49 protein-coding genes (2 of these 49 cut by a window edge) are annotated in these 56738 nt (G+C 67.9%); 32 read left to right on the top strand and 17 right to left on the bottom strand.

The window, feature by feature from the left end; translation table 11 throughout:
- From A7X12_RS06720 to A7X12_RS06705, 4 genes are all read right to left on the bottom strand, one after another.
- Nucleotides 1–644, bottom strand: partial view of an S-methyl-5'-thioadenosine phosphorylase gene (locus tag A7X12_RS06720; RefSeq protein ID WP_064310871.1) — the 5' portion only. Its footprint begins 223 nt before the window's first position; only the first 644 of its 867 coding nucleotides appear in the window; its start codon is at nt 642–644; its stop codon lies off the left edge, out of view.
- Nucleotides 641–2059 (bottom strand): amino acid permease, encoded by a 1419-nt coding sequence (locus tag A7X12_RS06715; protein WP_064310870.1) that lies wholly within the window; start codon nt 2057–2059, stop codon nt 641–643. Before A7X12_RS06715 ends, A7X12_RS06720 begins: the two co-directional genes overlap by 4 nt.
- A gap of 74 nt (nt 2060–2133) precedes the next feature.
- Nucleotides 2134–2961, bottom strand: a complete 828-nt coding sequence (locus A7X12_RS06710; protein WP_064310869.1) for a glutaminyl-peptide cyclotransferase — start codon at nt 2959–2961, stop codon at nt 2134–2136.
- 61 nt (nt 2962–3022) lie between these two features.
- Nucleotides 3023–4621, bottom strand: a complete 1599-nt coding sequence (locus A7X12_RS06705) for an ArnT family glycosyltransferase (protein ID WP_232318387.1) — start codon at nt 4619–4621, stop codon at nt 3023–3025.
- Between the two features lie 179 nt (nt 4622–4800).
- On the opposite strand from A7X12_RS06705, the gene A7X12_RS06700 reads away from it, so the two are divergent.
- From A7X12_RS06700 to A7X12_RS06680, 5 genes are read left to right on the top strand one after another with little or no spacing between them, the layout of a single operon-like run.
- Nucleotides 4801–5664 (top strand): glycosyltransferase, encoded by an 864-nt coding sequence (locus tag A7X12_RS06700; RefSeq protein ID WP_084445174.1) that lies wholly within the window; start codon nt 4801–4803, stop codon nt 5662–5664.
- Nucleotides 5639–6442 (top strand): ChbG/HpnK family deacetylase, encoded by an 804-nt coding sequence (locus A7X12_RS06695; RefSeq protein WP_064310868.1) that lies wholly within the window; start codon nt 5639–5641, stop codon nt 6440–6442. Before A7X12_RS06700 ends, A7X12_RS06695 begins: the two co-directional genes overlap by 26 nt.
- A 22-nt stretch (nt 6443–6464) precedes the next feature.
- Nucleotides 6465–7022 carry an RNA polymerase sigma factor gene (locus A7X12_RS06690; RefSeq protein WP_064310867.1) on the top strand — a complete coding sequence of 186 codons (558 nt, stop codon included), beginning with the start codon at nt 6465–6467 and terminating at the stop codon, nt 7020–7022.
- Nucleotides 7012–7959, top strand: a complete 948-nt coding sequence (locus tag A7X12_RS06685) for a FecR family protein (RefSeq protein WP_084445172.1) — start codon at nt 7012–7014, stop codon at nt 7957–7959. The genes A7X12_RS06690 and A7X12_RS06685 overlap by 11 nt, the downstream gene beginning before the upstream one ends.
- A 28-nt stretch (nt 7960–7987) precedes the next feature.
- Entirely contained in the window at nt 7988–10318 is a 2331-nt protein-coding gene (locus A7X12_RS06680; protein ID WP_232318386.1) for a TonB-dependent receptor domain-containing protein, read from the top strand.
- On the opposite strand, the gene A7X12_RS06675 is transcribed toward A7X12_RS06680, so the two are convergent.
- Together A7X12_RS06675 and A7X12_RS06670 are read right to left on the bottom strand one after the other, a co-directional pair.
- The gene (locus tag A7X12_RS06675) at nt 10302–11672 is read right to left on the bottom strand and encodes a sensor histidine kinase (protein ID WP_064310865.1); all 1371 of its coding nucleotides are present in this window, start codon (nt 11670–11672) and stop codon (nt 10302–10304) included. The genes A7X12_RS06680 and A7X12_RS06675 overlap by 17 nt on opposite strands.
- A 35-nt stretch (nt 11673–11707) precedes the next feature.
- A complete protein-coding gene (locus tag A7X12_RS06670) occupies nt 11708–12382 on the bottom strand; it encodes a response regulator transcription factor (protein WP_064310864.1) in 675 nt (224 codons plus the stop codon).
- 109 nt (nt 12383–12491) lie between these two features.
- Here A7X12_RS06670 and A7X12_RS06665 point away from each other — a divergent pair, with 109 nt between their 5' ends.
- Genes A7X12_RS06665 through A7X12_RS06655 form a run of 3 tightly spaced genes read left to right on the top strand, consistent with a single transcriptional unit; the run spans nt 12492 to nt 18327 of the window.
- Nucleotides 12492–13727 carry an efflux RND transporter periplasmic adaptor subunit gene (locus A7X12_RS06665; protein WP_064310863.1) on the top strand — a complete coding sequence of 412 codons (1236 nt, stop codon included), beginning with the start codon at nt 12492–12494 and terminating at the stop codon, nt 13725–13727.
- On the top strand, nt 13724–16894 hold the full coding sequence (locus tag A7X12_RS06660; protein WP_064310862.1) for an efflux RND transporter permease subunit: 3171 nt from the start codon (nt 13724–13726) through the stop codon (nt 16892–16894). Before A7X12_RS06665 ends, A7X12_RS06660 begins: the two co-directional genes overlap by 4 nt.
- Entirely contained in the window at nt 16894–18327 is a 1434-nt protein-coding gene (locus A7X12_RS06655; RefSeq protein ID WP_064310904.1) for an efflux transporter outer membrane subunit, read from the top strand. Before A7X12_RS06660 ends, A7X12_RS06655 begins: the two co-directional genes overlap by 1 nt.
- Before the next feature lies 1 nt (nt 18328).
- Here the strand turns inward: A7X12_RS06655 and A7X12_RS06650 are convergent, their stop codons facing one another.
- Nucleotides 18329–21751, bottom strand: a complete 3423-nt coding sequence (locus A7X12_RS06650) for a glycosyl hydrolase 2 galactose-binding domain-containing protein (protein ID WP_232318385.1) — start codon at nt 21749–21751, stop codon at nt 18329–18331.
- Nucleotides 21752–21921: 170 nt separating this feature from the next.
- Here A7X12_RS06650 and A7X12_RS06645 point away from each other — a divergent pair, with 170 nt between their 5' ends.
- The 5 genes from A7X12_RS06645 to A7X12_RS06625 all read left to right on the top strand — a co-directional run bounded on the left by A7X12_RS06645 (nt 21922) and on the right by A7X12_RS06625 (nt 28280).
- Nucleotides 21922–23136, top strand: a complete 1215-nt coding sequence (locus A7X12_RS06645; RefSeq protein WP_064310861.1) for an ROK family transcriptional regulator — start codon at nt 21922–21924, stop codon at nt 23134–23136.
- A gap of 171 nt (nt 23137–23307) precedes the next feature.
- A complete protein-coding gene (locus A7X12_RS06640; protein WP_064310860.1) occupies nt 23308–24201 on the top strand; it encodes an ROK family protein in 894 nt (297 codons plus the stop codon).
- An 83-nt stretch (nt 24202–24284) separates the two neighbouring features.
- The gene (locus A7X12_RS06635) at nt 24285–26738 is read left to right on the top strand and encodes a glycoside hydrolase family 3 protein (protein WP_064310859.1); all 2454 of its coding nucleotides are present in this window, start codon (nt 24285–24287) and stop codon (nt 26736–26738) included.
- The gene (locus A7X12_RS06630) at nt 26735–27772 is read left to right on the top strand and encodes an aldose epimerase family protein (RefSeq protein ID WP_064310858.1); all 1038 of its coding nucleotides are present in this window, start codon (nt 26735–26737) and stop codon (nt 27770–27772) included. Before A7X12_RS06635 ends, A7X12_RS06630 begins: the two co-directional genes overlap by 4 nt.
- A 154-nt stretch (nt 27773–27926) precedes the next feature.
- Entirely contained in the window at nt 27927–28280 is a 354-nt protein-coding gene (locus A7X12_RS06625; protein ID WP_064310857.1) for a hypothetical protein, read from the top strand.
- A gap of 10 nt (nt 28281–28290) precedes the next feature.
- On the opposite strand, the gene A7X12_RS25900 is transcribed toward A7X12_RS06625, so the two are convergent.
- The 4 genes from A7X12_RS25900 to A7X12_RS06610 all read right to left on the bottom strand — a co-directional run bounded on the left by A7X12_RS25900 (nt 28291) and on the right by A7X12_RS06610 (nt 31046).
- Entirely contained in the window at nt 28291–28446 is a 156-nt protein-coding gene (locus tag A7X12_RS25900) for a hypothetical protein (protein ID WP_198161929.1), read from the bottom strand.
- 157 nt (nt 28447–28603) lie between these two features.
- On the bottom strand, nt 28604–29413 hold the full coding sequence (locus tag A7X12_RS06620) for a hypothetical protein (RefSeq protein ID WP_064310856.1): 810 nt from the start codon (nt 29411–29413) through the stop codon (nt 28604–28606).
- Between the two features lie 150 nt (nt 29414–29563).
- Nucleotides 29564–30382 (bottom strand): 2,3,4,5-tetrahydropyridine-2,6-dicarboxylate N-succinyltransferase, encoded by an 819-nt coding sequence (gene dapD, locus A7X12_RS06615; RefSeq protein WP_064310855.1) that lies wholly within the window; start codon nt 30380–30382, stop codon nt 29564–29566.
- Nucleotide 30383: 1 nt separating this feature from the next.
- Complete coding sequence (locus tag A7X12_RS06610) at nt 30384–31046, bottom strand: pyrimidine 5'-nucleotidase (RefSeq protein WP_064310854.1); 663 nt, start codon at nt 31044–31046, stop codon at nt 30384–30386.
- Between the two features lie 479 nt (nt 31047–31525).
- On the opposite strand from A7X12_RS06610, the gene A7X12_RS06600 reads away from it, so the two are divergent.
- Genes A7X12_RS06600 through A7X12_RS06580 form a run of 5 tightly spaced genes read left to right on the top strand, consistent with a single transcriptional unit; the run spans nt 31526 to nt 36761 of the window.
- Complete coding sequence (locus tag A7X12_RS06600; RefSeq protein ID WP_064310852.1) at nt 31526–33631, top strand: S8 family peptidase; 2106 nt, start codon at nt 31526–31528, stop codon at nt 33629–33631.
- Between the two features lie 59 nt (nt 33632–33690).
- The gene (locus A7X12_RS06595; protein ID WP_064310851.1) at nt 33691–34554 is read left to right on the top strand and encodes an aldose 1-epimerase family protein; all 864 of its coding nucleotides are present in this window, start codon (nt 33691–33693) and stop codon (nt 34552–34554) included.
- 42 nt (nt 34555–34596) lie between these two features.
- Nucleotides 34597–34851, top strand: a complete 255-nt coding sequence (locus A7X12_RS06590; protein WP_064310850.1) for a ribbon-helix-helix domain-containing protein — start codon at nt 34597–34599, stop codon at nt 34849–34851.
- A complete protein-coding gene (locus tag A7X12_RS06585) occupies nt 34848–35156 on the top strand; it encodes a type II toxin-antitoxin system RelE/ParE family toxin (RefSeq protein WP_064310849.1) in 309 nt (102 codons plus the stop codon). Before A7X12_RS06590 ends, A7X12_RS06585 begins: the two co-directional genes overlap by 4 nt.
- A 36-nt stretch (nt 35157–35192) precedes the next feature.
- Nucleotides 35193–36761 (top strand): peptide chain release factor 3, encoded by a 1569-nt coding sequence (locus A7X12_RS06580; RefSeq protein WP_064310848.1) that lies wholly within the window; start codon nt 35193–35195, stop codon nt 36759–36761.
- A 10-nt stretch (nt 36762–36771) separates the two neighbouring features.
- Here the strand turns inward: A7X12_RS06580 and A7X12_RS06575 are convergent, their stop codons facing one another.
- The 3 genes from A7X12_RS06575 to A7X12_RS06565 form a co-directional block, all read right to left on the bottom strand.
- Entirely contained in the window at nt 36772–37008 is a 237-nt protein-coding gene (locus A7X12_RS06575) for a hypothetical protein (protein ID WP_064310847.1), read from the bottom strand.
- A gap of 44 nt (nt 37009–37052) precedes the next feature.
- Nucleotides 37053–38306: a spinster family MFS transporter gene (locus A7X12_RS06570; RefSeq protein ID WP_064310846.1), complete on the bottom strand. Its 1254-nt coding sequence runs from the start codon at nt 38304–38306 to the stop codon at nt 37053–37055.
- Nucleotides 38307–38437: 131 nt separating this feature from the next.
- The gene (locus tag A7X12_RS06565; protein WP_064310845.1) at nt 38438–40663 is read right to left on the bottom strand and encodes a TonB-dependent receptor; all 2226 of its coding nucleotides are present in this window, start codon (nt 40661–40663) and stop codon (nt 38438–38440) included.
- 109 nt (nt 40664–40772) lie between these two features.
- On the opposite strand from A7X12_RS06565, the gene A7X12_RS06560 reads away from it, so the two are divergent.
- Both A7X12_RS06560 and A7X12_RS06555 read left to right on the top strand, forming a co-directional pair.
- A complete protein-coding gene (locus tag A7X12_RS06560) occupies nt 40773–41426 on the top strand; it encodes a TetR/AcrR family transcriptional regulator (RefSeq protein WP_064310844.1) in 654 nt (217 codons plus the stop codon).
- A 40-nt stretch (nt 41427–41466) separates the two neighbouring features.
- On the top strand, nt 41467–41964 hold the full coding sequence (locus tag A7X12_RS06555; protein WP_064310843.1) for a hypothetical protein: 498 nt from the start codon (nt 41467–41469) through the stop codon (nt 41962–41964).
- On the opposite strand, the gene A7X12_RS06550 is transcribed toward A7X12_RS06555, so the two are convergent.
- Nucleotides 41921–42451, bottom strand: coding sequence for a YceD family protein (locus A7X12_RS06550; protein WP_064310842.1), 531 nt, complete (start codon nt 42449–42451; stop codon nt 41921–41923). The two genes, A7X12_RS06555 and A7X12_RS06550, sit on opposite strands and share 44 nt — an antisense overlap.
- Nucleotides 42448–42960 carry a ubiquinol-cytochrome C chaperone family protein gene (locus A7X12_RS06545; protein ID WP_064310841.1) on the bottom strand — a complete coding sequence of 171 codons (513 nt, stop codon included), beginning with the start codon at nt 42958–42960 and terminating at the stop codon, nt 42448–42450. The genes A7X12_RS06550 and A7X12_RS06545 overlap by 4 nt, the downstream gene beginning before the upstream one ends.
- Nucleotides 42961–43086: 126 nt before the next feature.
- On the opposite strand from A7X12_RS06545, the gene A7X12_RS06540 reads away from it, so the two are divergent.
- The 7 genes from A7X12_RS06540 to A7X12_RS06510 all read left to right on the top strand — a co-directional run bounded on the left by A7X12_RS06540 (nt 43087) and on the right by A7X12_RS06510 (nt 50349).
- Entirely contained in the window at nt 43087–43563 is a 477-nt protein-coding gene (locus A7X12_RS06540) for an outer membrane protein assembly factor BamE (protein ID WP_064310840.1), read from the top strand.
- Nucleotides 43564–43675: 112 nt separating this feature from the next.
- Nucleotides 43676–44197 (top strand): RcnB family protein, encoded by a 522-nt coding sequence (locus tag A7X12_RS06535; RefSeq protein ID WP_064310902.1) that lies wholly within the window; start codon nt 43676–43678, stop codon nt 44195–44197.
- A gap of 272 nt (nt 44198–44469) precedes the next feature.
- On the top strand, nt 44470–45852 hold the full coding sequence (locus A7X12_RS06530) for a glycosyl transferase family protein (protein WP_084445157.1): 1383 nt from the start codon (nt 44470–44472) through the stop codon (nt 45850–45852).
- Nucleotides 45849–46862 (top strand): hypothetical protein, encoded by a 1014-nt coding sequence (locus A7X12_RS25415; RefSeq protein WP_157105515.1) that lies wholly within the window; start codon nt 45849–45851, stop codon nt 46860–46862. The genes A7X12_RS06530 and A7X12_RS25415 overlap by 4 nt, the downstream gene beginning before the upstream one ends.
- 71 nt (nt 46863–46933) lie before the next feature.
- Complete coding sequence (locus A7X12_RS06520; RefSeq protein WP_064310838.1) at nt 46934–47848, top strand: sulfite exporter TauE/SafE family protein; 915 nt, start codon at nt 46934–46936, stop codon at nt 47846–47848.
- 38 nt (nt 47849–47886) lie between these two features.
- On the top strand, nt 47887–48609 hold the full coding sequence (locus A7X12_RS06515; RefSeq protein ID WP_157105519.1) for a TIGR02186 family protein: 723 nt from the start codon (nt 47887–47889) through the stop codon (nt 48607–48609).
- 141 nt (nt 48610–48750) lie between these two features.
- Nucleotides 48751–50349, top strand: a complete 1599-nt coding sequence (locus A7X12_RS06510) for an ATP-binding protein (RefSeq protein WP_064310900.1) — start codon at nt 48751–48753, stop codon at nt 50347–50349.
- Between the two features lie 44 nt (nt 50350–50393).
- On the opposite strand, the gene A7X12_RS06505 is transcribed toward A7X12_RS06510, so the two are convergent.
- Nucleotides 50394–51872, bottom strand: coding sequence for a M23 family metallopeptidase (locus A7X12_RS06505; protein WP_064310836.1), 1479 nt, complete (start codon nt 51870–51872; stop codon nt 50394–50396).
- Between the two features lie 236 nt (nt 51873–52108).
- Between A7X12_RS06505 and A7X12_RS06500 the strand changes: the two genes are divergently transcribed.
- From A7X12_RS06500 to A7X12_RS06480, 5 genes are all read left to right on the top strand, one after another.
- Nucleotides 52109–54586, top strand: a complete 2478-nt coding sequence (locus A7X12_RS06500) for a helicase-related protein (RefSeq protein ID WP_064310835.1) — start codon at nt 52109–52111, stop codon at nt 54584–54586.
- A complete protein-coding gene (locus A7X12_RS06495; RefSeq protein ID WP_064310834.1) occupies nt 54579–54893 on the top strand; it encodes an RNA-binding S4 domain-containing protein in 315 nt (104 codons plus the stop codon). Before A7X12_RS06500 ends, A7X12_RS06495 begins: the two co-directional genes overlap by 8 nt.
- 67 nt (nt 54894–54960) lie before the next feature.
- Nucleotides 54961–55299: a ferredoxin FdxA gene (gene fdxA, locus A7X12_RS06490; RefSeq protein WP_064310833.1), complete on the top strand. Its 339-nt coding sequence runs from the start codon at nt 54961–54963 to the stop codon at nt 55297–55299.
- 258 nt (nt 55300–55557) lie between these two features.
- Nucleotides 55558–56091, top strand: coding sequence for a CarD family transcriptional regulator (locus A7X12_RS06485; RefSeq protein WP_064310832.1), 534 nt, complete (start codon nt 55558–55560; stop codon nt 56089–56091).
- A 111-nt stretch (nt 56092–56202) separates the two neighbouring features.
- Nucleotides 56203–56738: the 5' portion of a head GIN domain-containing protein gene (locus tag A7X12_RS06480; RefSeq protein WP_064310831.1), read on the top strand. 190 nt of this gene lie beyond the right edge of the window; 536 of the gene's 726 nt are visible here — the first part of the coding sequence; the start codon lies at nt 56203–56205; the stop codon falls past the right edge of the window.

Raw genomic sequence — 56738 nt, 5'->3', positions numbered from 1 at the left:
TCGCGCCAGCAGTCATAATCGGTGACCATGCCGACCAGGGCATAGGGAAGCTCGGCCTCGCGGGCGAGCTTGGCCTCCGGCATCGCCGTCATGCCGATGATGTCGCAGCCCCAGCTGCGATAGAGGTTGCTCTCGGCGCGGGTTGAGAATTGTGGCCCTTCCATCGCGAGATAGGTGCCGCCGACATGCGTCACGGCGCCCGCCGCCCGTGCGGCGTCGGCTGCCAGCGAGGAAAGGCGCGGGCATACCGGATCCGCCATCGACACATGCGCGACCATGCCGGTGCCGAAGAAGCTGGGCGTGCGGCCCTTGGTGCGATCGATGAACTGGTCGGCGATGGTGAAGGTGCCCGGCGCACGCTCCTCGGCCAGCGAGCCGACCGAGGATACGGCGAGCACGTCGGTGACGCCGAGGCGCTTCAACACGTCGATATTGGCGCGGACGTTGAGGTCCGAGGGGCTGATGCGGTGGCCCCGACCGTGGCGCGGCAGGAACGCCACCTTCACATGGCCGACATGGCCGACGAAACAGGCATCCGACGCCTGGCCCCATGGGCTCGCCACGTCCACCCATTGGCCGCCCTCAATGCCTTCGACATCGTACAGGCCCGAACCGCCGATGATTCCGATCGTCCAACCGCTCATGCGTCACCCTTTGCTGCGTTGCGGCGGGCATAGGCGAAATAGACGACGAGACCCAAGAGGTTCCAGCAGCCGAACCAGAGTTGCGTTTTGGTCGGCAAGCTGACGAAGAGGTAGAGACAGCCGAAGATCGCGCCAAGGCCCACCACCCAGGCGCCGGGGGTGCGGAACGGGCGGGCGAGGTCCGGCGCGCGGCGGCGCAGTACCAGCAGGCAGAGGCCGACCGCGGCAAAGGCGGTCAGCGTTCCGGCATTGGCGAGGGCGGCGATCTCGTCGATCGGCAGGAAGGCGGCGAAGAAGCTGACGATGGCCGCGGTGAACACCGTGATCCGCACCGGCGAACCGCGGCGCGAGACCTTGGCGAGGCTCTTGGGCAGCAGCCCGTCGCGGGCCATCACGAAGAAGATGCGACTCTGGCCGAAAAGGAAGCCGAGAATCACGGTGGGGAGCGCAACGACGGCGCTCAGCGCGAGGAATTTGGCGACGCCGGGCTGGCCGATCTCGCGCAGGATCAGCGCCAGCGGTTCGGGGCTGGCGGCGAAGCGGGTGTAATGGAGTGCGCCAACGGCGGCGAGTGCGACGATCATGTAGATGGCGACGCACACCACCATCGATCCGACGATGCCGATCGCCAGGTCGCGGCCGGGATTCTTGGCTTCTTCGGCGGCGGTGGAGATCGCGTCGAAGCCGTAAAAGGCGAAGAAGATGATCGCTGCCGCCGCCATCATGCCCCGTTCGGCGCCATCGCTGGACTGCTTGAAATAGCCGAAAGGGGCGAAGGGATCAAAATTGGCAGCATCGAAATGCGGCATCGCGACGGCGACGAACACCGCCAGCGCTATGAGCTTGACGACCACTAGGATCGCATTGAACGTCGCGCTTTCCTTCGTGCCGAGGATCAGCAACCCGGCGACCAGCCATACGACGAACAGTGCCGGCACGTTGACGCCCCAGGCAGCGACATGCCCCGCGGTCATCTGGGGACCATGGGTCAGCTCGGCCGGCACGCCCAGGCCAAGAAGAAACGGTGTGGCATAGCCCGACCAGCCGACCGCGACGGTGGCGACGACCAGCGTATATTCGGCGAGCAGGCTCCAGCCGACCACCCATGCGACGACCTCGCCCAGCGCGACATAGCTGTAGGTATAGGCGCTGCCCGAGGTCGGGATGCTCGTCGCGAGTTCGGCATAGGCGAGCGCGGCGCAGGCGCAGATCGCACCCGCCACGACGAACGAGAGAATCACGGCAGGCCCGGCGCGGTCGGCGCCGACGCCGATCAGGGTGAGGATGCCGGTCCCGACGATCGCGCCGACCCCCAGCGCCACCAGATGATACCAGCCGAGCGTACGCGCCAGACGGTGCGCGTGCGGCTGGTCCTCCGCGGCAATGATGGGTTTCAGACGGAACAGACTGGCCATGGATCCTCCCCTTTGTTCTAGGCCCGCCGGTGATAGCGGGCCCGGGGAAGGGGGCAAGGTCCCGCGGCAGCCGCTTATTGCTGCTGGTTGCAGCTCGTCAGCTTCGCCGCCTCGGACGATTTGGCGACGGCATCGCCTTCCTTCACCTGGTACAGCTGCGGCCAGCGCTTGCCTGTGACGAACAGGCGCTTCGTCGATGCGTCATAGGCGATACCGTTGGCGACATTGTCGGTGCCGCGATCCTTCGGGCCAAGGTCGCTCACGTCGAGGAAGCCGGTGACCTTGCCGCTGGCGGGATCGATCTTGGCGATCAGGTTGGTCTGCCAGATATTGGCGTAGATCTGCCCGTCGACCCATTCGAGCTCATTCAGATTGGCGACGGGGCAGCCATTGGCGGTTACGCGCAGCGTGGAGGTGACCTGCATCGAGTTCGGATCGAGGAAGCGCAGCACCGGGGTGCCGTCGCTCATGATGATCGCCTTGTCGTTGCGCGTCAGGCTCCAGCCCTCGCCGGTGTAGGAAAAGGTGCCGCGCGGTTCGAACTTGTCGAGGCCGTAGATGAAGCCGGTCTTGTCCTGCCAGGTGAGCTGATAGAGCTTGTCGCCCCACGCCACGATGCCTTCGCCGAAATAGGGTGCCGGAAGCGAGGTTTCCTGCTCCACCTTGCCACTGGCGGGATCGACCTTGCGGATGACGGACTCGCCGATCTGGCCCGTGCTTTCGTACATCGCGCCGTGATCGAAAAAGAGACCTTCGGTGAACGAGCCGGTATCGTGCGGCAGCGTCGCGACGGCGACGGCGCGGACCACGGGAATGCCGCTCGGCTTGATCCGGGTGAAGGCGAAGGCGGCGCCTCCGACCAGCACGACCGCGGCCAAGACCACCAACAGGATGCGCTTCATCGGGAACCCTTCTCTTGCACGTCGGCGGCACCAAGCCGAAGCGAGGCCCTCGTGTAAACCCCTAGCGCGCCAGATCGCGCCGGACATAGACGAGCAGATGGCTCTCCTCGCGCGGCGCGTTCAGCGCCAGGCGATAGTCGCGGGCGAGCAGCGGCGCCATCACGGCCAGGCTGTGGGGGTTCCACGGGGCCAGCGGCGGGGCCATCGTCACCACCACCGGCGGGCGGGTTGCCATGATGCGACGGACCTCGGCGGCTTCGTCGATCCCGGTCGCGCCTTGCTCTGCCTCGTAGGCGAGCGTCGAGGGAAAGGCATAGGCGGTCGGTACGCATGCATGCGCAAGCAGGTAGAGGACCGAGTCGCCGGCAAAGACATAGGGACAGCCCTGGCCGACATGGCCGGCATGGGCGGCTAGGATGCGGGTGGCGGCGCGCGCGGTGGCGCGATCATCGGGCTCGATGTTCCCGTGGACGATGAAAAGAAGCGCAGCGGCCAGCGCACTCGCCGCCAATGTCTGCCGCGAACGGCCCAGCGCCGGCGCGGCGACGATGGCGAACGGTACCAACAGGGGGAGGGCATAGTGGTCGAAGAAGGCGCCAATCATCGCGAAGCCGATCAGCGCCGCGGCCAGCCAGCCGAACGCAACCCGAAGTTCCGCACGGCGCTCGCGGGGGTGCCATCGCCAACTGAGCGCGGCGCAGACCAGGAAGGGCGAGAGCTGCGCCGTCGTCCCGGCGAGCCGTCCGGCAATCTTCGCAGCGGGATAGCCGCGGCGCAGCGCGACGGACGCGAAGTTGGAGAACCAGAAGCTGGCGAACGCTGCCGGTCCCTGCGCGTGGTACCAGGCGATCGCGGCAAGCGTGGGGGTGAGCCCAAGCAGCGCCCACAGCAGGGCTGCACCGGCGAGTTGCGGAGTCTTGGTCTCGGCGCGTTGTAGATACCAGAGGTGCGCCAAGCCGAAGAAGGCTCCTTCGACGACGGGCGTGTATTTCGTCTGGATCGCCAGCCCCGCAAGCAGGCAGGCTGCGGCGCCCTGCAGTACGATCGCCCGGCCGTTGCGTGCTGCTGCCAGGGCAGGCAGGCGCAGCGTCAGCCAGCCGGCCGCTGCCATGAACAGATTGTAGAAGACCGGCGACTGACCGCCGCGCCCGCTGAGATAGCCGAGCCAGAGCAGATAGGCGCATCCGCCCGCAATCACCCCGATCCGGCTCGCCCCCAGCCGCCGCGCCGAGAGCGCGATCAGCCCGGCGGTAAGCGCGGCGAAAAGGGTGGCGCTGAGCTGATAGGCAAGGATGCCGTCGCCCGGCAGCAGCCGCATGCCTGCGAACAGCAAAAACAGCCCGAGCGGCTTGCGATCCCAGAAATCGACATAGGGCAGCGCGCCGTGCAGCATGCGGTCACCGACGAGGAGATAATATTGCTCGTCGACATGGATGACGGGGTTACCGAAATCATGTGCTCGCAGCGCGATCGCCACCAGCACGAACAGCAGCAGGGCGCAGGCCATCCGGTGCCACGCGCCACCCTCGCGCGGCGGAAGTGCAGATGTCGAACGATCCACGGGGCCGGCCGGATAATCGCAGTCGCGCTCGGAGTCTTGTGCGATATTTTTGCGGCCGCAGGTGCGGAAGATGGCGAGCGTGTCGTCGTGCTGCTGCATTTTAACCGGAACGAAATTTTTCCGTGCGGGGCGTGTGGATCGGTGCCGCAGACATCGTCTTTCGATCGGGTGGGGAGGAACTGGCCAGACCAGGCACCAGGCCGCGGCAAGCATTTGTCCGCCCCTGATTCTGGTGGCGGTGTTCTGCGCCCATTCGACTCGATGGGATGCATGCGGCAATGTTTCTGGATCTTGCGAAGGACCCGTTTGAAGGCCAGCCCCAAGGGAGCGATCGCGCCTGGACGGTGCTGATCCCGTTCTTCAACGAGCGTGACTATCTCCACGCGACGATCCGGAGCCTCGCCGCGCAGACCAGGCCCTTCACGCTGGTGCTGGTCGACAACGGCTCCACCGACGATAGCGCAGCCGTAGCGGAAGCCGCCTGCCGCGCCCATAAGCTGGACTATATGCTGATCACCGAGCGCGTGCCGGGCAAGGTCGCGGCACTGCGCGCCGGGCTCGCCTGGGTGCGAACGCGGTGGGTCGCAACCTGCGACGCCGATACCGTCTACCCGCCGCATTATCTGGACGCCGCGGAAGCGATCCTGTCGCGCCCGGGCCATGTCGTCGCCGGGGCCTATTTCGTCGCGCCGGAGATCAGCGACCCGGCGCGGGTAACGGAGGCTGCGCGCTTCCTCGCCGCGGCGCGGTTGCTGCCCGGGCAGTGCCATGCGGGTGGCGCGGGCCAGGCCTTTTGCACGCGCGCACTCCGCGCAGCGGGCGGCTTCGACGCCGCGCGCTGGAATTTCGTGCTTGAGGATCACGAGGTGATTCATCGCGTGATGCGCAAGGGTCGAATGGGCTATTCGGCAGAGCTCTGGTGCACGCCCTCGCTGCGCGAACGCGATCGGGATTCGATCCGCTGGACGCTGTTCGAGCGCCTGCTCTACTCGGCGGCCGCGCCGATCGCCGGCGACTGGTTCTTCTACACCTACCTGGCACGCCGTCTGCAACGCCGCCGGTTGCTGAGCAACCGCATCCGCGAGCGCCAATATCAGCATATCGAAGGACCTGTGCTTGTCCCGTCTCATCCTCTGCTCTGACGACTTCGCCTATTCGCCGGCGATCAGCGCCGCGATCGTATCGCTGGCCCAGGCGGGGAAGATCAACGCCGTCAGCTGCATGACGGTGATGCCTGGCTGGATGGAGGATGCGCGGATGCTGGCGGACGTGCCGGCGCATGTGGAGATCGGCCTGCATCTGACGCTCACCGGCGAGACGCCGCGCACCGCGATGCCGCGCTTCGCGCCCGACGGTCGCATGCCGGAGATTGATCCGCTGACTCGCGCCGCCGGCCGCTGGAGCGTGCCGCTGGACGAGATCGCCATGGAAATCTCGGCACAGTTCGATGCCTTTTTCGCCGCGCTTCGTCGCCCGCCCGCTTTCGTGGACGGACATCAGCATGCTCACGCCCTGCCTGGCATCCGCGATTTGGTGCTGGCGGAAACGCTGGGCCGCGCGCCTAATGCCTGGGTGCGCGACTGCACCGACGATGCTGCGGCGATGCTGCTGCGGCCTTTTGCCGGCAAGGCGATCGGAAGTGCGTGGCACAGCCGGGGCATGCGCCGATCTGCCGCACAGCTTGGCTTGCGGACCAATCAGGGCTTTGCCGGCCATTATGATTTCCGCCGCGACTATGCGACGTTGTTTCCGCGCTTCCTGCGCCAGCCGGGGCATATGCATCTGGTGATGTGCCACCCCGGCGCTGGCGAGCGTGCGGGAGATACCATCGCATCGGCGCGAATTCGCGAAGCCAAGGCCTTGCACCGCTTGCCGATCGCCGACATGGCTGCTGCCGAGGGGCTGGCGTTTCCCGCCTGACCACTCAGGGAAACGGAACCTGGTGCGTGAAGACGGGCTGAAGGCAGTATTTTTGGCGCAACGGCCGATGCTGTTGCGGCTGCTCCTCGCTCGGCTGGGCAATCGGGAAGATGCCGAAGACGCGCTGCAGGACATGTGGCTGCGGATCGACCAGCTGGCGGCGCAACCGATCGCGCAACCGGCAGCGTTCCTCTATCGCATCGCCGCCAACCTTGCCACCGATCGCCGCATCGCTGCAGGCCGGCGCGGCAATCGCGACGCTGGCTGGATGGAGACGCAGCCCGGTGCCGAGGAAGTGCCTGATGCCGAGCGTACGCTGGTCGCCCGCAGCGAATGGCAGGCGGTGGAAGAGGCGATCGCCGAGATGCCCGAGCGAATGGCAACGGCCCTGCGCCTGTTCCGCCTCGAGGAACGGCCGCAGCGCGCGATTGCCGAGCAACTGGGTATCAGCGTGAGCGGCGTCGAGAAATTGCTGCAACGTGCCTATAAGAAAATTCAGGACCGTCTCGACTCCGGCAGTGCGGATTCCGTCCTGTCGCGTCGTCTCGATCATGAAAGGGGTTCCGACCTTGCAGGTTGAAACGACAGACGCGACCGAAAGGGCGATCGCTTGGCAGCTCCGGCTGGCGGAAGCGGACGAGGCCTGCTGGGCTGCGTTCATCGCCTGGCTGGAGGAAAGCCCCGCCCATGCAGACGCCTATGATCGGGTCGCGGCGGCGGACCGGTTGATCGTCGCCGCGCGCTTCCCGGAACCGCTTCCAGAGGCCGGCAACGACAATCTCCCCGCGCCGCGCCGCTGGCTCTGGTGGGGCGGCGGCGTCGCGGCGGCGGCCGCAGTGGCGCTGGCGATCGTGCCGACCGTCCAGCCGCGGGCGCAGACCTATCAGGTCGCGACGCGCGACGGTCAACGCCAGACGATCGCACTGGACGACGGCACCCGCATCGAACTGAGCGGTGGCACCCGGCTGACGCTGGATCGTGCCAACCCGCGGGTCGCGACGCTCGATCGCGGCGAGGCATTGTTCCAGGTGCGGCACGATGCTGCGGCGCCGTTCACGCTGAAGGTGGGCGGCGTTGCGGTGCAGGATCTCGGCACCGTGTTCAATGTGAGCCATGTCGCCGGGTACATGACCGTCGCGGTGTCTGAAGGTTCCGTGGCGTTCCAGGCCGGCGGCGCGGCGACGACGCTGCACCCGGGCGATGCGCTTTCCGCGCGGGACGACGGCACCGGCCTGGCGCGCACCCGCGTCGCAACCGATCTGATCGGCGGCTGGCGCAGCGGACGTCTGAGCTTTGCAGGGCAACCCTTGGGTGAGGTTGCAGGGTCGCTGAAACGGCTTTACGGCACCGAAATCGCTCTGCGGGGCACGCTCTCGGAAAGGCCGTTCACGGGTGTCGTTCATTTCTCGGGCATCGCCGACCGCGATGTGCCGCGCTTGGCCGAATTGATCGGCGCGACGTGGCGCCGTGACGGCGATCAGTGGATTCTGGAACCGCAGGGGGCTCGCGCCCCTTAGCCTCGCGCCCCTTAGCCTCGCGCTCCTGTTGGGAGCAGCGGCCCCGCCTGCTCTGGCCCAGCGCAGCACGATCACGCTTCCCCCGTCCACCCTGGACGTCGCGATCGGACAGTTGGCGCGGCTAACCGGGGTAGACATCGTCAGCACCGATAGCGGGTTGCGAGCAGTCCCGACCTCCGCTGTGCGCGGCGCGGGCAGCGTGGAAGCGGCGCTGCGGCAGTTGCTCCGGGGTACGGGCTACCGGGCGCGCGCGCTTCGCGGCGGTGGATACCGGATCGAGCGTGCACCGATGCGCCGTACCCCGCCAGCGGCTGCACCGACAGTGCAGCCCGTCGATCCATCGGCGCCGGTGCATGGGCCCGATATCATCGTCACTGCCAGCAAGCAGCGCGTTCTGCTGCTGCGCTACCCGGGCAGCCTCACCCAGGTGGCCGATGCGACCAGCCTGCCTGCCACCGCGACGGGTACGCTCAGCGATGCTGCACACCAGGTGCCGATCCTGCAGAGCACCCAGCTGGGCGCGGGGCGCAATAAAGTGTTCATCCGCGGTATCGCGGACAGCAGTTTCAACGGCAGCACCCAGGCGCCGACCAGCGTCTATCTCGACGACGTGCAGCTAAATTATTCCGGTCCCGAGCCCGGCCTCCGGCTGTATGACATGGCGAGCGTGGAAGTGCTCGAGGGACCGCAGGGAACGCTCTACGGATCGGGCGCGATCGGCGGCGTGATCCGCCTGACGTCGAATCCGGTGCAACTGGACCGGGTCACTACCGCCGCTACCGCGGGCGTCACCTCTACCGGAGGGGCCGAGCCGGGGTACGACCTGGCCGGCATGCTCAACCTGCCGCTGATCCGCGACGCGGCGGGGCTCCGGCTGGTCGGCTATCATCTGCGCGAAGGCGGGTATATCCGCGACACGGATCGCAAGCTACAGGACGTCAACCGCAGCAACACCAGCGGCCTCCGAGCCGCGCTGCGGATCGTGCCGGGCGATGGGTGGCAGGTGGAGGCGAGCGGCGCGGGACAATGGATCGACGCTGCCGATGGCCAATATGCCGAGCGGATCGAGAGTACGCTCGCGCGGCGCACGCTGGTCGCGCAGCCGTTCGACAACGCGCTGCTGTTCGGTCGGGTGGTCGTCAGCAAGGACTGGGACAGCGGCCTGCGCTTCGTCTCCGCCAGCGGGATCACCGAGTACGATACGCGCGAGACCTTCGATGCGACCACCCGCAATGCCCGCGGAACGGTGACCGGCCCGCGGACACTGTATCGCGCGAACCACGACAAGGCGCTGCTCAGCCAGGAGGCGCGGCTATCGCGCTCGCTGCCGAACGGCAGCAGTTGGGTCGCGGGTTTCACGCTCGTCAGCGACCGAGACGTGCTGACCCGCACGGTGACGCAGGCGGGGCGCGACGCAAGCATCGTCGGTGTTACCAACGTGACCAATGCGGGGTCCGCCTTCGGCGAGGCGACGCTGGCGCTGACGCCGCGCATTTCAATTACCGCCGGCGCCCGCTACTCCGTCGCGCGAACCGATGGCGATCCATCCGCCCAGGCGCGGCCCTCAAGCTTCGTGAAGGGGCGACTGACGCGGCGCCTCGATCCGACCGTTGCCGCCTCCTGGCGTCTCGCGGCGGATCTCGCGCTGTTCGCCCGCTTCCAGACAGGCTACCGCACCGGTGGTCTCGCGGTGGCGCCGGGGGTCGGTCGCATCGCCGACTACAAGCCGGATGCGATCACCGTGGCGGAAGCGGGGCTGCGCAAGTTGCGGCGCGGCGAGACCGGCCTGGCCGCGTCGGGCAGCATCTCCGCCGCCTGGTGGGAGAATGTGCAGGCAGACCTGATCACCCAGCGTGGCCAGCCCTACACGGCCAATATCGGCGATGCGAAGATCCTGGCGGTGGAAGGTACTCTCGACTGGGTGCCGGTGCGGGGGCTGCGGGCGCAGGCCTCGTTCCTGTTCACCGACAATCATGTCGAAGGGCCGATCGCCAACCTGTCGAAGCGGAACAATAGGCGGTTGCCGGAGACGCCGCCTTTCGCTGCCCATGCCGCGCTGTCCTATGGCTGGGAGGGACTGCCCAGCCAGCCGCGGATCGGCGTCGCGACCGACTATACGGGCCGATCGGTGCTGGGAACCGGTGACTTTCTCGACGTGAGCCAGGGCCGCTACTGGACCGCCGATGCCTTTGGGACGATCCGGCTGGGCAAGGCGACGCTGAGCGTCACGCTGAACAATCTCACCGATCGCCGGGCCAACCAGTTCGCCTTCGGCAATCCCTTCAGCCTGAGCCTGCGCGACCAGTTGACGCCGCTGCGGCCCCGCAACGTGCGGATCGGAATCACGACGGGCTGGTGACATCCGCCTCCGCCGGCGCGAGCGGAAAGCGGAGCGATATGCAGGTGCCTTCGCCCGACCGGCTCTGCACTACCAGCCGGCCCTTGTGCACGTCCATGATCCGGCGGACGATCGACAGGCCGAGACCGGCGCCATCGGAGCGCTGGTGATCGGCGCGCCAATAGCGTTCGGTGGCGTCTTGCGGGTTGGAGGCCGCGATGCCGGGACCGTCGTCACGGACCAGCAGGACGCCGTCCGGGGCGACCAGTATCTCGATCGCGGTGCCGGCGGGCGTGTGGCGACTGGCGTTGGTGATCAGGTTGGCCAGCGCGAGCCCGGCGAGCACGGGGTTTCCGCGCACCAGCACGGGTGCGTCCGGTGCGTCCAGCGCGATCGTGTCGCCCGCCGCGAAGATCTGGGGCGCGTGCAGGCCGATCGTTTCCTGGGCGAGCCGCCCGGCGTCGAACGTCTCGAAACGGTCTTCCGCCATCACCTCCAGCGTGGCGAGATCCTGCACCTGGGCGACAACGTGGCTCAGCCGGTCCACCGAGCTGCGCAGACGGGCGCGGAGCGCCGGGTCTTCCACGGCCTCCAGCTCGACGCGGTGTACGGTCAGCGGGGTGCGCAGCTCGTGCGCTACATTCGCCACGAACTCGGACTGGTTGCGGAAGCTCGCCTGAAGGCGTGCCAGCAGATCGTTGGTGGCATGGGCGAGCGGCGCCACCTCCAGCGGCAGCGCCGCCTCGTCGAGCCGCACGCCCAGATTGTGCGAGCCGATCGCCGCCGCCTGTTGCGAAGCATCCCGTACCGCGAAGAACAGCCGCGCGATCAGCGCGCTGTTGATCAGCGGCAGCAACAGCAGGATCGAGACGAGCACCGGATCGTAGCGGCGGATAAAGCCGTGGACGACATCGTCCAGGATCGCGCCGGGGCCGGTGCGATCCTGCGTCACGATCACCCAGATGCGCTGTGCACCGGCGCGCACCGGCTGGCTGACACCGACAAAGGCGCCGGCCCGGAACGCGACCTGCACACCCTTTCGCGGCGCGCCGCGCCAGGGCACGAGATCGGCATAGGGGCTTTCGGCAAAGGTGCGTCCGACCCCGTCTGTGACGACATAGGCCCGCCCGTCATAGGGAGAGGCATAGAGGTGCGTGAGTACCGGATCGAGGCGCACCCGGGGGCCCTCCGCGCCCGAGGTGACCCCGTGGGCGATGGCCCGGGCCTGCTCGCCAAGGATACGCTGCTCGTACCGGCTGGCTTCGTCGCGCAGGAAGGAGGTGAGCAGCATCGGCAACGCCACGGCGGCAATCGCGATGGCGCCCAGCTCGAGCAGCAGGATTCGGGCGATCAGCGAACGCGGCCAGAACTTCATGAGTCGGCTCTATCGCGGCCGGACGCGGCGGGCCATCACGTGGCGTCGCGCATCATATAGCCCACACCCCGGATCGTTTCGATCCGCAGCGTGGCGCCCGCGGCCTCCAGCTTGCGCCGCAGTCGATAGGCCTGCACTTCCAGCGCGTTCGACCCCACCGGCTCGGTAAGGCCGTAGAGCTGGTCCTCGGCAAGCTGCTTGCTGACCACCTGTCCGAACCGGCGGAGCAGCAGCGCGGCGAACTGCCGTTCCCGCGCCGTGAGGATTACCGGCGCATCCGCCACCATCAGGTCGCCCGAAGCAGTGTCGAAGCGGACATTGCCGAAGCGCAGTTCCGCGCCCGCCAACGCGCCCTGCCGCCGCAGCACGGCGTGGAGTCGCGCGGTGAGCTCGTCAACGTCGAACGGCTTGACGACATAGTCGTCCGCACCCGCATTCAGCCCGGCGATGCGGGCGTCCAGCGCGCTGCGGGCGGAGACGGCGATCACGGGAATGGGGTCGTTCTGCGCCCGAAGGGTGCGGACAAGCGCGAGCCCGTCGCCATCGGGGAGCCCCAAATCGAGCAACAGCGCGGCATAGCGTGCGGCTGCCAGCATCTGCCGGCCGTCGGCGAGATTGGACGCCACGTCGCTCTGCACGCCGCGTCGCTTCAGCGCCTCGGTCAGCGCATCGGCGAGCGGCTGGTCGTCCTCGATCATCAGCACCCGCACGATTTCACTTTCCCGTAAGCTTCCTGTCAGTCGGCTTCAATAATGGCGCGCTGCAGCATCAACCGCAACGCAGGTGTGTCTGCTATATTGCACCCGTTAGGGGATTTTCGTGACTGGACATACGGTAGAAAGCAACACCCTCCCGGAAGCCCGCCGGCTGACGGTACGTTCGCAGGGGGTGCTGGTGGGCGCGATCGTGATCGCCGTGGTGGCGCTGTTGGCGCTGATCCTGATCGTGAAGGCCGCCCTGGCCCCCAAGCCCGTCCCCGATACGCCGGTGCCACCGGGCGCCTTCCGCCCGACGCAGCAGCAGCTGGCGCAGATGCAGTTCGCCACCGTGCAGGGCGGCGCCAATGTCGAGCTGGTGCGCGCCAGCGGCTCGATCCAGGCGGACGGCGACCACAGCACACCGATCGTCCTCCCCTTCTCCGGACAGGTGCTGCAGGTGCTGGTGGAGCCGGGGCAGCGCGTCACGCGCGGCCAGCCGCTGCTCCGCATTGCGTCGCCCGAGCTGATCGATGCGCGCAACACCCTGCTTAGCGCCGGCGCGCAGCGGGCGAGCGCCGCCGAGGCGCTGCGCATCGCCCAGGGCAATCTCGCCCGCCAGAAGGCGATCACCGAGACCGCCGGCGGCGCGATGAAGGACTATCTCCAGGCCCAGGCCGACTTCGTCGCGGCCCAGTCCGCCGCGCGTCAGGCCGACTCGGCCCAACGGGCTGCCCAGGACCGCCTGGCCCTGTTCGGCAAGACCGAAGGCGTCGGCACCTCGGCCTATACCGTGTATCGTGCGCCGGTTTCCGGCATCATCGCCGATCGTAACGTCGCGCCCGGCCAGTTTCTGAGCAGCGGCAATGCGACGCCGGTGATGACGATCACCGATTCCGCCCGCGTCTGGCTGGTCGCCCAGCTCGCCGAGAGCGAGGCGGCGAGCATCCGCGTCGGCGATCAGGTGGTGGTCACCACGCCTGCACTACCCGGCCGCGAATTCACCGCAACGATCGACAATGTCGCCGCAGGCCTGGATCCCACCACGCACCGCCTGCCGGTGCGCGCGACGATCGCCAATCCGGGAGGCGAGTTGAAGCCGCAGATGTTCGCGTCGTTCACGATCCGCCGCCCGGTCGACAACGGCAAGGGCGTGCTCGTGCCCGCCGTCGCCGTGATCCATGAAGGCGACACCACCCGCGTCTGGGTGAAGGCCAAGGACGGGCTGATCTACGGTCGACCGGTCCAGATCGGCGAGACCGATGGCGGGCTCACGCGCGTGCTCAGCGGCCTCGCCCCGGGCGACCGGATCGTCGCCAAGGGCGCGCTGTTCGTCAACGAGGCGGGTCTCGGCGAATGAACCGCCTCGTCGAAATGGCGCTGCGCCAGCGGATGCTGGTGCTCACCCTGCTGATCGGCATGATCGCGGCGGGCGTGCTCGGCTTCCTCAACCTCAACATCGAGGCCTATCCCGATCCGGTGCCGCCGATGGTGGAGCTGGTGACGCAGAGCGACGGCATCTCCGCCGAGGAGATGGAGCGCAACGTCACCACCCCGATCGAAGTGGCGATCGCCGGGCTCCCGCACCTCACCGCGGTGCGCTCGATCTCGCTGTTCGGCCTGTCCGACGTGAAGATCCAGTTCAGCTATGACGTGACGCACGAGCAGGCCCAGCAGATGGTGCTCGGCCGCCTGTCGCAGCTCGGCACCCTGCCCAACAACGCCCAGCCGCTGATCTCGCCGACCAGCCCGATCGGCGAAATCTATCGCTACCGGCTGAGCGGCCCCAGCGGCTATTCGGTGATGGACCTCAAGACCATCCAGGACTGGGTGCTTCAGCGCCGCTTCAAGCGTATCCCCGGCGTGATCGACGTGACCGGCTGGGGCGGCAAGCTGCGCTCCTACGAGGTCCAGCTCGATCGCGACAAGCTGACCGCGCACGGCATCACCGTGCCGCAGGTGCTGGCCGCGATCGGCAAGAGCGATTCGAACGTCGGCGGCCAGACCGTCAATTTCGGCGAGCAGGCGGCGATCGTGCGCGGCGTGGGCCTGATCCAGTCGGTCGACGCGATCAACAACGTGCTGGTCGGCACGGCCGGCACCACGCCGGTGCTGCTGCGCGATGTCGGCCAGGTGAAGATCGCCAACCTGCCGCGCTTGGGCGTGGCAGGCGAGGGCCAGGACGACGACATCGTCATGGGCATCGTGCTGATGCAGCGCGGCGCCCAGTCGCTGCCGACGATCAACCGCGTGAAGGCCGAGATCGAGGAGATCAACACCAGCGGCGTGCTGCCGCCGGGGGTCAAGATCGAGCGCATCTATGATCGCTCGGACCTGATCGGCGTCACCACCAAGACGGTGATGCACAATCTGCTCGAAGGCGTGCTGCTGATCTTCATCCTGCAGTGGCTGTTCCTGGGCGACCTGCGCAGCGCGTTGATCGTGGCGATCACCATCCCGTTCGCGCTGTCGGTCGCGGTGCTGATCCTGGTGATCCAGGGCGAATCGGCGAACCTGCTGTCGCTCGGCGCGCTCGATTTCGGCCTGGTCGTCGATGCGGCGGTGATCATGGTGGAGGCGATCTACCGAAGGCTGGCGGACCGATCGACCGCGATCTCCGAAGGGCGGATCCATGCGACGCCCGCCAACCGCTTCTCGGCGATCCTGCACGCTTCCAGCGACGTCAGCCGCGGCATCTTCTTCGCCGCCGCAATCATCATCGCCAGCTTCCTGCCGCTGTTCACGCTGACCGGCGTGGAGGGCCATATCTTCGGCCCGATGGCCAAGACCTATGCCTATGCCATCGCCGGCGGTCTGCTGGCGGCGTTCACCGTCTCGCCGGTGCTCTCCGCGCTGCTGCTGCCGGACAAGCTGAAGGAAGTGGATACCTGGGTGGTGCGGCAGATCCGCCGCGTGCTGGAGCCCGCAATCGCCTTCGCCATCGCCAATCGCGTGCTGACCTTCGCGCTTGCGGGGCTGCTGGTGTTCGGCTCCTTCGCGACGATTCGCGTGCTAGGCGTCGAGTTCCTGCCGCATCTGGAGGAGGGCAATCTCTACATCCGCGCCAGCCTGCCGGCGTCGATCTCGCTCGAGGCGGGCGAGGATGCGGTGAACGGCATCCGCAAGATCATCGCCAGCTATCCCGAGGTCGATCGCGTCGTCTCGACGCATGGCCGGCCGGATGACGGCACCGATCCCACCGGCTTCTTCAACGCCGAATTCTACACGCCGCTCAAGCCCTTCGACAGCTGGCCGAGCGGGGTGACCAAGGAGAAGCTGACCGCCGAGCTGCAGGCCAGGCTCCAGGCGAAATATCCGGGCGTCGAGTTCGAATTCTCGCAATACATCCAGGATAACGTCGAAGAGGCGTCGTCGGGGGTGAAGAGCTCCAACTCGCTCAAGATCTATGGCAGCGATCTCGAGACGCTCGAATCGATCGCCAACCAGATCAAGGCGCAGATGGCGCAGGTGAAGGGCGTTGCCGACCTCGGCATCTCCGATTCGCTCGGCCAGCCGACGGTGCGCATCGACGTCGATCGCGCCGCCGCCGCCCGGTACGGGCTGACGCCGGACGACATCAATTCCACCGTCGCGGCGGCGGTGGGCGGCCAGTCGAGCGGCGACCTGTACGAGAAGTCGACCGATCGGCACTTCCCGATCGTCGTCCGGCTCGATGCCGCGCAGCGCGACGACATCGAGTCGATCCGCCGCATCCAGATCGGCGCACCGTCCCCGACCGGCAACGGCATCATCCAGGTGCCGCTCTCCGAAGTGGCGACGGTCAAGCTCACCTCGGGCGCGTCGTTCATCTATCGCGAGCACCAGGAACGCTATGTCCCGATCAAGTTCAGCGTCCGCGGACGCGACCTGGGCAGCACGATTGGGGAAGCGCAGGCGCGCATCGCCAAGCATGTCCAGCTGCCGCCGGGCTACCACCTCGAATGGGCGGGCGAGCTCGGCAACCTGACCAACGCCGTCAACCGGCTGGAGGTGGTGGTGCCGATCAGCCTGGTGCTGATCCTGGTGCTGCTGTTCGCGAACTTCGGCTCGATCCGCGACACGCTGCTGGCGTTCAGCGTCATCCCGATGGCGATGGTGGGCGGCGTGCTGGCGCTGGCGCTGACGGGGACGGCGTTCAGCATCTCCGCTGCGATCGGCTTCGTCGCCTTGTTCGGCATCGCGGTGATGGACGGGATTCTGGTGGTCAGCACATTCAACCAGAATGTCAACGAAGACATGGATCACACGACCGCGATGGCGGCGACGGTGAAGCATGCGCTGCGCCCGGTGATCATGACCTGCCTCGCCGCCGCGATCGGCCTGCTGCCCGCGGCGATGTCGACGGGCATCGGCAGCCAGGTGCAGAAGCCGCTGGCGCTGGTGGTGGTGGGCGGCATGACGCTCGCGCCGCTGCTGATCCTGCTGGTGCTGCCGCCGCTGATCCTCAAATTCTCGCGTCACCAGGGGGCGCATGGCCATACCGTCCGTCGCCACCATGTCGACGGCACCCCGACGGAGCAGGCATGATGCGCCGCACTTCGATGATCCCGCTCGCCCTGCTCGCCGGCTGCACGGTGGGCCCGCATGACCTGACCAACAAGGTGCCGACCCCGCCGACGCAGACGCCGGGGCCGCTCGCCCCGGCCAGCGGCGCCGCGCAGCAGCTGGTCGCCGGTGCGGCGGTGGTGCCGAACTGGTGGCAGGGCTTCGGCAGCGCCCGGCTGGATGCGCTGGTCGCGCAGGCGCTGGCGCACAACAACGACCTCGCCGCCGCCGAGGCCAATTTGCGGCAGGCGCAGGAACTGGCCAAGGCCGCCTCGGGCAGCACGGGGCCGCAGGTGGACGCGAACTACCAGGCCCAGCGCACGCGAATCTCCAAGGCGCTGTCCGGTCCGCTCGCCGACCAGAACACCTATCTCTACACGCTCCACACCGCCCAGCTGACCGTCGCCTATCCGCTCGACCTGTTCGGCGCCGGCCGCAACAAGGTCCGGTCGGCGCGCGCGGCGGCCGACGTCGCGGCGCACCGGCTGCATGCGGCACAGGCCACCGCGGTCGCCAATCTGGTGCTCGCCGTGATCCAGCATGCGGCGCTGCAGGCCCAGATCGAAGCGACGCAATCGGCGATCCGGGACAACCGGGATCTGGTCGATCTGCTCGAGAAGCGCCGCAAGCTGGGCGATATCGGCGAGGCGGATGTCGGCGCGCAGCAGACCGCGCTCGCCACGATCGAGGCGACGCTGCCGCCGCTGCTCCGCCAGGCGCAGCACCAGGCGGGGCTGATCGCGATCCTGACCGGCCAGGCACCCGGCACCGCCGGCGACCTGCCGACGCTTGCCGATCTCCGGCTGCCGGCGAGCCTGCCGGTGGCGCTGCCGGCGGACATCGTCGCTGCCCGCCCCGACGTGCGCGCGGCAGAGGCGCAGGTGCGCGGTGCCGCCGCCGATGTCGGTTCGGCGATCGCGGCGCGGCTGCCGTCGATCACGCTCAGCGGCAACGCGGGTGGGTCGGCCACCAAGTTCCTCGACATGTTCCAGAACGGCAACCCGTTCTTCTCGATCGTCGGCGGCATCACCCAGCCGATCTTCCACGCCGGCCAGCTCAAGCACCAGCAGCGTGCGACGGAAGCGGCGCTGGACGAGGCCAAGGCGCAGTATCGCGCCACGGCGCTCCAGGCGTTCCTCGACGTCGACGACGCGATCGCCGGCCTGCGTACCGATGCCGAGGCATTGGACGCCGCCGCGCGCGCCGATGCCGCGGCGAGCCGGACGCTGGCGATGACGCGGCGGCAGGTGGAACTGGGCGCGCTCGGCACGCTCCAGCTGCTCAACGCGGCTTCGGCGGCATCGCAGGCATCGGTGCAGCTGGTTCAGGCAAAAAGCGCTCGGCTGGCGGACAGCGTAGCCTTGTACCTAGCCTCGGGCAGCACGCCGGCGGATCTTCAGTCCGCCGGCCGCTGAGTTACTTCCCCGTCGCCGCGACATTGGCGGCGTTGACGTTCCACCCCCGCACCGCGAGGTGCGCCGCCGCCGTCACGCTCGCCGGATAGCGCACGTTCAACACGCGGTGCTGGCCCGGCAGCAGCGAGACGTAATTGTCGCTGTAGAAGGCCGGCAGGATGCGCTTGCCCTCGGCATCGACCAGGGTGAGCTTGGCGTTCAGTACCGGCACCGTGCTCTTGTTCGAAACGGTGACCGCAATCACCTTGTCCTCGCCGTCGACCTTGGGCGTGCTTGCCTGCACCTCCAGCGGCACCGAGGCGAGGCTCTCCAGCGCGCGGTAGGCGGTGTCGTCGCGGCCGCGCCAGTAGAAGTTGCGCGAGAGCGGAGTGCCCTTTGCGTCGGTCAGCGTCAGCTCGACGAGCAGCATCGGGCTTGCGGCATAGAGCCGGTCCAGCGGCACGTCGTCGAGCGTGGTGACGCGGTTGGCGCGCGCGTCGACCTTGTCGGTGCGCGCGAACAGCTGGACATTGTCGAGGCTGACGACGCGGGTCTTGGCAGTGAGCCCCCGCAAATCGTCGCGGGTGGTGTTGAGCACCACCAGCTGGTTGTCCGGCAGGTTGAGCTGGATGTGCACCGGCTCGGCTGCGGTCTTGGCGCCGTAATAGGAAGCCTGGGTGTCATAGTCCCAGCTGTAGATCTGCCAGCTGTTCGATGGCCAGGCCGGGTGGGTCATCCAGAGCAGGCGGCCGCTGTTCTTGGTCCAGAGGTGCCCCAGGAACCCCTCATACATCGCCTTGTGCGTTTCGAGGTTCATCATCTGCGCCTTGCGCTCGAAATCCTCGAAGCTCAGCGGCTGGCCGAACATGGTGTTGAGCGCAGCCATGAACGTCTTGCTGTCGCCGTTCCCGCCGAAATGCCAGTCGTGATAGGCGAGCGTGTCCGACAGCGGCCAGCGATCCTTGGCGGGCACCGTCGCTCCCACGGACTCGAGCGTCGAGAGCGACGGCGTGCCCGTCTCGACCGAGAAGCCGGTGGCGAGATCGGTGAAATAGCCCTCTGGCTTGCGGTAGTTATAGGGGCCCGAACCCTGCAGGTTCACCTCGTTCGAGCTGCCGGTGTACCAGCGCGTGCCATCGAGTTCGCGGATCAGCTTGTCCAGGCCCTCGTTGAGCGTGGGGTACGGCACGCCCTCGTTGCGGCCGAACCAGACGACGATGGAGGGATGGTTGCGATAGCGCGCCACCACGTCGCGGGCATTGTCGAGGAACAGCGTCGCGTCGTCCGGCTCGACCTGGAAATTCTGGGTCGACTGCCAGAAATCGTTGAGCACCATCATGCCGTTCTCGTCGGCGAGCTGGAAGAACTCCTCTTCGTCGTTGTTGCCCATCCAGTTGCGGATGATGTTCATGTGCGCCTCGCGCTGGAGGCGGAAATAGGGGGCGAGCCGCTCGCGGCTGACCTGCTTCATCGCATCGTCCATGCCCCAGTTGCCGCCGCGCGCGGCGATCTTCACGCCGTTGACGCGCAGCACGAGATGCGGCTCGGGCAGCGTCTCGTCGGGGATCGCGGTGACCGCCTTGGAGGTCTCGCCGGCAAGGGTGAGGGACTCGGCCCAGCCGGTGGGGCTGCGCTTGAGTGCTTCGTGGCGCACGTCGATCAGCTGCTGGCCGGCCAGGCCGCCATCGGTGGTCTGCACGTTGACGCGACGCAGCTGGCCGAGATGATCGAACAGCGACAGGTCGTAGCTCACCTCGCGGATGCCGAAGCGGAGTGCGCGCGTGTCGCTCGGCTGGCCGCCGGCCGCAAGGTCGATCTTGAGGTCGTGCAGCGCCGGGTCGCCATAGCCGTTCGGCCACCACAGCCTGGGGTTGCGCACGGTCAGCTGGCGGAACTCGGCGGGCGTGAACCGGACCTCGCCCTTTCCGGGCTGGGCGGTGACGGTCTTTTCCACGATCACATCGTCGAACGCGGCGCGGATCGTCACCGGCTGGGCGGTCGCGGCGCGGTTCTCGAACGGCACGGTGATGTAGACGTCGGCGCTGTCGGTGCGCGGCAGCGGCAGGTCGGTCACGACATGCGGGTCGCCGATCTTGACGTCGCCGGTCGCGACCAGCTCGACCGGGCGCCAGATGCCGGTGTTGCGATCACGGATGCCGGGGATCCAGTCCCAGCCCTCGGTCGCGACGAAAGTGGGGCCGTCGATCGCGAGCTGGCCGCCATTCTCGCCGACGCCGGCCTTGATCGACTGTTCGTGCGGGATGCCGGGATGCGGCGGCGGCGATACGCGCACCGCGACGACGTTCTCGCCGGCGGCGGGCGTGATCTCGAACTGGCCGCGGATGAAGGCGCCGCGCGTCTCCCCCTGGCGCTGGCCGTTGACCCACACTTCGGAGGCATAGTTGATGCCGCCGAACACCAGGGTCAGCCGCTTGCCGGCCGCTTCGGCTGGGACGGTGAAGCTGGTGCGATACCAATAGTCCTGCCGCGCGAGGCTTTCGGGAATCTTGAGGTTGTTCAGCCCGTAATAGGGATCGGGATAGATGCCGCGATCCACCAGCGTGGTCAGCACCGTGCCGGGCACGACGGCGGCATGCCAGGTGCCTTCGGGCTGGCCGGGCCTGGACAATGTGCTGCCGTCGGCGGGGACGCCGGGGGCGGCGGCGAGCTGCCAGCCGTTGATCTGCCAGCGCGAGGGGCCGGTGGGGGCGAGGCTCGGCAGCACCGGCACCGGCTTCGCGACCGGGGGCGAATAGGCGGTGTCGCTCTGCGGCAGCGTCCAGGGGTCCTGCTGGCGCGTCATGCCGATATTGGCAGTCTTTTGCAGGTTCCAGCCGACACCGACCTGCCACATCTGGACGAGGTCGAAGGCGGGCGGGGCGGCGGCCTCGCCCTGCACTTCGGTCACACCCAGCGCGACGCCGCGCAGCTGCGCCTGGACCAGCGATCCGCCGAAATGCGGCTGGCCCGGCGTGACCGGCGCGAGGGCGAGGCGGGAGGCGACCGCCGAGCCGTTGAGCGCGCCTTCCCCGACCTGCTTGCCGTCGAGATAGAGCCGCACCCGGCCCCCCTCGATCACCGCGGCGACATGCGCCCAGCGACCGGCCGCGAGCTTGGGCGTGCTGTTCACCGCCGTGCCGCTGCCGAAGAAGTGCAGCGTGCCGTTGCGCAGGCCGAGGCAGCGGCAATCGCCCGTCGGATCGCCGAACGCGATCAGGGTTACGACGCCCTGCTGGACGAGATCGGGCTTCACCCAGGCGGACAAGGTCACCGGCGCGCCGGACCGGAGCAGCGCGTCCGCCCCGCTCAGCGGCCGGTCGATGCCGATGCCCCCGGCAAGGAAGCTGGCATTGTACGGCCCGGCATTGTCTGGTTCGGCCGCCTGGACGGCGGTCATCGCCAGCATTGCGGCACCGGCGAGCATCGCGCGGGTGAAACTGCGCATCGATCTTCTTCCCCCAAGAGGCTGCCGTGCCCGCCAACGCGGCGGCGCGGGTGTCGCATTCCGTGGAACGGTCACGGCTAGGTTTTTATTCACCAAGTTTCGCAATTCAACCGGCGAGAACGGTTCCACGCTTGCACCCTGGCCGCAAATCGACTGTTATCGCAATCAACATGAGTAGCGGTCGCCCTCCAATCCGCCTTTCCGGGACCAATCTGGAACGCGCTGCGGATCACAATCAGCGCGTTACGCTGCATGCCATCCGCGCCAACGGATCGCTGACCCGGGTCGATCTGGCGCGGATCACCGGGCTGACCGCGGCGGCGATCGCGAACATCACCAAGCGGCTGCTTGCCGACGGCCTGATCCGCGAGGCGGGGCGGCGGTTCGGCGGACGAGGCCAGCCGCCGACCAATCTGATCATCAATCCGCAGGCCTGCTATTCGCTGGGGCTGAATATCGATCGCGACCATGTGACGCTGGTGCTGGTCGACTTCCTCGGCGAAACCGTCGCGCGGGTATCGCGCGAGATCGACTTCGCGCTGCCGGAGCAGGTGGCCGAATTCTATCATGCCGAAGTGGAGATGCTGATCGCCTCGGCCCAGGTCGATGCGAGCCGCATCGTGGGGCTGGGCGTTGCGACGCCGGACGACCTGGGGCTGATCGAGCTGCCCGGCAAGCCCGATGCGTATCGTCGCTGGGAGCAGACCGATCTTGCCGAGCTGCTGGCCTGGCCGCTGGACGTGCCGGTGTTCGTCGAGAACGACGCCGCCGCCGCCGCGATGGGCGAGCTGCAGCTGGGGCTCGGCCTCCAGCATTCGAGCTTCTTCTACATCCTGATTTCCTCGGCGCTGGGCGGTGGTCTGGTGATCGACAGCAATTACTTCCGCGGCGCCACCGGGCGCAGCGGCGAACTGGGATTCCTCACCTACCGCGACTCCGACGGCGTGGTGCGGCAGATCCAGTCGCATGTGTCCCTGTCCGGCCTTGCCGCGCCGCTGGAGGCGGCGGGCTATAGCGTGCAGGACATGCTGACGTGCGACGGCGACGACCCGAAGCTCGAAGCGGTGGTCGACGCCTGGATCGAGGAAGCGGCACGGTTGCTGGTCGCGCCGCTGCTGGCGGTGAACTGCCTGATCAATCCCGAGACGGTGCTGATCGGCGGCCGGTTGCCGCGCCGCCATGTCGATCGTCTGGCGGAACGGGCCAATGCGCTGGTCGCCGAGCAGGGCGACAATGCCCCCGCGCTGGCACCAATCGCCCGCGCGCAGCTTTCCGCCGACGCCCCCGCGGTCGGCGCGGCCATCCTGCCGTTCAGCTATTTCCTGCTGCCCAAGAGCAGCGCGCTGTGGAAAGACACCGCTGACGGCGCGGCCGCCACGGCTTGACCCATCATTAAATCAACTGAATAACTTTAATCTTGTGCCCGACGCTCGCGCGCGGCAGAGGAAGGCGATGATGTTGGTGAAACGGCCGGGCCGCTGCCGGTCGAGGGGGAGAGAGATGGCGTTGGCGATCGATCGCATGGGCAAGCAGGCCGGTCGGGGCATGTTCCGCTGATGTCGACCGCGGCCCTCCCCGTCGCCGGTATTGAACTGGGCGGCACCAAGTGCATCCTCACCCTCGCCCGCGGCCCGGGCGACATCCTCGCGCAGGACATCGTGCCCACCGAGGCACCCGAAAAGACGCTCGCGGCGCTGGAAGCGGTGCTGGCGGGCTGGTGGGCGACGCACGGCTTCGCAGCGCTCGGCATCGCGAGCTTCGGTCCGGTGTGCCTCGACCCCGCGAATGATCGTTTCGGCCATATCCTGACCACCTCCAAGCCTGGCTGGAGCGGTACGGATGTCGCCCGCCGCCTGGCCGCGCCCTTCCCGGTGCCGATGGCGTTCGACACCGACGTCAACGGCGCAGCGCTGGCGGAGATGCGCTGGGGCGCGGGGCAGGGCCTCAGCGACTTCGCCTATGTGACCGTGGGCACCGGTGTCGGCGTCGGGCTGGTGATCAACGGCAAGCCGACCCGCGGCATCGGCCATTGCGAGATGGGCCATATCCGCGTGCCGCGCCTGCCCACCGACACCGCGCCGAGCGGCTGCCCCTTCCATGACGACTGCATCGAGGGCCTCGCCTCGGGCACCGGCATCCGTGCGGCGCTGGGCGACCAGCCGGTCGACAGCGTGGGCGAGGATCATGCGGTATGGGACCGCGTTGCCTCGGCGATCGCGCTCCTCTGCCACACCATGGTCGCCACCGCCGGGCCCCAGCGGATCGCGATCGGCGGCGGGGTGATGCAGCGCCAGCCGCATCTGCTCGGCCGGATCGACCCGCTGCTGCGCGACAGCATCGCCGGCTATCTGGCGGTGCCGCCCGCGCCGTATATCGTCTCCCCCGCACTGGGTGACCAGGCGGGACCGATGGGGCCGATCGCGATGGCGTTGCGCGCACAGGGAAACTAGCGCGCAAAGTTCGGCCGGCGCATGGACTTGGGCGCCGGTCCTGCGGTATCGCCTCTCCCCAACAACCCAGGGGAGAGAGATCCATGCCCGCAGGCCTGAAGCTGCTATTGGCCACCACCATTCTCGCCGCCGCGCCGGCATGCGCGCAGCAGGCGCCGACAGCGTTGTCCGGAACCGCGCATCCCGACAAGTGGCCGGCGGCCCGGAGCCAGGGCCTGATCGATCCGGCCACCGAGACGTTCGTCACCGACCTGATGGCGAAGATGACGCTGGAGGAAAAGGTCGGCCAGATGATCCAGGCCGATATCGGCAGCATCAAGCCGGACGATCTGGCGGTCTATCCGCTCGGCTCGATCCTCGCGGGTGGCAGCTCGCCGCCGCTCGGCGCACCCGATCGCTCGCCCCGCGGGCCCTGGCTCGCGACCGCGCAGGCGTTCCAGAAGGCGGCGCTCGCCCGCAAGGGCAACCATGTCGCGATCCCGATCATGTTCGGCATCGATGCGGTCCACGGCAACAACAATGTCGTCGGTGCGACGCTCTTCCCGCACAATGTCGGCCTGGGCGCGATGCGCGATCCTGCGCTGATGGAGAAGATCGGCCGCGCCACCGCCGAGGAAACCAGCTCGGTCGGCATCGACTGGGCGTTCGGGCCGACGCTCGCGGTGCCGCAGGACGAGCGCTGGGGCCGCGCCTATGAAGGCTATTCGGAGGAGCCCGAGGTCATTCGCAGCTATGCCGGCGCGATGATCCGCGGCCTGCAGGGCGCACCGGGCACCAAGGATCGGCTCCAGAAGGGCTATGTCGCGGCCTCGGCCAAGCATTTCCTCGGCGACGGCGGCACGTTCGGCGGGCAGGACCAGGGCGATACCCGCGTCTCCGAAGACGAACTGATCCGCATCCACAATGCCGGCTATCCGGGCGCGATCGATGCCGGCACGATGACCGTGATGGCGTCGTTCAGCAGCTGGAACGGCGTGAAGATGCACGGCAACAAGGCGCTGCTCACCGACGTACTGAAGGGGAGGATGGGCTTTGACGGCTTCGTCGTCGGTGACTGGAACGGTCATGCCCAGGTGCCGGGCTGCACCCCCACCGATTGCGCCGCGACCTTCAACGCCGGGCTGGACATGGCAATGGCGCCGGACAGCTGGAAAGGCCTGTACGAATCGACCATCGCGCATGTGAAGGACGGCACGATCCCGATGGCGCGCGTCGACGATGCGGTGCGCCGCATCCTGCGCGTGAAGGTGCAGATGGGCCTGTTCAACACCGCGCGGCCCTATGAGAGCAAGGCCGAGCTGGTCGGAGCGGCCGCGCATCGCGCGATTGCCCGCGAGGCGGTGGCCAAGTCGCTGGTGCTGCTCAAGAACAGCGGCGTGCTGCCGGTCAAGGCGAGCGCCAACGTGCTGGTCGCCGGGCCGGGTGCCGATTCGATGGCGCAGCAGACCGGCGGCTGGACGCTCAGCTGGCAGGGCGACGGCAACCCGAACACCATGTTCCCCAACGGCGAGACGATCTTCGCGGGCATTCAGGCGGCGGTGAAGGCCGGCGGCGGCAGCGCGACGCTCTCCGCCGACGGCAGCTTCACCAAGAAGCCCGACGTGGCGATCGTCGTGTTCGGCGAGGAGCCCTATGCCGAGATGCGCGGCGACGTGCGCACGCTGGAATTCCAGCCGGGCGACAAGCAGGCGCTGGCGTTGCTCAAGAAGTTCAAGGCGGCGGGCGTGCCGGTCGTCTCGGTGTTCCTGTCGGGCCGCCCGCTCTGGGTGAATCCGGAGCTCAACGCCTCGGACGCGTTCGTCGCCGCCTGGCTGCCGGGCAGCGAAGGCGCGGGCGTGGCCGACGTGCTGATCGGCGACCAGGCCGGCAAGCCGCGCCGCGACTTCACCGGCACGCTGTCCTTCAGCTGGCCCAAGACCGCCGGCCAGTTCACGCTCAACCGTGGGGAGCCGGGCTATGACCCGCTCTTCGCCTTCGGCTACGGGCTCAGCTACGCCAAGCCGGGCACGGTGGGTGCGCTCAGCGAAGTCTCGGGCGTCGATGCGTCGCTGGCCAACACCAGCACCTTCTTCGCCAAGGGCGTCACCCCGGCGCCCTTCTCCTTCGCGACCGACAGCAAGATCACCCGCAAGACCGTCGACGGCCCGGCCACCCAGGAAGGCGCGCAGCAGCTCACCTGGCCTGCCGGTCCGGCGACACTGCGCATCGGCGGCAGCGACCTGGATCTCAGCCGCGAGACCAATGGCGATCTTTCGCTGCGGCTGGTCTACCGCGTCGATGCCGGCCCGACCGGTCCGGTGCGGCTGTCGATGGAAGGCGGCAAGAACACGGGAACGATCGATGCGACCAGCCTGTTCACCGGCAAGCGCGGCTGGCAGACGGTCAACCTGCTGCTGAAATGCTATCAGAAGAACGGAGTCGACGTGACCAAGGTAAACGCGCCGATCGTGTTGCAGGCGAACGGGCCCTTCACGCTCTCGCTGGCCGAGGCGAAGATCGTCTCCGATCCCAACAACTCGGTCTGCCCGGGCCAATGAGCGGGATCGAGGTCGTCGACATCGCGCGGGGGGCATTCCGCGCGCAGTTCCTCACCCTGGGCGCGACGCTCCACCGGCTGGAGGTGCCCGACCGGCACGGCCGGGCGGACAATGTCGTGCTCGGCTATGCCGACCTCGAGGACTATCGCCGCCAGCCGCCGCGTTATTATGGCGCGGTGGCGGGGCGCTATGCCAATCGCATCGCGGGCGGGCGTTTCACGCTGGACGGCGAGACCTTCCAGCTGACCACCAACGAGAACGGTAACAGCCTGCACTCGGGTCCCGATGGGTTCGACCGGCAAATCTGGACGGTGGAGGCGCGCAGCGACAGCGCGGTCACCTTCCGGCTCGACACACCGCATGGCTGGAACGGCTTTCCCGGCGATCTGGTCGCGCGGGTGGAATATGCGCTGGAGGAAGACGGGCTGGCGGTGCGCTTCACCGCCACGGCGGACCGGGCGACGATCGTCAACCTTACCCAGCATGCCTATTTCAACCTCGCGGGCGAGGGCAGCGGGGCGACGGTGCTCGACCATCTGCTGCAGATCCCGGCGGGCGCGATCACGCCGGTGAACGAGGCGCTGATCCCGACCGGCGTGCTGGCCCCCGTGGAGGGCGGCGCGTTCGACTTCCGCGCGCCGAAGCCGATCGGTCGCGACGTCGATGCCGCCGACGCGCAACTCGTGCTCGGGCAGGGCTACGACCATAATTTCGTGCTCGACGGTCCTGCGGGCTTCGAGCGCCGCATCGCGACGCTGTTCGATCCGGGCTCCGGTCGCGTGCTGGAAGTCCATTCCACCGAGCCGGGCGTGCAGTTCTATTCGGGCAACCATCTCGCCGATGGCGCCCCGGGGACCGGCGGCGGCGTGTATCCGACGCGCGGTGGGCTGTGCCTGGAGCCGCAGAAATTCCCCGACAGCCCCAACCAGCCGGGCTTCCCCTCGGCGCGGGTGGAGGCGGGGGAGACGTATCGCCACAGCATGGCGTTCCGGTTCCGGACGGCTGGGGACGCGGAAGAGGCGTTCCCTCTCTAAGCCCCTCCTCCTTGGAGGAGGGGTTGGGGGTGGAGGGATTCCAGAACGTCTGTCGGTCTCGGTGAGACACTGCCCCACCCCAACCCCTCCCCTGAAGGGGAGGGGCTTAGGTAGCGCGGTTGCCCCCTCCGCCTGTCCCCGATACAGCCGCCACATGGCAAAAGCGGATCGCCTCGAACGGCTCGACACCCGGCGCATCGAACTCGAGGCGGAATATCGTGCCGCGCTGATCGAGGCGCTGGAGCGCACCGCGGCGGGCAAATGGGGTCTGTTCGACCACCAGAAGGATCGGCACGCCCGCGCCGCCATCCGCCCGACGCTCGATCACCTGGCCGAGCTGGGCGAGGAAATCGACGCCGCGCGCGATCGGCTCGGCCTGCCGCCTTTCGCGCTTCAGCAGGAATTCCTCGCCGCGCGCGGCCCGGTGGGCCCATCGGCGGTCGGTGAGCCCAAGCAGGCACAGGCCTGGCTGGCGCGCCTGGCGCCGGAGGAACCTTCGGCAGGCTGACGCCCGCGCGTTATTCCGCGTCTTCCAGCGCTTCCTCGGCGGCGGCGCGCGCCTCTTCTTCCTTCTGCTTCTTGCCCTGGTCGTAGTGCCACTTGATCGCGAAGAACATGCCCGTGCCGAACACGGCGAGCTTGAACGTGCCCAAAAGAATCGGAACCCAAATCATCGCTACCACCTGACCCGCTGTGCCGGCGTCGACCGCTCTGGCTAGTCGGCGATGCCCTTGCACATATCAACGGCAAACAAAACCCATACGATGTACGGTATGTATCCGTACAATGGCGGATCTAGGGTGCCCCGATGCCGGCCGCAAGTACCAGGCGTCAGTCCGCGTCGCCGCCGTCGCCGCTGCGCTGCGAATAGGTGATTCGAATGCGCACCCAGCTGCCAACCAGAAGCCGGCTGTTCACGCGTGGCGCCTTTACGCGGAACTGGAAGGCGGCCTGGCGTACCGCACCGGCATAGCCCGAGCCGCGCGGGAACTCGCCGAGCTCCTGGCAATCGGTCACCTGATAGCGTTCGATGGTGCGGCACGCGACTTCGCCCCAGCCTTCGCGACCCAGCGCGCGCTGCGGCAGATAGGGGGAGAGCTGCGCGTCGGTCGGCCGGCGATACCAGTCGGCGGCATAGAGCGTCTCGCCATGCGGACCGGTGCCGGCGCGGGGGGTATCGTCGGCGCCGCTGCCGCCGCCGGCGTCGGCGGTCTGGGTGTTGCCCTGGTCACCGGACTGCGCGGCCGGCGCCTTGGCGATATCGGTCGCCGCATAATCGCGACGGCTCATCACGATGAAGCTCGGCGGGCCGCTGGATACGGGCGGCACGACCGGGGGCGGGGGCAGCGCCGCGGTCGGTGGCGTGGGCTGCGGGGCCGCCGCCTTCTCACCGGCGCGCTTGCGGGCCTTTTCCGGTGCTTTCGCTGCGTCCTTCTCGGCCGGCGCCTTGTCGCCTTCGGATGCCTCGATCCCGAACACGACGGTCTTGGGCTTTTCCTTCGGTTCGACGTGCGGCGCCATCCACAGCAGCAGCAGCGCGATCAGCAGCTCGATCGCCAGCGCCAGCAGAATGGCGACGGTGCGCCCCCGCAGCGAGACGCGCAGCCGGCGCACGGGTAAGGCGGAGGAGGTGGACGACATGGTGCGCGGAACACTCAGGACAAGGCAAAGCCGGGGATTCGAGCTCCGTGCCGGCGGTCGCTATACGCCGGAGGGGACGCGGCGGGATTGGGGCGAAATGGTGTCGGCATTCCGCATTCCCGCCGCGATGTGTAACGACATCCGTAACAATCAGTCGCGCAGCAACTCGTTGATGCCGGTCTTGCTGCGGGTCTGGGCGTCGACCGTCTTGACGATCACGGCGCAATAGAGGCCGGGCTTGCCATTCTCGGCGGGCAGCGTGCCGGGCACCACCACGGCGTATGGCGGGACCTCGCCGCGATAGACCTGGCCGGTCGCGCGATCGACGATCTTGGTCGAGGCGCCGAGATAGACGCCCATCGACAGCACCGCGCCCTCGCCGACGCGCACGCCTTCGGCTACCTCCGAGCGCGCACCGATGAACGCGCCGTCGCCGATGATGACGGGATCGGCCTGCAACGGCTCCAGCACGCCGCCGATGCCGACGCCGCCCGAGAGGTGGACGTTCCTGCCGATCTGCGCGCAGCTGCCGACGGTGGTCCAGGTATCGACCATCGTACCTTCGCCGACATAGGCGCCGATATTGACGAAGCTCGGCATCAGCACCGCACCCTTGGCGATGTGCGCGCCGTGGCGGACGATGCTGCCCGGCACCGCGCGGAAGCCGGCGTCGCGGAACGCGGCCTCGCCCCAGCCGGTGAACTTGGAGGGCACCTTGTCGAACCAGGCGGTGCCTTCGGGGCCGGGGACGACGACATTGTCGTTGAGGCGGAAGCTGAGCAGCACCGCCTTTTTCAGCCACTGGTTCACCTGCCAGCCGCCGTCCACCGGCGCGGCGACGCGGGCTTCGCCGCGATCGAGCAGGTTCAGCGCTTCGGCGACGGCCTCGCGTACTGCGCCTTCGGTGGCGAAGCTCAGATTGGCGCGGTCTTCCCAGGCGGCGTCGATCGTCGCGGCGAGATCGGTCATGTCAGCTCTCCAAGATGCTGTGGAGCCAGGCTCCGAGATCGGTGATGGTATAGTCGATAAAGCTGCGATCGGCGTCCGGCGCCTGTTCCGAGCCGTTGTCGATCCAGACGGTGGTCATGCCGATCGCCTTGGCCGGACCCAGATTGCGCGCCATGTCCTCTACGAACAGCGATTCGCGTGGATTCAGGCCATAGGCGTCGCACAGGCCGCGATACGCCGCGGGTTCCGGCTTGGGGCGATAGCTGGTGGCGTGGATGTCGTGGATCGCCTCGAACGTGTCGCCCATCCCCAGCTTGTCGAGCACCTTGCGGGCATAGGGCGCATCGCCGTTGGTGAAGATCAGCTTGCGGCCGGGGAGCCGCGCCAGCGCCTCGACCAGCGCTTCGTTCGTCTCCAGCACGCTCATGTCGACGTCGTGGACATAATCCAGATAGTCGTGCGGATCGGTGCCGTGTTCCTGGATCAGGCCGTACAACGTGGCGCCGTGCGCGTGGAAATAGGCCTTCTGCACCTTGTGCGCCTCTTCCGGCGAGCAGTGGAGCAGGCGCTGGACATATTCCCCGATACGCGCGTCGATCATGGCGAACAGATTGGCGCTCGCCGGATAGAGCGTGTTGTCGAGATCGAAGATCCAGTTGCGGATATGCGAGAGCGAAGCGTCCATCGCCGCGGCCTGTAGGAGGTGGTCCCTCCCGCCGCAAGCGCGGACCGGGTGGGGCTTTCCCCAACCTCTAGTAAACAGAACCGAAACCAATCCCGACGTAACGGAAACATCTCTGTAGCGAGGTGGGTATGCGGGTGGCGTTGCGCGTTGGTTGGATGCACTCGGCGGCGATGGGCGGCCTGGTGGCACTTGGGGCGTGCAGCGGCGGCGGGGGCGGCGGCGTGTCGAGCACGCCTGCACCGGCGCCCGCCCCTGCGCCTGCGCCGGTACCATCGCCGTCGCCGTCGCCGTCGCCAAGCCCCGCGCCCGCACCCTCCCCCTCGCCGAGCCCGTCTCCGACCCCCACTCCGGCTCCCACCCCGACTCCGACGCCAGCGCCCACCGCTTCGCCGGCACCGAGCCCCAGCCCGAGCCCAAGCCCGACCGTCACGACCAACTATGACACGACGGAGTATCGAAACACGGTCGGCGCGGTGTCGATGAACGCGCTCCTCGCCTATAAGGCGGGCTCGACGGGCAGCGGCATCAAGGTCGGCGTCATCGATTCGGGAATCGACCTGCAGAGCGCCGAGTTCGGCGATTGCAGCGGCGGCCCGGGCACCGGCACCTGCCGGATCCTCGCCGCGTCGAGCGACCCCGGCGGTAACGGCTCGATCGACGATGTGGGCGGGCACGGCACCGCGGTGGCCTTCACCATCGCCGGTCGGCGCAACGATGTCGGCACCCACGGCGTCGCGTTCGACGCGCAACTGGTAGTCGAACGCGCCGATCAGCCGGGCAGCTGCAACGGCACCGATACCAGCAGCTGCAAATTCTCGGACAGCACGATCGCCCAGGGGCTCGACCGTGCCCGACAGGCCGGCGCCCGGGTGGTGAACATCTCGCTCGGTGGCGATTCGGCGTCGAGCACGCTTGCGGCGGCGGTCGACCGCGCCACGGCGGCGGGCGTGATCATCGTGATCTCGGCCGGCAATGACGGTGCGGCCAATCCGGACGCCTTCACCAGTCCGGCCATGAACGCGGCGATCGCCCGCGGACTGGTCATCATCGCGGGATCGGTCGATTCGAGCGACAAGATTTCCAAATTCTCCAACCAGGCCGGGACTTCGGCCGCGGTCTATCTTGCCGCCGTCGGTGAGGGGGTGCGCGCGCCGGGGGCGAACAACACCGCCTATGTCTGGTCCGGCACCTCTTTCTCCGCGCCGCAGATCGCGGGGGCGATCGCGCTGCTCGCCCAGGCGTTTCCGAACCTGACCAGCAAGCAGATCGTCGATCTTCTCTACGCCACCGCGCGCGACGTGGGCGATCCCGGTGTCGACCCCATTTATGGCCGCGGTGTGCTGGACCTTACCCGCGCCTTCCAGCCGGTGGGGACGCTCTCGGTCGCCGGCACCAAGGCGGTGCTGTCGCCGACGCTCAACGGCACGCTGAGCGCGCCGATGGGCGATGCCAGCCAGGGCGCACTGGGAATGGCGGTACTCGATTCCTTCGGCCGCGCCTTCGGCACCACGATCAACCACGCTTTCCAGCGCCAGGGCCTGTCGCGCAACCTGCCGACCCTGATGGCCACGCGCGAGCGCAGCTTTTCAGTCGGTGGGGATCAGATGCGGGTCGCGGTATCGCTCGTTCCCACGGCCGATTCCGTGCGGATCGAACGGCTGGGCATCACCACCCGCGACGCCGGGGTTGCGCGGATGCTGGCGACGACGGTGAGCGGCCGGCTGGGGTCGAAGGCGCAGTTCGCCTTCGGCGCTTCGCAGAGCGGCAACGTCCTGACCGCGCAGCTGGCCGGGCGCGACGATCCCGCCTTCCTCATCGCGCGCGATCCGTTGAGCGGTGCGGGTTTCGAAACCGATGTCGGCGGATCGGCGGCGGTGCGCCGCAGCTTCGGCGGCTGGGGGCTGACGATGGCGAGCGAAGTGGGCGACGTGCTCAGCCGCCGCGCCGACGGTGTCGCCGGGCTGGAGGCGCGCTGGCTGCGCTTCGGCTATGGCCGCAGCACGCTCGCGATCGACCGGCGCCTGGGCGGCCTCAACGCCAGCCTGGGGGTGACCCGACTGTCGGAGGACAACACCGTGCTGGGCGCGCGGTTCAGCGCCGGCCTCGGCGCGGCGCGCGCGCGCAGCCTGTTCGCCGATCTGGGCGTGCGCTGGACGCTGGGCGACGGCTGGGCGCTCGGCGGATCGCTGCGCAAGGGCTGGACCGACGTGCGCCTGCGCGAAGGCATACGGGGCGGCGGCCTGATCCGCACCAATGCCTGGGCGGCGGACCTCGGCAAGGACGGGCTGTTCGGCCCCGACTCGCTCGGCCTGCGTATCGCCCAGCCGCTGCGCGTCGCGCATGGCGGCATCGGCCTCACCCTGCCGCAGGGCTGGGACTATGAAACCATGAGCGTGACCCGCTGGAGCGACCAGCGGATCAACCTCGCGCCGGTCGGCCGCGAGATCGATTATGAACTCCGCTATCGCTGGCGGTTCGCCGATGGCGATGTGAGCAGCAATTTCTTCCTGCGCCGCCAGCCCGGCAATATCGCCGCGATGCCCAGCGACCTGGGCGGGGCGGTGCGCTGGAGCCGGGGGTTCTGACGGCGCTTTCCCTGGCCGCGCCGCAGCTGTATCGCGGGTCCGCAGCCAGGGGAGACGGCATGATCGAAATCGCAAGCGCGCGGCTTACCGCCGCGATCAACCCGCACGGCGCCGAACTATCGTCGCTGCGCGATCCCGCCGGGCGTGAGCTGATGACGGATGCGGATCCCGCCTTCTGGTCGGGGCGGGCGCCGCTCCTGTTCCCGATCGTCGGGCGGTTGGTGGCCGATCGCTACCGGCTGGACGGCCGCGATTACAGCCTGCCGCAGCACGGCTTCGCCCGCCGCCGGGACTTCGCGCTGGCCGAGCAAGGCGCCGACCGCGTGACCTTTCGCCTGGAGGACGATGCGGAGACGCGCGCGGTCTATCCCTTCGCCTTCACGCTCGATGCCACCTACCGGCTGGACGACGCGACCTTGTGGATCGAGATCGCGGTGACCAACCGCGACACCCACGACATGCCCGCCAGCTTCGGCTTCCACCCCGCCTTTGCCTGGCCCCTGCCCTATGGGCGTCCGCGTGGCGACCACCGCATCCTGTTCGACGAGCCGGAGTTTTCGTCGCTCCGCTACATCGGCGAGGGCGGCATCGCCCCGGATCGCCGGACCAGCCCGGTAGTGGGGCAGACGCTGCCGCTGTCCGACGACTTGTTCACCGCCGATGCATTGATCTGGGACCAGCTCGCCAGCCGCGGCTTGCTGTACGGCGCGGAAGACGGGCCGCAGCTGCGCATCCGCTTCCCCGATACCGGCCTGCTCGGCATCTGGACCAAGCCCGGCGCGCGCTTCGTCTGCGTCGAGCCCTGGTGGGGCATCGCGGATCCGGCGGGCTTCGACGGCGAGATCTGGGACAAGCCCGGGATCCAGCGGCTGGCGCCCGGCGAGACGCGGCGCTTCGGGATGGATGTCACGCTTCTGGATTGAGTCTGCGTTGCGGGGCGGTGCCGGAAGGCGTATCTTCTGCGCATGGCAAAGGACGTCGATCTCGGTCCGGAACTCGAAAAGGTCGTGGCCGATCTCGTTGCCAGCGGTCGCTTCGCCTCTCGCAGCGCGCTGTTGGAAGAGGGCGCGCGCCTCGTCGTGGCGCATAATCGGCAGCTGGACGCGCTCGATACTGCGATCGAGGCCGGGATTGCCGATGAAAAAGCCGGCCGGCTTATAGGCACCGAAGAACTTCTCGACCATCTGCATCGCCAGCTGAGCAAACGCTCCGCGGCATGATTCTTCGTTGGTCGCAGACCGCGCGGGATGATCTGACCGACATCCTTCTCCATATTGCTGCCGACGATCCGGCGATGGCGCTGCGGTTCATCGACGGGCTTACCACGGTGGGCGAAGCCTTGCTCGATGCGCCGCGCGGCTATCCCATCGTGGATGGCATCCGCGCGAAGAACATCCGGCGCCGCAGCTACCGCGGCTATGGCCTGTACTACCGCGTGATGGGCGAGCGGCTGACGATCCTCCGCGTTCTGCACGGTGCGCGCGATGTCCACTCCCTGCTGGATAAAAACCCCGCCACCGACTAAGGCGTCGCGATTCTCCCCTCCGTTCGAAGCACCCGCATGTCCCCCTCCGATCGTCGTACGTTCGCCATCATCTCGCACCCGGACGCGGGCAAGACCACGCTCACCGAAAAGCTGCTGCTGTTTGGCGGCGCGATTCACCTTGCCGGCGAAGTGAAGGCGCGCGGCCAGGCGCGGCGCGCGCGCTCGGACTGGATGAAGATCGAGCAGCAGCGCGGCATCTCGGTCACCAGCTCGGTGATGACGTTCGAGCGTGACGGGATCACCTTCAACCTGCTCGACACGCCGGGCCACGAGGACTTCTCGGAAGACACCTACCGCACGCTGACCGCAGTCGACTCCGCGGTGATGGTGATCGACGTCGCCAAGGGCATCGAGAGCCAGACGCGCAAGCTGTTCGAGGTCTGCCGCCTGCGCAACGTGCCGATCATCACCTTCGTCAACAAGGTCGACCGCGAGGGCCGCGAGGTGTTCGCGACGCTGGACGAAGTGGCTGAGCTGCTCCAGCTCGACGTGGTGCCGATGACATGGCCCGTGGGCATGGGCGGCACCTTCGAGGGGATCTACGATCTCGCCACCAAGCGCCTGCTGCTCCCCGAGGGCGACAGCCGCGAGTTTCACGGCAAGGTGATCCAGACCAGCGGTGTCGACGATCCGCAGCTCGATGCGATCGTCTCGGCCGACAATCTCGCCAAGCTGCGCGAGGATGTCGAGCTGGCGCAGGCCGGCTATGCCGAGTTCGACGGGGAAGCCTATCGCAACGGCGACATGACGCCGGTCTATTTCGGCTCGGCGCTGAAGGAGTTCGGCGTGGATTCGCTGATCGCCGCGATCGCCGAGTTCGCGCCCCCGCCGCACGCGTTGCCGGCCGAGCCCGCGCCGGTCGAGCCGACCCGCGACGAGGTGACCGGCTTCGTGTTCAAGGTCCAGGCGAATATGGATCCCAACCACCGTGACCGCATCGCGTTCATGCGGCTGGTGTCGGGCACGTTCAAGCGCGGCATGAAGCTGACGCCGACGGGCCATGGCAAGCCGATCGCGATCCACTCGCCGATCCTGTTCTTCGCCCGCGAGCGCGAGCTGGCGGACGAGGCTTTTCCGGGCGACATCATCGGCATCCCCAACCACGGCACGCTGCGGGTGGGCGATACGCTGTCCGAGCGGGCGGGGGTGCGGTTCACCGGGCTGCCCAATTTCGCGCCGGAAATCCTGCGCCGCGTGGCGCTGAAGGACCCGACCAAGACCAAGCAGCTCCGCAAGGCGCTGGACGACCTCTCCGAAGAGGGCGTGATCCAGGTCTTCTATCCGGAGATCGGGTCGAACTGGATCATCGGCGTGGTCGGCCAGCTGCAGCTCGACGTGCTGCTCAGCCGGCTCGATGCGGAATACAAGGTCGGCGCGGTGCTCGAGCCTTCGCCCTATGACACCGCGCGCTGGATTTCGGCCGAGGACCCGGCCGCGCTCAAGGAATTCCTGGACCTGAATCGCGGCGCGCTCGCCAAGGATCGCGACGGCAATCCCGTCTTCCTGGCCAAGTCGGCCTGGGAAGTCGGCTATATCGCCGAGCGCTACAACCAGGTGAAGTTCGCCGCGACGCGCGAACGGTAAGCGGGGCGGCTCAGGCCGCCACGCGATGTTCCCGTCCGCGCTCGCCCAGACCGCTGGCGATCCAGTCGCGGATTCGCTCGGCGCGGCCGAGATCGGCTTCGAACTTGGCGAGCAGTTCCTGCGCGCCCTCGGTGGGGCTGCCGGCGGCGCGCATCATGGCGAGCACTTCCTGCTGGGCGGCAATGTGGCGCTCCGCGAGCACCACATTCTTCTCGGCTTTGACGAGGTCGGTCGGGGTATAGCTCATGTGGTTATTATAGAGGTAACCACGTCCGCGCGGGAATCGCGGCGTCAATCGACCCAGTCGCGGCGTAGCCGGCCGCTCGCCAGCGCCATCAGGACGGCGGCGACGAGATACAGCCCGAGCCCCGCGGCAATCGCGTAGCGCAAGCCTTCCGCGGCCCCATAGGTCGGCGCGAGCTGCTTGGAGAGCAGGCCGATCGCCCAGCTGCCCAGGCCCAGTCCGATCAGATTGTTGATCAGCAGGAACGAGGCCGAGGCAGTGGCGCGCATGTGGGGCGGCACGAGATGCTGGACGGCGGTGAGGACGGGCCCGAGCCACACATAGACGAGGGCCTGCGGCACCAGGAACAGCAGGAACGCCGCCTGCCAGCTTTGCGCCAGCACCCCGGCCACGAACAGCGGCAGGCCGAGGACATAGCTGATCGCCGGGGCGAGCGCGTACCATTTGCGGTCGCGCTGGCCCAGCCGGTCGCCGAGCCAGCCGCCGAGCAGGATGCCGGCGACGCCGCCGGTGAGCAGCAGGCCCCCAAAGAACTGACCGACCTGCGCGAGGTTGAGCTGGAAGCTGCGGAGGATGAGGCTCGGCAGCCAGAAGGCCACGCCATAGCCGCACATCGATCCCGCCGCCGCACCGAAGGCGAGCAGCCAGAAGCTCGGCTTTGCGGCGAGAATGCGGAAGACGTGGCTGGGCGGTGCTGCATCCTTCGCGGCGGCGGCGCGCGGCGGATCGCGGACGATCCATTTGAACGGCAGCACGATCACCAACCCGATCAGCCCGACGGCGATAAATGCCGTGCGCCACTCCACCGTCTGCGCGATATAGCCGCCGAGCAGCGCGCCGCCGGCCGAGCCAAGGGGAATGCCCAGCGAATAGACGGAGAGCGCGCGGGAGCGACGCGCGGCGGGATAGGCATCGGCGATCAGCGCGTAGCTGGGCGCGACACCGCCGGCTTCGCCGACACCGACGCCGAGGCGGTAGAGAAACATGGTCGTGAAGCTGTGCGCCGTGCCGCACAGCGCGGTGAAGGCGCTCCACACGCCCAGGGAAACCGCGATCACCCAGCTCCGGCTGGTGCGGTCCGCCAGCATCGCCAGCGGGATGGCGAGGGTGGAATAGAGCAGGGCGAAGGCGAAGCCGCCGAGCATGCCGAGCTGCCCGTCGTCGAGCCCCAGATCCGCCTTCACCGGCTGGGCGAGGATCGACAGGATCTGCCGGTCGAGGAAGTTGAAGATATAGACCAGCAGCAGCATCGCGAGGACGAGGCCGCGCGGCGCTGCGGGACGGGCGGGAGATGCCGGCATGGTGAAGCTCTCCGAACTGCTCCCCTCTCTCCAGGGCGGGAGAGGATTGGAAGCGGGTGGCGTAGCGGAAGTGCGGGGAGGTTTCAGCCCCGCCCCGCACGTCCGCCGCTCGCGACAGGAAGATGCTGCTCTCAGAAGCGCAGTTCGAAGGTGCCGGTCACCGTGCGCGGCGGGCCGTAATAGCCGATGATCGAATTGCCGTAGAGCGCGCCGGGGAAGTAATAGCCGCCGACGCGGTAGCGTTCGTCGGTAAGGTTCCGACCGGCGACGCCGATGCGGTAGCGCCCGCCGGCCGAAGTCCAGTTGAGGCTGGCCTCGACCAGGGCATAGCCGTCCTGATCGAGCGGCGAGGCATATTCGAACATCGAGATGTCGCTGCGCAGCGAAACCGCGGGCGTGAAGGCGATGGTGCCGCCGGCCAGATCCTCGGACCAGGTGGCCGAGGCGTTCACCGTCCAGCGGGGGGTGTTCTGGAACACGCGCTGGTTGGAAACGTCCACCGGCGTGGTCCCGCCGCCGATATAGGTAAGGAACTTCTTGTACTCGGCATGGGTGTAGCCGACGACCAGGCTGGACGAGAAATGGCGCGAGGGCACCATGCGGGCTTCCGCCTCGAAGCCCCAGATTTTCGCCTTGCCGGCATTGTCCACGAAGCTGGCGATGCCGCCGCCGGCGGCCGGCGCCTGGATCGTCACCTGCTGGTCGCGATAGTTCGAATAATAGCCGGCGAGGTTGAGGAAGAAGCGGCGGTCGAGGAACGCGCCTTTCATGCCGACTTCGTAGGAATCGATCTTCTCGGGCTGGTAGCCATTGACCGTGGTGGGCGTGAGCACCGCGTCGCCGCGCATGTCGAACCCGCCCGATTTGAAACCCTTGCCCCAGCTCGCATAGAGGTTGAGGTCGCGGCGCGGCTCGTAGCTGAGCGAGACGCGCGGGGTCGCCTGCTCGAAATCGCGGCTGTTGGTATAGTTGGTGCGGACCAGTCCCGGCACCGCCGCGGCATTGCCGAAGCGGGGGCTGCGGATGCCGGTGAAGTTCTGGCGATACACCGTGCCGGTCTTGTCGTCCTTGGTGTAGCGCAGCCCGGCGGACAGCTTCAGCTTGTCGGTAAGGTTGTAGCTGAGGTCGCCGAAGGCGGCGTAGCTCTTGGTGTCGACGGTGCCCGAAGTGAGGATCGACGTGTTGATCGCCCCGACCACGGTGTCGAACGCGCCCGACGCGCGCGCATTGAGATAGTAGAGCCCGGCCACGCCCTGCAGGCGGCCGCCGGTGTAGAGCAGCTGCAGCTCTTGGGTGAACTGCCGGTCCTGATAATAAGCGGGTACGTCCAGCGTCGGCAGCGGCGTGTTGTCGAAGTCGATCGTGCCGCTGGTATTGCCGTTGCGCCACGCGCTGATCGTCTTGAAGGTGAGTTCGCCGGTGAGCGCGATCTCTCCCGTTGCGGAGATGCCCTGGCTCATCACGCGATTGGTGTCGCCCGATCCGGCATTGGTGTCATAGACGCTGCCCGCCGGCTGGTAGACGGCAAGCCCGGCATTGCCGGCAAGCCGATGGCCATGGCGCGGATTGGAGTGGTCGACCGTGCGATCGGCGGCGACGCGGAAGAAGAATCCGTCGCGCGGCGCGAACTCCGCCGAGACGCGGCCGGAGACCACGTCCTTGTTATACTGGTCGACGCCGGTGTTAAGGTTGCGGCCATAGCCGTCGCGCCAATAGCGTGCCACGGCGCCTCCGACCGACAGCGTATCCGTCAGCGGCACGGTGACCGTGCCGACCAGATCGACCTGGTTGTAGCTGCCATAGGCGGCGCGGGCCGTGGCGTGGAACTCGTTGCCCAGCCGCTTCGTGACATATTTGATCGCGCCGCCGATCGTGTTGCGGCCGTACAGCGTGCCCTGCGGCCCGCGCAGCACCTCCACCCGCTGCACGTCGAACACGTCGAGCACCGCGTTCTGCGGCCGGGCGACATAGACGTCGTCGATATAGAGCGCGACGCCCGGCTCGAAGCCCCAGAGCGGGTCCTGCTGGCCGACGCCGCGGCTGAACGCGATCAGCGTGGAGTTGGAGCCGCGCGCCACCTGCAATGTGAGGTTCGGCGTAATGTCCTGCAGCGCGGTGATGTCCGGCGCGCCCTTGGCGAGCAGCGTGTCGCCCGAGACGACCGAAAGAGAGATCGGAACGTCGATCAGGCTTTCCTCGCGGCGGCGGGCGGTGACGATGATTTCCCCATCGGTCTGCGCGGTCTCGGCCGCGGCGGCGCCAGCCGGAGCGGCGCTGTCCTGCGCGAAGACGGGAGGGGCGAAAAGCAGCGCCGCGCTGGCGAGCAGGGCGATACGAACGGAATCGTGCCGTGACATGGTAATCCTCCCCTGGTGCAACCCATCTTGAACGCGGGTTGTAAGCCGTTGCCGGAAGCTATACTGAAACCTGAACCGGGTTTCAACTTGGGATTGGAAGGGGAGGCGGATGAAGCCGGAAGAGCGTGGCGTTTCAGCCACTTCCGTGAGCGATGGAGCCGCGTCCGCGAACGACGCCAAGGTGCCGCGCACCGAGCGCGGCCGCCGCACCCTGCGGGCGATTCTCGACGCCGCCGCCGCCGAGTTCGGCGAGAAGGGCTTTCACGAGGGATCGATCAGCGGGATTACGCGGCGCGCCGGCGTGGCGCTCGGCAGCTTCTACACCTATTTCGATTCGAAGGACGCCGTGTTCCGCGCGCTCGTCAGAGACATGAGCGATCAGGTGCGCGAACATGTCGGCCCGGCGCTGCGCGGCGCCCGCGACCAGATTGATGCCGAGCGTGCGGCGCTGCTCGCCTTCATCCGCTTCGCCCGCGAGCACAAGGAGATCTATCGCATCGTCGACGAGGCGGAATTCGTCGATCCGGCCAGCTTTCGCCATCATTATGCCAGCACGGCGGAGCGCATCGCCGCCCGCCTCCGCGCGGGAGCGGAGCGTGGCGAGATTCGCGACGATGTGAGCGAGATCCATGCCTGGGCGATCATGGGGATGAACGTTTTCCTGGGCCTGCGCTACAGCGTCTGGGACGAAGGTACGCCGCCCGAGGCAATTGCTGAAGTTGTTGCGCAGCTGCTGGCGCGGGGGATCGGAACCGGACGCTGACAGGCTTGCATCTGCGGGCCGATCGGATAGCGTGAGTTGCATGGGTAATACACCTGCCGCCGGCGTTCTTGCGTTCCGTCTCGCGCGCCTCAGCCTGCTCGTCGGCGCGGGCATCCATCTGCTCGCCTATTGGGGTGGCCCGGCCTGGATGGCCTGGCTCGGGGCGCCGCCTTCAATCGTCGCGGCGCGCGCTGCAGGGGGCTGGTCCGCACCGATCGGCACGCTGGCGATCGCGGCTGCGCTGGCAGGGCTGGCTGTGGCGTGCCTTCCGCCGGTCTCGCAGCGCCCTCGCCGCGCGGTGCTGGCGGCGGTGGCGGTGCTGTTCGTACTGCGTGGGTTGATCGTGCTTCCCTATTGGGCGGGGCAGCGGGACTGGCGCACGCCGCTGGGACATTTCGTCGTCCGCGGCGATTGGTTCGCGGCCGGGTCGCTGGCCGCGCTGGCGATCGGGCTGTTGCTGGCGGGTGGCCTCATCGCCACCCGGCCTCGCCGCCTTACTTCTTGGCGAGCAGGTCCTTCAAGCCGGCGAGCGCATTGACCGGCGTCGCTTCGTCCTCGCTCTTCACGCCCGCCGCGCGCAGTACTTCGGCGGCGCGGGGGCCGCGGGGATAGGGATCCAGCTCCAGCGCCATCGTTTCCGCCGCGGCCTCTCCGAGATCGATCGTCCCGCCCGCATAGAAGACGGTATCGCACTCGTCCTCGGTCAGCTCGACCTCATCCTCGCCGCCGCCGGCCGTCGGTTCGGGAAGGAAGCGGATGGCGAAATCCTGCTCGACCTTGGCAAGCAGCGAATCGCCCGTGACGACGCAGGCCTGGGTCAGACGCGCGGAGAGGTGGCCTCGGGCCATCACACCCTGCGGGTCGCGACGCAGATGATAGACGGCCTCGAGCTTTTCGATCGTCTTCAGGCCGAAGCGACGGCTGAGCGCCGCGCGCTCGGCGTCGTCTGCGGCGATGCGGACCTCGCTTTCGCCGGCACCGATCTGGTCGAGCCGGTGCGGGCGGGAAAATTCGGGGTGAGTCATTCGGGTAGGTCTCCTGCGATCACGCGCTCGATCGGCATCGCCGCCAGCGCCTCGCGAAAGGCGCGAAGGCGCGCTTCGACATGGGTGAGTGCGGCAGGCGAAGGCGCTTCGCCGCGGTAGAGGTTGCGGACCAGCGCTGGGGCGAGGCTCCCCTCGGCCAGGCCGGTGCGATAGGCGCCGAGCCGGCCGCCCAGCATGCCCATCATCCGGCCGATATGCTTGCCGACGATGATATCGCCGATGCCGATCTCGCGCAGCTGGCCATCCATGTCGTCGATGAAGCATTCGGCGACGGCGGTGCTGGGAGCGATACCGGCAGGTTCAATTTCCAGTCGCAGCAGCACCATGCAGAGGATTGCCGCGATCATGTCGAACCGGCCGTCCACCGTATCCGGCACCGCGCCGTCGGTGTACCAATGCGGTGCCCGACCCCGCGTCACCACGCCCGCATAGAGCTGCGGCGCGGTGCCGCGATCGGTCCGCCCGAAGAGCCGCTGGAGCATTCGCATCGCCGTTGTTCGCGCCTTCCTCTGTCGCGACCTTGTTTGGCCGCATTTTGCCGCATATTGAGGCGTTCGGCCCGCGATGCAATCCGGGGGCCCTTGCGTTGCCTGAGTGTTTGCCTGGAGATCCTGATGTCGCTTCCCGTTCGCACGCTCGGCACCGCCGCGTTGTTGGTCGTGCTCGGTACCACCGCCTGTACGCCGGTGCGGACGCATCAGGGCTATGTGATCGATCATGACCTTGTCGCGTCGGTGCAGCCCGGCGTCGATACGCGCGATTCGGTGATGCAGACGCTGGGCCATCCCAGCTTCACCAGCCAGTTCAACGAAGGCGAGTGGTTCTACGTCTCGCGCGACAGCAGCAATTTCGCCTTCCGCAACCCGAAGGTGAAGAGCCAGACGACGCTTCGCGTCCGCTTCGACCAGGCGGGCAACGTGACGTCGATCGACCAGACCGGTGTCGAGCTCGACGCATCGATCAGCCCCTATGGCAAGACCACGCCGACGCTGGGACGCCGCCGCAGCTTCTTCTCGGATCTGTTCGGCAATATCGGCACGGTCGGTGCGCCGGGGGCCGGCGGTGCGGGCGGCGGCAATACGGGCCCGTAACTTGCTTTCAATGCGCTGACCGGATCGTTCTCGCAACGTTCAGCGAGGCTTCTGCATAGATCCGCCCAAGCCGGCCTTCGGACCGGCGGGTTCGATCAGGATGGAGAAGCATATGAAGAAGCTCGTTCCCATCGCCCTGCTGGCGGCGATCGCGGCGCCTGCGCTGCTGGTGCCGGCAAGCGCAACGGCCCAGTCGCGCGCCGAGTTGCGCGAGGATCGCCGCGACATCCGCGATGCCGAGCACGACCTGCGCCGCGCGCAATGGTCGGGCGATCCGCGCCGGATCCGCGAAGAGCGCCGCGACCTGCGGGAAGCGCACCAGGAATATCGCGAGGATTTGCGCGACCGCGACCGCCGCTGGGCGGAAAATGACTGGCGTGCCTGGCGCGATCGCAACCGCCCGCTATATGCCCGCGGCAATTGGGGCGCGCCCTTTCGCTACTATCGCTTCTCGCCCGGCGCGCGGATCGGCACCGTTTACTATGGCCCGCGCTATGTGATCGGCGATCCGTGGCGGTACCATCTGCCGCGTCCTGCGCCGTATCAGGCATGGGTCCGCCATTATAACGACGTGCTGCTCGTCGACACCCGCCGGGGTGCGGTCATCCGCGTCTTGCCGGGCTTCTACTGGTAATAAAAGATCGGCCGCACCGACATGCGTAGGTGCGGCCGGTTCAGGTTGCGGGTTATCCAAAGGACCTGTTGCGCCGACACAACGCCGCCGAGCCGCGCCGGTTCCGTGAAAATCTTGCCAACCAGGATGCGCACGGGTTGTAACAACGTTAGCATTCGTACCTTTTGCATCAATATCGGACTAGTTCCCTAAACGTTCGACTTGCTCGAAAGACGCCCCATCGCAACAGTGGTGACGTCCGAATCGGATACATCGCGCCGGGGGGGGAGTCGATGATCCTGAATATTCTTGATGTGATGACGCGCGAGTGTACGTTATTCGCGGCGATATTTCTTGCCGTCGGGGGTGTCGACGACATTATCGTTGACTTGTTTTTCCTGTATATTTGTCTGATCGGCCGGCAGCACCGACTGCCTCCATCCGGTCGGATGGATCCGGCCTCGGCACATCGCTTCGCAATCTTCGTACCCGCCTGGGACGAATCCGCCGTCATCGCGCCGATGCTGCGCTCGATGCTCGCGCGCTGGCAGCAGGGGCGGTACCGAATCTATGTCGGGGCCTATCCCAATGATCCGGCGACCATCGCCGCGGTCTTGTCCGTCAGCCAGTCTGATCCGCGGGTGCGGCTGGTGATCGGACCGCGACCTGGCCCCAGCACCAAGGCCGATTGTCTGAACGCGCTCTGGGCAGCGCTGGAACGCGATGCGGTTGCGGAAGGTGCAGCCTTCAAGGCGATCGTGCTGCACGATGCGGAGGACGTGGTGCATCCGCTGGAACTCGCCGTTTACGCCGGATGGATCGACAGCCACGGCGCGGTGCAGCTTCCGGTAGCGCCTTTGTGCCAGCCGGGCTCGCAGCTCGTCTCGGGCCATTATCTCGATGAGTTCGCCCAGTCGCACGGGGCGACGCTGCTCGTGCGCCAGATGCTGGGCGCAAGCCTGCCGCTGGCCGGGGTCGGCTGCGCCATCCGGTGCGACGTCTTGCGGCGGATCGCCGCCGATCGCGGCGTGCCCTTCGATGCGACCAGCCTGACCGAGGATTATGAGCTGGGGCTCATCCTGCGCGCGATGGGTGTCCGCACGGCGTTCGTGCGCGTCGCGGAGAGTCCCGGTGGGCCGCCGGTTGCCGTGCGCGCCTATTTCCCGGCGACGGTGCACGCGTCCGTGCGGCAGAAAGCCCGGTGGATCGCGGGGATCGCGCTGGCCGGCTGGGACCGTACCGGCTGGGGGCGCCTGCGCGACGTGGCGGACCATTGGATGCGCATGCGCGACCGCCGCATGACGCTGGCCATGCCGGTGCTCGCCATCGCCTATTTTGCGTCGCTGTGCTGGGCCTTGTCGCTCGCCTGCCATCAGCTGTTCGGCGGGGCGATGCAGCCGCCGGGCGCGCTGCTCGGCTGGATGCTGGGGCTGAACCTGTCGATGCTGGCGTGGCGGCTGGGCATGCGGATTGCCATCGTCGCGCGGCTGCACGGTTGGCGAGAAGGGCTCTGGGCCGCGCCCCGCATGCTGGTTGCGAACCTGATCGGGTTGCTGGCAGCGCGACGCGCTCTGTCGACCTATCTGGGCCTGCTGGGCGGCGGACCCGTACGGTGGGACAAGACCGCGCACCAATTTCCCGGCGCAGCATTCGATCCTGCTCCGGCCGCTGCATGAACCGCCCAGGCCGCGGCAGGCCGCTGCGGTTCGTCGGCGTCGTAGGGTCCGGCTGGATCCTGCTGCGCGCGATGCTGCTATGGCCTGCAGAGAATGTGGTGCTGCCGGGACTGGCACGCGGCGCGCAGGCGCCGGCAGGGACGGCGCCGGTGCCTGTACCGGTCCGCAGGACCGGCCCTGCAGCGCCGGACGGCGGCAGGTTGCTTCGGCTCCATCGCGCATCATCCATCGCCAGTGACAGCATCACGCAGGGCGCCGGCGCGCTGATCGGCCCGGCGGCGGCTTGGGGCAACGCGCCGAGCCCGGACGTTGCCTTGCCCGCACCCTCCGCCGGCGGCGCGGGGCCTGCCCTCACGCCGGTGCAGACAAGCTGGCGGCCGGCCACCCAACGCTGGCAGGGAAGCAGCTGGATCGTGTTCCGGCCGGGGCGTGGGATCGGGGCGGCGCCGGGGTCCGGGCAGATCGGCGGCAGCCAATATGGGCTTCGGATCGCCCATGCCCTTGATACGCGGAAGCAGGTGGCGGCCTATGGGCGAATCGCGGGCCCGTTGCGTGGCCGCGGCGCGGAAGCTGCCATCGGAATCGAATGGCGGCCCAGCGCCGCGCCGCTCCGGGTCGCCCTCGAACAACGGGTGGGGCTGGACGGCACGCGCGGTGGGCCCGGCATCGGCCTGGTTGGCGGCGTAGACAGGGCGATGGCGGGATTTCGGCTGGAGGCGTATGGCCAGACCGGCGTGATCCTGCGCAATCGGGCGGAGCCGTACGCCGATGGCGCGGCGCGGCTTATCCGGCCGCTCCCCGGCGCGCGTGCTGCCGGATGGAGCATCGGTCTGGGTGCATGGGGCGCCGCACAGCGCGAGGCGCAGCGGCTCGACATCGGGCCCACGCTGGTGCGAAGCCTGTCGATCGGCGGCATCCAGGCGCGACTTGCGCTCGACTGGCGCCAGCGCGTTGCCGGCGATGCGCTGCCGGGCTCGGGCGTGGCGCTTACCCTGGGCAGCGATTTCTGAGCCGAGCGCCGCGCGAATCAGCACCTTCGCCCTTTCGCAAGCCGCCCCAAAGGCGCTACGCCTAGGCCCGCATGGATGTGTACCTTCCCATCGCCAATCTGTCGGTCAACGCGATCGTGATCGTCGCGCTTGGGCTCGGCGTGGGCCTGCTGTCGGGCATGTTCGGCGTGGGCGGGGGCTTCCTGACAACGCCGCTGCTGATCTTCTACGGCATTCCACCCACGGTCGCGGCAGCGTCGGCGGCGAGCCAGGTCACCGGCGCCAGCGTTTCCGGCGTGTTCGCGCATTTCCGCCGCAAGGGGGTGGACGTACAGATGGGCGCGGTGCTCGTTACCGGCGGCATTCTCGGCAGCCTGCTCGGTGCATGGCTGTTCAAGCTGCTGCAGGCCAGCGGCCAGATCGATGTCGTGATCGGCGTTCTCTACGTCGTGCTGCTCGGCTCGATCGGCGGGTTGATGGCCCGCGAATCGGTCGGTGCGATCCGGGTGTCGCGCGGCGCCCGGCCAGCGAAGGCCCGAAAGCGAAGGCACCATCCGCTGGTCGCGGCGCTGCCCTTCCGCTGGCGCTTCTACGCCTCGGGCCTCTACATTTCGCCCCTGGCGCCGCTGCTGCTGGGCGTGTTCGTCGGCGTGCTGACGATGCTGCTGGGGGTCGGCGGCGGATTCATTCTGGTGCCGGCGATGCTCTATATCCTGGGCATGGGGACGCAGACGGTGGTCGGCACCTCGCTGTTCCAGACCCTGTTTACCACCGCCGTGGCGACGATGGTGCATGCGACGACGACCAAGGCGGTCGACATCGTGCTCGCGATCCTGTTGCTGCTGGGATCGGTGATCGGCGCGCAACTGGGCGCGCGTTTCGCCGCCAAGGCCAAGCCCGAATATCTGCGTCTGCTGCTTGCGGTGATCGTGCTTGCGGTGGCGGCGCGGATGCTGCTCGGGCTCGCCTGGCGCCCGGACGAAATCTATTCGGTGGGGGCTGCGTGAGACGCGCCTGGGCGCCGGCGCTGTTCGCGCCCCTGCTGATGGGTCAGGCCAAGCCCGAGCTGGTGCCCGACGTTTCCCAGCGCGACATCGAGATCGCCTACAGCTTCACCGGCGCCGAGCTCCTGCTGTTCGGCGCGATCCTCTATCCCGGCGGGCGGGCGCCCGGCGAGGGGGAGCGGCCGGCCGACATCGTCGTGGTGATCAAGGGACCGACCGAATCCGTGGTGGTTCGCGAAAAGTCGAAGGTAGCGGGCATCTGGGTAAACGCGGCGCAGATGCGCTATCGCTCGGCGCCGAGCTTCTACGCGATCGCCTCCTCTCGGCCGATCCGCAAGCTGGTCGACGATCGGACGCGCGCGATCTACGAACTGGGACTGGACAGTCTCCAGCTTTCTCCCGCGTCGGGCGCCGCGCCGCAGATTCAGCAGCGCTTCGACAGCGGTCTCGTCGACCTGAAGAAGCGCAATGGCCTGTTCTACGAAGCGCCGGGTGCGGTTGAGATCACCGGCGGCGTGCTCTATCGCGCGCGGCTGACCATCCCTGCGCGCGTGCCGGTGGGGCGCTTCACTGCGGAGACCTTCCTGATCCGCGACGGCCGCGTCCTCGCGGCGGCGGTTCGGCCGATCGAGATCCGCAAGTCCGGCTTCGAGCGTTTCGTTGCGACGAGCGCGGACCAGCACGCGATCGCCTATGGGCTGGTCGCCGTTGGCGTCTCGTTCCTGTTCGGCTGGGGGGCGGGGGCGCTGTGGCGGCGCTTCTGATCGTGCAGCAAACGTAAAATTTACCGGACCCATGCATGCTGCGACCGCCTTTTTGGGGGATGCGCGATGGAAGGCCAGTTCCGCGTTGGTGGGTTCGAGAATGAAACGGCGGGCATCGGCTCGTCGGCCGGGCGAGCGCCCATGGCGCCTCGCGCGATCGGCGCGGTCTTCGAGATCGCGGGATCGTCGAGCCAGGTGCTGCTCGACCTCGCCGCGCTGGACGCGCTTGCCGGCAGCAGCGATGCCGCGCTTGCCAATGCCGGGCAGGTAGGGGCGCAGGTCAAGATCCGCGTGGGTAGCGCCTGGCTGATCGCGAGCATCCGCACGGCGCGACTCGATTCCTCGGGCGAGCGGGTCGCCGCCGCGATCGATTTCCTCGGCGAGGGCGACGAGGAGAAGCTGACCGGCAAGCTGTACCGCTTCCGCCGCGGCGTCACCCGCTATCCCACGCCGGGCGCCGAGGTGTTCCCTGTCACCACCGCCGATCTGCGCCAGATCTACGCGGCCGACGACCGCCCGCACATCGAGATCGGTACCGTCTATCCGACCAAGGACATCCGTGCGGCGCTCTATATCGATGCGATGCTCGGCAAGCATTTCGCGCTGCTGGGGTCCACCGGTACCGGCAAGTCCACCTCCGCCGCGCTGATCCTGCACCGCATCTGCGAGCTGGCGCCGCAGGGCCATGTGGTGATGATCGATCCGCACGGCGAATATGGCAGCGCCTTTCAGCAGAACGGCGCGCTGTTCGACGTTTCGAACTTGCAGCTCCCCTATTGGCTGATGAATTTCGAGGAACATTGCGAGGTGTTCCTGACCAGCGAGGGCAGCGAGCGGCAGGTGGATGCCGACATCCTCGCCAAATGCCTGCTCGCCGCGCGCGGCAAGAACCGGATCGGGCAGGAAATCGGCAAGCTGACGGTCGACGCGCCGGTGCCGTATCTGCTTTCGGACCTGACCAATGCGCTGACGCTCGACATGGGCAAGATGGACAAGGCGACCGATACGGCGCCGTACCTCCGCCTGAAGGGCAAGATCGACGAGGTGAAGGGCGACCCGCGCTACGCCTTCATGTTCTCGGGCATGTTGGTGGCGGACACGATGGCGGCGTTCCTGTCGCGAATCTTCCGCCTGCCAGGGGACGGCAAGCCGATTTCGATCATCGACGTGTCGGGGGTGCCGAACGAAATCACGTCGGTCGTGGTTGCGGTGCTCAGCCGGATGGTGTTCGATTTTGCCATCTGGTCGCGCGGCGAAGCGAAGCGGCCGGTGCTGCTCGTGTGCGAAGAGGCGCATCGCTATGTGCCCAACGAGCGCAATGCCGATGGCTCGTCGGTCGGGCGGATCCTCAGCCGCATCGCCAAGGAAGGACGCAAATACGGTGTCTCGCTGGGGCTGATTACCCAGCGGCCATCGGACCTTGCCGAGGGCGTGCTCTCCCAGTGCGGCACCATCCTGTCGATGCGGCTCAACAACGAGCGCGACCAGGCCTTTGTCCGTGCGGCGATGCCGGAAGGCGCGCGGGGATTCCTCGACGCGATCCCCGCGCTGCGAAATCGGGAGTGCATCGCGGTAGGCGAGGGCGTGGCGACCCCCGTGCGGCTGTTGTTCGACGATCTCGATCCGGCCAAGCGCCCTGCTTCGGACGACCCGCTCTTCTCCGAGCTGTGGTGCGAAGTCGGCGGCGAGGAAGCGATCCTCGAGCGGACGATCCGTCGCTGGAGGTCACAAGGTAGATAGGCGCCTACGCGCCCGCCCTCCCGGCGTTCGCCGGGAATTGCCGGTTACTCCGCGGCTTCCTTCTGCGCGCCGTGCCCGACGGGCACCGCCATCAGGCCGTGCAGCCTGGCCCGGAAGGCGCCCAGCGCACTGCCGGTGAGGCGGCGCACCGAGACGAACGACACCGCACGCGGATTGACTGCCTGGCCGTTGCGCGTCGTCTCGAAATGGAGGTGCGGGCCTGTCGACAGGCCGGAATTGCCGCTCCGTCCGATTTGCTGGCCCTTGCGGACCGACTGGCCGGGGCGGACCATCACCTTGCTGAGATGGGCATAGCCGGTGGCGAAGCCGCCGCCATGGTCGATCCGCACCAGATTGCCATAGCCCGAGGCGCCACCCGCCACGCGGACCACCCCGTCGACCGCGGCGAAGACCGGCGAGCCATAGGGGGCGGCGATGTCGATACCCTTGTGCATCCGGGTGAAGCCCAGGATCGGGTGCATGCGCATGCCGAAGGCAGAGGAGAAGCGGCCGTTGACCGGCATCGTCATCATGCCGGTCTTGCTGCCGGTGCCGCTCGCGTCGAACCATTCGGTCTTGCCGTCGCTCTCCCAGGGGGCGAGCTGGACGCCGTTCGCGCAGCCGGTGACTCCGGCATACATCAGCTGGCCATACTGGACCTCGCCGGTCGCGGCGCGCGCCTGACCGAGGATCAGGTCGAACTTGCACGACGATCCCAGTTTCGACACCGAAACGCGGCTGGCAAGCGTGCGCAGGAAGCCTTCCACCGCCTTGGCCGGGGCGCCGGCGGCGCGCGCGGAGCGATAGAGGCTCGACCCGATCAGTCCCTGCACGCGCAGTGGGGTATGATCGATGGCGATCGGGATCGAGTTGATGGCGAGCGCGGCGCCGGAGCGGACGACCTCGATGCGGCGGTCGAACGCGGCGCGGAAGGCGAGCTTTTCGAGCGGGCGGGGCTGCGACTTGTCGACGCGGCGGCCGAGCGTCATTTCCAGCACCGTGTTGCGCTGAATCTGGCCGAGCGGCATCGTGCCCGAGACCAGGCTGGCGACGATGCCGGCATCGGCCTCGCCCACGCCGGAGCGCTGCAGCACGCTGCGCAGCATGGCGCCGCTGCCCAGCTTCGCCTCATGCTCGATGACCGGGCGTTCGGGGGTGTCGGTCAGCGGCTTGACTAGTCTGGTGGCCGCCGCATGCGCGCCGGTGCGCGATCCCTTGGCGAGCGGCGCGATCGCCTGCGCCTGCTGCGCTTGCTCCGCCTCGCCGGTCAACGGGGCGGGAAGGATGCCCGCGATCGGCCGGTCGAAGCCAGGGGAAAGCATCCAGGTAGCGGCACACAGCGCGGCGCAGGTCGCGGCACCGCGAAACCAAGTCGGCGAGCCGATATCGGCGCCGAGATCCGGCACCAGGTCCAGTGTCGCGAGCCGCGTGCCGATCCGCGTGGGGACGACGGCCGGGATCGCGCGCGCCAGACCGCCGCCGCCGCCGGCGAGGCCCGAGCCATGATCGTCGCGAAAGAACAAGCCGTGCTGCCCCTAAGACCCGATTGCGCGCGGCAAGAAGCGGCGCGTCCATCGAATCACTCTGGAATCATGCCGTTAAAGTCAAATTAAGTTTGGCGTTGCGGGACTTGTGGCGCGGCGACCCGTGCGGAAGGCGCGGCGAAGCGGCCGAATCGGACGCAACCGTCACGAAGTCGTGGAAAAGCGGCGGCAAGGAGTTGCCTAACGCCGCGGGGGCGCCGATCTTGGGAAGTGACATGAGCCAGTTCGCCCGTTCGCCCGTCACGGCAGTGCTTGGGCCCACCAATACCGGCAAGACCCACCTCGCCGTCGAGCGGATGTGCGGCCATGCCAGCGGCATGATCGGCTTCCCGCTGCGGCTGCTCGCGCGCGAGGTGTATGACCGCGTCGTGCGCATGAAGGGCCCGGCCGAAGTCGCGTTGATTACCGGCGAGGAAAAGATCCTGCCACCCAAGGCGCGCTGGTTCTGCTGTACGGCGGAGAGCATGCCGCTGGAGCGCGAGACCGCGTTCGTCGCGCTCGACGAGGCGCAGCTCGGTGCCGATCCGGAGCGCGGCCATGTCTTTACCGATCGCCTGCTGCGCGCACGCGGGCGCGAGGAGACGATGATCCTGGGCTCGGACAGTCTTCGCCCGATGCTGAAGGCGCTGGTACCCGAGGCGGAGATCGTCGGCCGGCCGCGGTTTTCGACGCTCAGCTATGCCGGCGCCAAGAAGCTTTCCCGGCTGCCTCGTCGCTCGGCCGTCGTCGCCTTTTCGGCGGAGGAGGTCTATGCGGTGGCCGAGGCGCTGCGGCGGCTGCGCGGCGGCGCGGCGGTGGTTATGGGAGCGCTTTCTCCCCGCACCCGCAACGCCCAGGTGGCGATGTTCCAGGCGGGCGAGGTCGATTACCTCGTCGCGACGGATGCGATCGGCATGGGCCTGAACATGGACGTACACCATGTCGCCTTCGCCTCGCTCCACAAGTTCGACGGGCGGCGCCAGCGCCGGCTGACCATCGCCGAGATGGCGCAGATCGCCGGCCGTGCCGGCCGTCACCAGAAGGACGGCACCTTCGGCGCGCTGCACGAGGAGGGACCCAGCGCGTTCACGCCCGAGGAAGTGCTGGCGATCGAGGGGCACCAGGTGCCCCGGCTCGAGCATCTCTATTGGCGCGAGGGCGAGCCAGATTTCGCCAGCATCGATGCGTTGATCGGCAGCCTGGAGCGTAAACCGCACGCCGACGTGCTGCGCGCCGCGCCGCAGGCGACCGACCTGGCGGTGCTCAAAAGGCTGTCAGAAGAAAGCTGGGTGCGCGATCGCGTCCGCCATCCGCGCATGGTCGCGCGGCTCTGGGCGGCCTGCGGCCTGCCCGATTTCCGCAAGCTCGGCGTCGATCCGCATGCGCGCTTCGTCGGGCGGCTGTTCGGGCACCTCTCCGAAGGGCGCGGCCATGTGCCGCACCAATGGTTCGCCGACGAGATCCAGCGGCTCGACAATATGGGCGGCGATGTCGAGACGCTCGCGGGCCGCATCGCCGCGGCGCGCAGCTGGGCCTATATCGCCCACCGCGCCGATTGGCTGGAGCAGCCGGCGCACTGGGCCGAGCGTACCCGCGCGATCGAGGAGAAGCTCTCCGACGCGCTTCACGCCAGCCTCACCCAGCGTTTCGTCGACAAACGCACCACCGTGCTGCTGCGCCAGATCGGCGCCGACGCTTCCAGTCTTCCGGTCACGATCGGACCCGAAGGCGAGGTGAGCGTGGAGGAGCATCCGCTCGGCACGCTCCAGGGCTTTCGATTCAAGGTCGCGGCCGAGGCGCGCGCGGGCGACAAGCGGATGCTGCTGGCAGCCGCCGAAAAGCGGCTCGCGGGCGAATATCGGCGCCGCGGCGCGGCCTTGGCGGAAGCGCCGGACGCAGAGCTGACGCAGGTCGGCAGCGCAATTCACTGGCGGGGCGATGATGTCGCCCTGCTGAAGCCCGGCGCCAATATGGTACGACCGCGCGTGCAGCTTGACCGCGCGCTCGACGTGCTCGATCCGCAAACCAAGAGCATGGTGCAGGCGCGGCTGGAGCGCTGGTTCGCCGAGCGAGTGCAGGCGGATCTCCCGGTCCTCGCCAAGCTCGATGCCATCACCCGCGAGGCAGCGGCCGGTGCGCCGCTACGCGCGCTCGCCAATGCCTTGCTCGAACAGGGCGGGCTGCTCCCTCGGCGGGCGGCGGGCGCGATGCTGGAAGCGCTTGATGGTCCGGCGCGTCACCGGCTGCGCACGATAGGGATGACGATCGGCACGCTCGACGTGTTCGCGCCTTCGTTGCTCAAGCCGCGCGCCGCGACGCGACGTCGCGCGCTGATGGGGTTGGAGCAGGGCCCGCCCGAGGCCGCGGTGGTGCTGCCGCGCGATGCCGCCGCTGCGGATCTTGTCCATGGCTTCCGCCCGTTTGGCGCACAGGCCGTGCGGGTCGATCTGGTGGAGCGGATCGCGCGGGCGGCGCATGAGGCGCGGCAGGGGCGCAAGCCTTTCGCCCCCGATCCGGCGCTCGCCACCTCGATCGGCCTTACGCCCGAGACGATCGCGAGACTGATGGCACAGCTCGGCTTCCGTACGGCACGCGGCGATGCCGATGCGCCGCAGCGCTGGATCTGGCAGGGGCTCACCCCGCTGGCCAAGCCCAAGCCGGTCGCCAGGCCCGGCAATGCGTTCGCAGCGCTGGCAGCGCTCCGCAATGGCTGAAGCCGCGGGCGGCCATGGGCCGGCAATGCGGCTCGACCGCTTCCTCTGGTACGCGCGGATCGTGAAGACGCGCAGCGCGGCGCAGGCGCTGTGCGAGAAGGGGCTATTGCGGATCGACGGTCGCCGCGTCGACCGTTCGGCGGCGTCGGTGCGAGTAGGGGCGATCCTCGCTTTCCCGATTCAGGGCAAGGTGCGCGTGCTGCGCGTCGCGTCGCTGCCGATCCGACGCGGGCCGCCGGGGGAGGCGCGCGCCTGTTACGAGGATCTCGTGACCGATCGCGGCGTTCAGGACATGTCCGGCGATTGACGCGGCCGCCGACCGCGCATAGCAGGACCCCCGCATTGATCGTTCGCAACCAAGGACCGTTTTCCCAATGACCTATGTCGTCACCGACGCATGCATCCGGTGCAAGTACATGGACTGTGTCGAGGTATGCCCGGTCGACTGTTTCTATGAAGGCGAGAACATGCTCGTCATCAATCCGAACGAATGCATCGATTGCGGCGTGTGCGAGCCGGAATGCCCGGCCGAGGCGATCCTGCCGGATACCGAGAACGGCCTGGAAAAGTGGCTGGAGCTGAACCGTACCTATTCGGAACAGTGGCCCAACATCACCCAGAAGGGCGAGGCTCCCGCCGATGCCGACGCGATGAAGGCCGAGACCGACAAGTTCGACAAATATTTCTCGCCGAACCCCGGCTCGGGCGATTGAGGCCCCGGACGGGCCTCGTCCCGTCGCGAAAGGACCCGAAATGGTGCACGGCGCAGGGATTTATGCGCCGTTGGCGTGACCTTTCACTGGTAATTTTATTACGAGCGTGTTAAATAGCGCGGGACGAAGGCAGAAAGACTCGCCTTCGCCCGGAGACGCTAGCGTATGCCCCGTGTTCCCTCGTCCGCCGCGCCACGCGCGCTTGGGCGGGATCCGCAATCCAACCGGGGCCGGTAATTCACGAAAGGTTCCTCGCACATGGCTGCCAAGGCGCTGTCCTTCGATGTCGGCGATTATGTCGTTTACCCCAAGCACGGCGTGGGCCGTGTAATCGAGCTGCAAAAGCAGGAAATTGCTGGAATGCAGCTCGAGCTTTACGTCCTGCGTTTCGAAAAAGAGAAGATGACGCTCCGTGTGCCGACCAACAAGGCCGAGAGCGTGGGCATGCGCAAGCTTTCCAGCGACAAGACGCTTCGCGAAGCGCTCGATACGCTGAAGGGCAAGCCCAAGGTCAAGCGCACCATGTGGTCGCGCCGCGCCCAGGAATATGAAGCGAAGATCAACTCGGGCGACCTCGTGTCGATCGCCGAAGTGGTCCGCGACCTGTTCCGTGCCGACGACCAGCCCGAGCAGAGCTATTCCGAGCGCCAGATCTTCGAAGGCGCGGCCAGCCGTCTCGCCCGCGAACTGGCGGCGATGGAAGAAATCGAGGAGCCGGCGGCGCTGGAAAAGATCCTGGATATCCTGCGCAAGGCCGCGGCGATCCACAACAAGGACAAGGTTCCCGCCTGAGGCGCGATCCCGATCAAAGCGAAAAGGGGGCGGAACCATCGGTTCGCGCCCCCTTTTCGTACCGGGATCTTTGTGTATTATGAGTGCAACACACGATCGGGAGATCCCACCATGCGTCCGTTGCTCATCCTTGCCCTGCTGCCGCTCACCACGGCATGTCATGCCAGCTGGGGCGACAACAAGGGTGCGAAGGTCGACGCAAGCGGCACCGGCGCCACCCGAAGCTTCGCCGCGCGTGACTTTACCGGGATCGTGCTGAAGGGCTCGGACGACGTCGATGTGCGCACCGGGCCGGCCTTTTCAGTGCAGGCGGAGGGGGACCCCTCGGTGCTCGACCAGCTCGACATCCGTCTCGATGGCAAGACGCTGAACATCGGCCGCAAGAAGCGCGCCGGTATCGTCTGGGACAAGGGCGGGTCGACCAGGATCCGCGTCGTCCTGCCGCGGCTGACGGATGTAACGGTGGCAGGTTCTGGCACCATGCGGGTGGACCGGGCCGAGGGCCAGTTCGAGGCCGTGGTCGCAGGCTCGGGGGACCTCGATATCGCGGCGCTTGCCACGACCAAGGCTTCGCTCACGGTCGCGGGATCTGGCAACATCACGGTAGCGGGCCGCACCGACGAACTGGACGTATCCGTGGCCGGCTC

The sequence above is a fragment of the Sphingomonas sp. TDK1 genome, assembly GCF_001650735.1.
In the GTDB taxonomy this organism is placed as follows: Bacteria; Pseudomonadota; Alphaproteobacteria; order Sphingomonadales; family Sphingomonadaceae; genus Sphingomonas.
This window is presented reverse-complemented; position numbering and strand designations above follow the sequence as displayed.

Bases quoted from the DNA above. Each gene is read 5' to 3' on its own strand.
- A7X12_RS06715 (WP_064310870.1), bottom strand. From the start codon at position 2,059: ATGGCCAGTCTGTTCCGTCTGAAACCCATCATTGCCGCGGAGGACCAG.
- A7X12_RS06710 (WP_064310869.1), bottom strand. From the start codon at position 2,961: ATGAAGCGCATCCTGTTGGTGGTCTTGGCCGCGGTCGTGCTGGTCGGA.
- A7X12_RS06705 (WP_232318387.1), bottom strand. From the start codon at position 4,621: ATGCAGCAGCACGACGACACGCTCGCCATCTTCCGCACCTGCGGCCGC.
- A7X12_RS06700 (WP_084445174.1), top strand. From the start codon at position 4,801: ATGTTTCTGGATCTTGCGAAGGACCCGTTTGAAGGCCAGCCCCAAGGG.
- A7X12_RS06675 (WP_064310865.1), bottom strand. From the start codon at position 11,672: ATGAAGTTCTGGCCGCGTTCGCTGATCGCCCGAATCCTGCTGCTCGAG.
- A7X12_RS06660 (WP_064310862.1), top strand. From the start codon at position 13,724: ATGAACCGCCTCGTCGAAATGGCGCTGCGCCAGCGGATGCTGGTGCTC.
- A7X12_RS06655 (WP_064310904.1), top strand. From the start codon at position 16,894: ATGCGCCGCACTTCGATGATCCCGCTCGCCCTGCTCGCCGGCTGCACG.
- A7X12_RS06650 (WP_232318385.1), bottom strand. From the start codon at position 21,751: ATGCGCAGTTTCACCCGCGCGATGCTCGCCGGTGCCGCAATGCTGGCG.
- A7X12_RS06645 (WP_064310861.1), top strand. From the start codon at position 21,922: ATGAGTAGCGGTCGCCCTCCAATCCGCCTTTCCGGGACCAATCTGGAA.
- A7X12_RS06640 (WP_064310860.1), top strand. From the start codon at position 23,308: ATGTCGACCGCGGCCCTCCCCGTCGCCGGTATTGAACTGGGCGGCACC.
- A7X12_RS06635 (WP_064310859.1), top strand. From the start codon at position 24,285: ATGCCCGCAGGCCTGAAGCTGCTATTGGCCACCACCATTCTCGCCGCC.
- A7X12_RS06630 (WP_064310858.1), top strand. From the start codon at position 26,735: ATGAGCGGGATCGAGGTCGTCGACATCGCGCGGGGGGCATTCCGCGCG.
- A7X12_RS06625 (WP_064310857.1), top strand. From the start codon at position 27,927: ATGGCAAAAGCGGATCGCCTCGAACGGCTCGACACCCGGCGCATCGAA.
- A7X12_RS25900 (WP_198161929.1), bottom strand. From the start codon at position 28,446: ATGATTTGGGTTCCGATTCTTTTGGGCACGTTCAAGCTCGCCGTGTTC.
- A7X12_RS06620 (WP_064310856.1), bottom strand. From the start codon at position 29,413: ATGTCGTCCACCTCCTCCGCCTTACCCGTGCGCCGGCTGCGCGTCTCG.
- dapD (WP_064310855.1), bottom strand. From the start codon at position 30,382: ATGACCGATCTCGCCGCGACGATCGACGCCGCCTGGGAAGACCGCGCC.
- A7X12_RS06610 (WP_064310854.1), bottom strand. From the start codon at position 31,046: ATGGACGCTTCGCTCTCGCATATCCGCAACTGGATCTTCGATCTCGAC.
- A7X12_RS06600 (WP_064310852.1), top strand. From the start codon at position 31,526: ATGAACGCGCTCCTCGCCTATAAGGCGGGCTCGACGGGCAGCGGCATC.
- A7X12_RS06595 (WP_064310851.1), top strand. From the start codon at position 33,691: ATGATCGAAATCGCAAGCGCGCGGCTTACCGCCGCGATCAACCCGCAC.
- A7X12_RS06590 (WP_064310850.1), top strand. From the start codon at position 34,597: ATGGCAAAGGACGTCGATCTCGGTCCGGAACTCGAAAAGGTCGTGGCC.
- A7X12_RS06585 (WP_064310849.1), top strand. From the start codon at position 34,848: ATGATTCTTCGTTGGTCGCAGACCGCGCGGGATGATCTGACCGACATC.
- A7X12_RS06580 (WP_064310848.1), top strand. From the start codon at position 35,193: ATGTCCCCCTCCGATCGTCGTACGTTCGCCATCATCTCGCACCCGGAC.
- A7X12_RS06575 (WP_064310847.1), bottom strand. From the start codon at position 37,008: ATGAGCTATACCCCGACCGACCTCGTCAAAGCCGAGAAGAATGTGGTG.
- A7X12_RS06570 (WP_064310846.1), bottom strand. From the start codon at position 38,306: ATGCCGGCATCTCCCGCCCGTCCCGCAGCGCCGCGCGGCCTCGTCCTC.
- A7X12_RS06565 (WP_064310845.1), bottom strand. From the start codon at position 40,663: ATGTCACGGCACGATTCCGTTCGTATCGCCCTGCTCGCCAGCGCGGCG.
- A7X12_RS06560 (WP_064310844.1), top strand. From the start codon at position 40,773: ATGAAGCCGGAAGAGCGTGGCGTTTCAGCCACTTCCGTGAGCGATGGA.
- A7X12_RS06555 (WP_064310843.1), top strand. From the start codon at position 41,467: ATGGGTAATACACCTGCCGCCGGCGTTCTTGCGTTCCGTCTCGCGCGC.
- A7X12_RS06550 (WP_064310842.1), bottom strand. From the start codon at position 42,451: ATGACTCACCCCGAATTTTCCCGCCCGCACCGGCTCGACCAGATCGGT.
- A7X12_RS06545 (WP_064310841.1), bottom strand. From the start codon at position 42,960: ATGCGAATGCTCCAGCGGCTCTTCGGGCGGACCGATCGCGGCACCGCG.
- A7X12_RS06540 (WP_064310840.1), top strand. From the start codon at position 43,087: ATGTCGCTTCCCGTTCGCACGCTCGGCACCGCCGCGTTGTTGGTCGTG.
- A7X12_RS06535 (WP_064310902.1), top strand. From the start codon at position 43,676: ATGAAGAAGCTCGTTCCCATCGCCCTGCTGGCGGCGATCGCGGCGCCT.
- A7X12_RS06530 (WP_084445157.1), top strand. From the start codon at position 44,470: ATGATCCTGAATATTCTTGATGTGATGACGCGCGAGTGTACGTTATTC.
- A7X12_RS25415 (WP_157105515.1), top strand. From the start codon at position 45,849: ATGAACCGCCCAGGCCGCGGCAGGCCGCTGCGGTTCGTCGGCGTCGTA.
- A7X12_RS06520 (WP_064310838.1), top strand. From the start codon at position 46,934: ATGGATGTGTACCTTCCCATCGCCAATCTGTCGGTCAACGCGATCGTG.
- A7X12_RS06515 (WP_157105519.1), top strand. From the start codon at position 47,887: ATGGGTCAGGCCAAGCCCGAGCTGGTGCCCGACGTTTCCCAGCGCGAC.
- A7X12_RS06510 (WP_064310900.1), top strand. From the start codon at position 48,751: ATGGCGCCTCGCGCGATCGGCGCGGTCTTCGAGATCGCGGGATCGTCG.
- A7X12_RS06500 (WP_064310835.1), top strand. From the start codon at position 52,109: ATGAGCCAGTTCGCCCGTTCGCCCGTCACGGCAGTGCTTGGGCCCACC.
- A7X12_RS06495 (WP_064310834.1), top strand. From the start codon at position 54,579: ATGGCTGAAGCCGCGGGCGGCCATGGGCCGGCAATGCGGCTCGACCGC.
- fdxA (WP_064310833.1), top strand. From the start codon at position 54,961: ATGACCTATGTCGTCACCGACGCATGCATCCGGTGCAAGTACATGGAC.
- A7X12_RS06485 (WP_064310832.1), top strand. From the start codon at position 55,558: ATGGCTGCCAAGGCGCTGTCCTTCGATGTCGGCGATTATGTCGTTTAC.